This is a genomic window from Carnobacterium sp. GW821-FHT04C06, assembly GCF_059420345.1.
Map to the genome: position 1 here is coordinate 576,715 of NZ_JBWKTN010000001.1, position 57,671 is coordinate 634,385.

A 57,671-nucleotide genomic window follows, 5' to 3' on the forward strand; every position below is an offset into this window, starting at 1 on the left:
TTACTAGCATGTAAAATGGTTGAACTATCTGTAGTAATTAAAGGGGATTTGTTCACGATTAATCTAAGTGATAGATCTTTTTGCATTGAATTGATTTTACTCGGATAGATCACAATGTGTTGACTAGGTTTTTTTCTTTTGATAATTCCTTCAATTTTCATTATTGAATCCATTAATCCTACATCATCTACATAACAATTTAAAAATTTCACCCTCATTAGTAAGCCCTCCTTTTTGTTATTCTTTAGAGATTGAAAAATAGCCCTCAATTTTTTTCCGATTTAAAATATAGGGTTTACTAGTAGATAATAAAAACTCCTTTGCAACAAATTCTTTAAAAATTTTTGTGATTGTATTCACGTTGCAATTGCAGTAATTTGCTACAATACGAGTAGTCATTTCTTTAGGAAGATAGTAGTAATCTTGGTCTTCAACTCCAAAATTAATCGCTATTTTTTCCATTACTTTTAAAATTCGTTTTTTTAGAGGTAGACCTAATAAATTTCGATGTGAAATTAAACTATTTAAGGTACTATGCATATAGTTAATATGGAAAATTGCTCCTTCTTGAATTGAAAAAAGAATAGCCAATAACTCTTCTTTTTTTATTTTCACTAATACAGCAGAAGTTAAGCTCATTACACCTAAAGAAGATTTTTCACCTATGAATAAATCATACAAACCGATTACAGACGATTCTCCAATTAAATCAACAATTTGATTGCCTTTCTTTAAAACAAATATTCCTTCTTTAATAAAATAAAAAGAATCATGAATCGTATTTTCTTCAATTAATGTTTTTTTACTTGCAACTTTAATTACTTCCGATTTTATCTTAACAGTATGATTATCTAATATTAAATCGACTAATTTTTCATTACCAAATAGATTTTTTATCGTATTTTTTCCATATAGACTATCCATTTCTACCTCCATACATAAGTGCCAAATGAACACTATTAACTATTACATTTATTATATAGTTAGAAACCGATAAAAAGTTAAATCAAAAATCTAATAACTAGACTTTTTACCAACTAAGTAATGAATTTTCTGTCGCATTTATATTTTGTAGACAAAAAAAAGCTATCAATTTAAAATTGATAGCTTTTCAAAAATTATTTTTAATAGCGGCCATAGCCTACAATAAATTTATCCCAGTAATAAGCGTAGTTCGCATAAGCAACACCTGATGAAGATTGTGAGCCGATAAATGTTGAACCACCTGCATAAATTCCTACGTGATCAATCTCTCCACCTGATTGTGAGAAGAAGACTAGATCACCTGGTTGTGGGTTAGATACTTTTGTTGAAGCAGCATATTGTGCTGAAGCAACACGTGGAATTGAAATTCCTGCTCTTGCAAATACATATTGTGTAAATCCTGAGCAGTCAAAACCATTTGTTGTTGTTCCGCCCCAAGAATAAGGAATTCCTTGTAAAGGATTGGCAATTGCTTGTAAGTTGCTCCATGAAGCACCGCCACCAGATGGTGGTGTTGGGGGATCTACTGGTTTAATCGGTTTTTCTGGTGTTACTGGTTTAGTTGGTTGCTCTGGTACCGGCGTTGGAGCTGCTGGTGTTGGATTACTTGGAGCTACTGGATTGTTTGTTGCTGGAGTCGGTACAGAAGAAGGTGCATCTTGACTCGAATTTTTATTACTACTTGAATCAGCTGTTTCTTTAGTCGTTGCAGATGCTAATTGAACAGCTTTCGCTGATTCATCTTTCGCTGCAGTAAAGGCAGCGACTTGTTTTTCAGCTTCTGCTTTTTGAGCTAAGAATTTAGCTTTGTCGCCTTCAGCTGTTGCAGTATCTGCTGCTAATTGAGCAACTACTACTTCTTTTTCCATTTTTTGTTTTTCTAGCTTGCTTTGTGTTGATTCAAGTTGTCCAGCCAATGTATTTTGTTGATTGACTTTCTTTTGTGTTTCATCTTTCTTTGTTTTCACTGCTTCTTTATCAGCTACTTGTTGTTGAACTAAACCGCGGTTAGCAGAAACCATTTTGCCAACAACATCGATTCGGCCAATTACATCAGAAAGAGATTCTGCACTAATGATAAATTCTAAGTAATTTTGACTGTCGCCAGTTACTTGAACAGAACGAGCTTGTTCTTTTAATTGATCATTTCGTTGATCAATTTTAGCTGTTAATGTTGTAATGTCTTCATCTAATTGTTTCATTTCAGAATTCGCTGCTTGGATTTCTTTTAATAATCCTTTTGCTTTTGCTTCGTTATTAGAAATTGAAGATTCAACTGTTTCTAAATCTGATTGAACACTTGTCGATTTAGATTTTAATGAGTTGATTTTGCTATCTTGTTCTTGAATTTGAGTTTCGACAGAATCTGCATGGGAAACAATAGGTAAAATCATTGAGCTAAATGTGATTGTTCCTAAGATGGCAATATTCATTAATTTCTTGTTCACGATTTCATTCCTCCAAAGTATCATTCATTGTTTAAATTTTAAAGTTTTCCTTAACGTCTACTTAGTATAGCATACTTCACTTTCAAATTAGATATCTATTAGATTACAATAAAATTTCATTTACCTCGTTATTTATCACATTCTTAAGAATTCTATTACTTATTTGTCATAATTGACTGCCATTCTATAGGAACAATTCATTGTGTGATCATTTATCAATCCTGCTGCTTGCATAAATGCGTAGCACGTAACGGGGCCTATAAAAGAAAATCCTCTCTTTTTAAGATCTTTGGCTAGCTGATTAGACAATTCCGTTTGCGCTGGAACTTCTGCAATGGTTTCAAATTGATTATCAATCGTTTGATAATCAACAAAAGACCATAAATAACGATCAAAGCTTCCCCACTCTTTTTGAACCTTGATAAAAGCCTGTGCATTTTTAATAATTGATTTTATTTTTAAACGATTACGAATAATTCCAGCATTATTCATTAATTCTTCTACTTTTTCATCTGAATAACTAGCTATTTTATGATAATCAAACTGATCTAACGCTTCACGATAATTTTCACGTTTTACTAAAATCGTTGACCAACTCAAACCTGCCTGCATCGTTTCTAAAATTAAGAGCTCAAATAAACTGTCTTCCGAATGATGGGGGTTTCCCCACTCTTCATCATGATACCTAATATCTAACTCTTTTTTTGCCCAAGCACATCTTTCCATTTCCCCAACCTCCCTATTTTCTTTATTGCTTTCATTATAAATGACAATCACTAACTTGCAAGCATCTCATTATGTGATTTTAAACACAAACATAATTGCTAGCTAATCGTTTTAATTCATGTTAAAGTATAGTGTCAATCTATCTTATTTAGTTGATGGGAGAAAATTTAGGAGGATTTACTATGTCAAAAGATTATCGTGTTTTACTTTATTACCAATATGTTGCGATTGAAGATGGTGCAGAATTTGCAAAAGAACACCTTCAGTTTTGTAAAGAATTAGGGCTTAAAGGCCGTATTTTAGTTGCCGATGAAGGAATCAACGGAACGGTTTCTGGCACAGTAGAAGAAACACAGCGTTACATAGATGCGATGCACGCTGATCCACGTTTCGCTGAAACTGTTTTTAAAATTGATCCTGAAAATCATGATGCTTTCAAAAAAATGTTTGTTCGCTACCGTCCTGAGTTAGTTTCTTTAAACTTAGAAGATGATATTGATCCACTTAAATTAACAGGTGCCTACTTAAGTCCTAAAGAGTTTAGAGAAGCTATTTTAGATGATGATGTCGTTGTCATTGATGCCCGTAATGATTATGAATATGATTTGGGTCACTTTAGAGGAGCTGTTCGCCCTGAAATCCGTAGTTTCCGCGAATTGCCTCAGTGGATTCGTGATAACAAAGAACAATTTATGGAAAAACGTGTCGTTACTTATTGTACTGGTGGGATTCGCTGTGAGAAATTTTCCGGCTGGCTAGTCCGTGAAGGTTTTAAAGACGTTGGTCAATTACATGGTGGAATTGCTACTTATGGAAAAGATCCAGAAGTACAAGGCGATTTATGGGATGGTCAAATGTATGTCTTTGATGAACGAATTAGCGTTCCTATTAACCGTAAGGAACATGTTATCGTTGGGAAAGATTGGTTTGATGGAACGCCGTGTGAGCGCTACGTAAACTGCGCAGACCCTAAATGTAACCGTCAAATCTTGACTTCACCAGAAAATGAAGCGAAATATTTGCGTGGCTGTAGCCATGAATGTCGTGTTTCGCCTGAGAATCGTTATGTGAAAGAACAGCACTTAAGCATTGAAGAAGTCGAAGCTCGTTTAGCTGAAATTGGCGAAAAACTCCCTTCAAATGTTTAATAAAAAAAGGCTTTGTTGACGTAAACGTCAACGAAGCCTTTTTCCTTATCCTAAAACCAAAGAATCTTCACTCATTACTTGACCACTATTTTTTTGGAATAAGGTCAATAAATCGGGAACGGTTAATTCTTGCTTTTGCGAACCTTTAATATCTACCACAATTTGTCCATTATATAACATAATTAAACGATTGCCGTAACGAATCGCATCTTCCATATTATGGGTAATCATTAGAGCTGTTAGTTTTTTTTCTTCAATTACTTTTTCTGTTAATTCTAAAACAGATTGGCTAGTTTTTGGATCGAGAGCTGCCGTATGCTCATCTAATAAAAGTAATTTGGGTGTTACTAAAGTCGCCATTAATAATGTAACGGCTTGACGTTGACCACCTGAAAGCAATCCCACTTCCATTTTCAATCGATTTTCTAATCCTAAATTAAGTTGTTGTAGTTGTTCCTTAAAAAAAGCTCGTTGCGCTCCCTTTACGCCTTTTGATAGACCTCTGCTTTTCCCTCTTTTATAAGCAACTGCCAAGTTTTCTTCAATTGATAATCGCGTTGCGGTGCCCATACGTGGATCTTGAAATACTCGTCCAATATAAGTTGCTCGTTTCGCTGTTTTTTGATTGGTAACGTCAATACCATCCACTAGGATTTCTCCTTCATCAACAGAAAAGCTACCAGCAATACTGTTTAATAAAGTTGATTTACCAGCACCGTTTCCGCCAATAATCGTAACAAATTCACCAGTTTCTAAGGTTAAATCAATGCCTTTTAACACATGATGTTCATTGATTGTTCCTACTTCAAAACTTTTATGAATGCCTTTTAATTCTAAAATAGTACTCATGCTAATTTGCCTCCTTTCTTCTTGCCTTTTTTGATTCCTTTTAATTTACCACGCAACAATGGTGTTGAAAGTGCAATGGCTAAAATAAGTGCTGAAAATAGCTTTAAATCAGTTGGTGCTACACCTAATTGTAAAACAATATCAATAATCAAACGATAAACGATTGCTCCAATGACGATTGTCATCAGACGTTTTACAAAAGTTAAATGACTGAAAATAACTTCTCCAATAATAATCGAAGCTAGTCCAATCACAATCGTGCCAATTCCCATACTAATATCTGCATACCCATTATTTTGTGCTAATAATGCACCTGAAAGAGCAATCAAACCATTACATAACATATATCCTATAATTTTCATTAAATCAGTATTAATCCCATTGGCTTCACTCATTTCCTCGTTATCTCCTGTTGAATGAATAGCTAAACCTATTTCTGTACTAAAAAAGAAATACAATACCACTATAACAATAGCAACTGCGATGCCTCCGACAATTAAAACCGCTGTTTGATTGGTCATTCCCAGTAATGCCAAACTTCTCATAATTGTTTTTTGACCTAGCAATGAAATATTCGCTTGTCCCATGATTCTTAGGTTAATCGAATACAACGCCGTCATTGTTAAAATACCCGTTAGTAATGCTGGGATTTTCAACTTAGTATGCAACAAACCTGAAACCAAACCTGCTCCCATGCCACCTAGTAGCGCCATTAAAGTGGCAATAATAGGGCTAGTTCCAGCCACAATTTGACTTGCACAAATAGCCGCGCCTAGTGGAAAACTTCCCTCAGCTGTTAAATCAGCGATATCTAAAATACGATACGTTAGGTAAACTCCAATTGCCATAATTGACCATAAAAGACCTTGCGAAACACTTGACATGATAATATCCATTTAACTTATCTTCCTTCCTGTATAAGAACGTTTCATGATTCGTTATTTTTTGATTTTAATACTTGTAGGATCAATTTCTAGTGCTTTTGCCATTTTTTGATTCACAACTAGTTCCAAGTTTTTAGAGGTTTCAATGGACAACTCTGCTGGTTTTGCTTCACCTTTTAAAATTTTAACAGCTAATTTTCCTGTTTGACGTCCTAATTTTTCATAATTGATTCCATAAGTTGCTAAACCACCCTCTTCAACCATATCTGTTGAACCTGCAATCACGGGAATTTTAGCTGCTTCTGCGATTTCACCAACTGTTGACATTGTTTTTGCTAAGGTATTATCTGTTGGAATGTAGATTCCATCTACTTGTTTTGCTAGTGACGTCATCACTTGTTGAACATCATTAGTTGAAGAAACCGTTACTTCTTTTACTTTAACACCTGATTTTTCAAGCGCTTTTTTCGCTAATTTTGATTGAATTTCTGAATTTTTTTCACTTGCATTGTAAATAATTCCTACTGTTTTAGCTTCCGGTACGATGGATAATAATAAATCTGTTTGTTCATCAATTGGCACCATATCGCTTGTTCCAGTAACATTTCCGCCTGGTTTTTCATTGCTTGTTACTAACCCTGCTGAAACGGCATCTGTCACGGCTGTAAATAAAACTGGGAGGGTTGTGGTTTCATTGACAACTGATTGTGCTGCAGGTGTTGCAATGGCTAGAATGACATCATTTTTATTTTTTACTAAGCGTTCACTCATACTTTTCAAATTCGATTGATCCCCTTGAGCATTTTGGTAATCTAAGGTCATATTTTTTCCCTCTTCATATCCAGCATCTTTCAATTCTGCAACAAAACCTTTGCGTGCTTGATCCAATGAATTGTGTTCCATATATTGTAAAACGCCAACTTTAACTTCCTTTTTGTTCTCACTTTTTGAATTTCCGCCAGTACATCCCGCTAATAACCCTAGCGCTACTAATCCTGTTAAACTTGCAATTGCTATTTTTTTCATCTTTTTTTCCTCCAATTTTTTATTATTTAATAATTAAGAATTTTCAAACTATTATAGTTCCTTTAACGCTACTCCTATCTGTTTAATTTGTTTTGAAGACACAAAAACACCTCTTTAGATTTTGATAAGTAAAATCTAAAGAGGTGTCCCTGATTCCCTATTGAGGAAAAATAAACGATAAAGCCACTCTAGATCATTACTCATCTATGTGGCGAATTTTGTGTAAATCAAAATGCTCTAGCCATATAGATACAAACATTACGGTTTGTACCCATGAAGGTTCATGTTTACAAACACTATCTAAAATAGCTAAAGAAGAAATTATTCAGTTGTGTTGGATATACTTGTTCGTTTTTCATAACCATCACTCACAATCTAAATTTGTTAGTCAAAGTATATCTATAATCAAAATAAATGTCAAATACTTTTTTTATTTTAATTAATTTAAAATAGTGCTCTAATTTTCTTGAATTATTTGGTATACTTGTAGGAACAGTATTTTAAGGAGTGAACCTATCTTGGAAAAACTTTATCAACGTTTTAATGCGGTTGTTCAAAAGTTTGGTTTAACAAAACAGTATTTTGCTGGTGATTTTTATCGTATTTATCAAATAAATCCTGAGCATTATAGTATTGCTCGTCTAAAAACTGGTCCCTGTGGAGAATCGCTTTATCAGCCACAATTAAAAATAGCGGTTCGATACAATCAACTTTCAGTTTTGTCCTATTTTGATAACGTAAAAACGCCTACCCAATCTGTTCTCTTAGCTGACGAAACAACTGAGTTTTTAGAAACTGAGTTTATAGAGTTGCTTAGTAAATTTGAGTATCTTCTTTCAAACGAATGCACCATCGACTCCTAACAGTTCATTCCCTTTTTTATTTTTAAAGAACAAACGTCTAAACAATTACTAATTTATATTATTGAGGTGAAAAAATTGAATGATCCACATAACAATAACAATGGACCATCCATCAAAGAAAAACTTATCAAGTCTTATGAACGTTTAAAAGAGTATGCCAAAATAAAATGGCTTGATTTCAAAAAAAATAGGCAGATAAAAAAAGAACAAAAAGAGACTAATTTAACCGAACCTACTGAGATTGAAAAATCACCTATTGAAACAGCACCGTTAATAAGTGATAACCCAGAGTCACCATCTATCGGTTCAAAAATAGTCGTTTTTTTAGCAGCAATTCAAATTGCCTTCATTACAAAATGGACTAAATTACGCACTCATTTTTCAGAATCAAAAACAAACAAGCAAAATAAAGACCTCACTCCAGAAGAAAGAAAGAAAAAAATGATTTTTCAATTTAATGTAGGCTATGGCGTTATCAAAAATCTATTTTTAAGTTTTATCATTTTAGTTCTATTTGGCGGTGCCCTCTTTGCGGGTGTTGGTTTAGGCTATTTTGCTTATCTCGTTTCTAATGAAAAACCACCAACTTATGAAGAGATGCAAAGCGATATTAGCAATCTAGAACAAGTTTCAAATATGTATTTTGCTGACAGCACTCCGATTGGGCAATTAAAAACAGATTTAAATCGAAAAGTTGTGCCTTTACATGAAATTTCAAAAGACCTGCAACACGCGATTGTTGCAACCGAAGATGAATATTTTTACAAACATCATGGTGTTGTTCCAAAAGCCGTAGCTAGAGCCTTAATCCAAGAATTTACAGGTTCAAGTATGCAAACGGGTGGATCAACATTAACTCAACAATTAGTCAAACAGCAATTATTAACAAGTGAAGTTTCCTTTAAACGAAAAGCCAATGAAATTTTATTAGCTTACCGATTAGAAAACTATTTTACTAAAGATGAGATTTTAGAAGCTTACTTAAATGTTTCAAGTTTTGGACGTAACAGCAGTGGTCAAAATATCGCTGGTGTTGAAGCTGCTGCTATTGGTATTTTTGGTATTCATGCGCGTGAGCTAAACCTGGCTCAATCTGCTTTTATCGCGGGACTGCCACAAAGTCCTTCCATGTACACTCCCTATAATCAATTTGGGGAATTGCGTCAAAATTTAGAAGCGGGTACAGAACGTAAAAATACCGTTCTCTTTAGAATGTATCGTGAAAAATTTATTACTAAAAAAGAATATGATGAGGCCTTAGCCTATGATTTAGTAAAAGATTTTGTTTCTCCAACTGAAGACGTTGAGGATCACAATTATTCTTATGTTTACAATGCGGTTGAAAAAGAAGCACGTCGAATTATTATGAAGCAAATGTATACCGCCGATAAACTAACGGATGCAGACATTGAAGCGAACGATAATTTATATAATGTATATTACAAACGTGCTGATTTTGAAATTCGTCAAAAAGGCTATGAAATTCACTCTACAATTAATAAGAATGTGTACGATGCAATGACTGAAACGGTACAAGAATATGGCGATTCACTAGGTCAAACCTATCACGCTACCGTATACAATGAAGTGACTGGTGAAAATGAAGAGATTCAAGAACCTGTTCAAACAGGTAGCGTTTTAATGGATAACCAGACTGGAAAAGTGATTAGTTTTGTTGGGGGACGTGATTTTGATATTACACAAGTCGATCATGCTTTTGATACCCAACGACAGCCAGGGTCAACTATTAAACCCTTACTAGTATACGCACCTGCATTGGAATCTGGCTTAATTACACCTGCTACAATGATTGCTGATACTAACTTTACCTTTACACAACCAAATGGGGAAATTTGGGCGCCTAAAAACTATGGCGGAACCATTAGTGGGAAATTTGTCAGTGCTAGAGATGCCTTAAAACGTTCTGCCAATGTCCCAACCGTTCAAATTTATAACGAACTCTTAAAAAATTCTAATCCTGGGGATTATTTGAAAAAAATGGGCATTCAATCCATCAATCCTTCTGAGTACGGAAATCTTTCCCTTTCACTGGGTGGAACCGATACTGGTCCAACTGTTTTAGAACAAACTAATGCATTTGCAACACTTGCAAATGGAGGAAATTATACAAAAGCGTATTTAATTGATTCCATCACTGACAAAAAAGGCAATAGCATTTATCAGCATGAAACGACTTCAACTCCTGTCTTTTCACCACAAACAGCATACCTTACTACTGACATGATGCGTTCTGTAGTTAATGAAGGAACAGGTAGTTCGATTCATAATTACTTGAATTTCACTGCTGATTGGGCTGGAAAAACCGGAACGTCGCAAAATTTCCGTGATATTTGGTTTATTGCCAGTACACCTCAAGTTACCTTAAGTTCTTGGATTGGCTATGACAACCAATATAGTAGTCATGAGCTTTCACAAACTGATGGTTACGGCGATACAAGTCTTCGGAATATAAGATATTGGTCAAAATTAGCCAATGCAATTAACCGTGTTGATTCAACGATTTTAGGAACTGAAAAAAGTTTCAACCGTCCGGCTGGTGTGACTTATAGTTCAGTTTTAGCTGCTACAGGTATGAAACCTTCTACCTTTACAGCTCCAAATGGATCAAGTATTACAGCTAGTGGCGCGATGATATCGGAATTGTTTAACACAAAATATTTGCCAAGTGCTACCAATTATCATTTTACTTTAGGAGCAAATTCTTCAGAACTGTATAAATATTGGTTCGAAACATATGTAAAAACACAAGAAGAAGATCAAAAAAAGAAAAAAGAAGAAGAAGAAAAAGCCGAGAAGGAAAAAATTGAAAAAGAGAAAACTGACAAAGAAAAAGCTGAAAAAGAAAAGAAACAGAAAGAAAACAAAGAAAAGGAAAAAGAAACTGAAGAAAAGGAAATTGAACAAACTGAGGATATTCTAGAAATTAAATCAACACCCTAATATCAGGATTTATTACATTTTACAACAAACTAACCACCTGCTGTAAAATCAAAAAGAAACCATCTATTTGGAAATTCCGAATAGATGGTTTCTTTTATTTATTTTTTAGTTGTTCCACGATCCGCAATATTATGAGGTAAAATAATTGTTTTTTCTTCAACTTCTTCTTTATTCATCAATTTTGTTAATAAGCGCATTGAAACAGCACCAATATCATATAAAGGTTGCGTAATCGTACTTAATCGCGGACGAACCATTTCAGTTAATTTTGAATTATTACTTGTAACGACTTCAAATTTTTCTGGAATTTTAATTCCATGATCTAACGCTCCATTTAAAATACCAATTGCTAATTCATCATCGCCAACAAAAGCTGCTGTTGCACCTACTTTAGCTAATTTGTTATACATTTCTTCACCAGCTTGGTAAGAATATTCCGTTTCAAATACTAATTTTTCATCAAAGTTAATCCCTGCTTTTTTCAATGCTTTTTTATAACCATTCATACGGTAAATTCCATTGATTGGTTCAGTTAAAGCGCCTGAAACAAAGGCTATTTTTTTATTGCCTTTTGCAATTAATTGCGTGATTACTTGTTCTGTTGCTTCAGTATAATCAATGTTCACACTGCCAACTTGCGCATCTGGGTCAACGGTTCCAGCTAGAACTACGGGTGTTTTTGAACGTGAAAATTCAGCACGCATTTCATCTGTAATTTTGTGTCCCATGTAGATGATTCCGTCTACTTGTTTAGCTAGTAACGTATTTAATACTTGAATTTCTTTTTGATCGTTTTGATCAGAGTTCGCTAGAATAATGTTGTATTTGTACATTGTTGCGATATCATCGATTCCTCTTGCTAATGAAGAGAAATATAAATTCGTAACATCTGGTACGATGACTCCAACCGTAGTTGTTTTTTTACTTGCTAAACCTCTTGCTACTGCATTTGGACGGTAATCTAAACGATCAATAACCTCCAAAACTTTTTTTCTAGTCGTTGGTTTTACATTTGGATTTCCATTGACCACACGCGAAACTGTCGCCATTGAAACATTGGCTTCTCTTGCAACATCATAAATTGTAATTGTTTGTTTTTCCATGTTTGTTCTCCCTCTATTATTTAATTTCGTTCCTGACAATCCTATACTCATACAATTTAACAAATAAAATTTAAAAATGCAAACGTTTTACTTTCGTTTTCATGAAATTTTCATAAACTTTTTCAACAACTCTCGTTTCACTATCTTTTTGGTAAAAGAATCAAAAAGTTTGCTTTCATCCTTTTACCACTTCCATCATTAATGCTACAATAAACTAGAACAACTAAATGAAAAGAGGTATCTTGATGAAAAAACAATTAAAAGAATTACAGCAATGGTTAAAAGACCATCAAGTAGATGTCGCCTTTGTCAATGCTCCAGAAACGATTGGCTACTTTACTGGCTATGAAAGTGATCCCCATGAACGGATTTTAGCATTACTTGTTTTCCCAGAAAGTGATCCATTCTTATTTACTCCCGCACTTGAAATCGATGACGCAAAAAATAGCGAATGGCATTATGATGTTTTTGGCTATTTAGATAATGAAGACCCTTGGAAAATCATTGCTGAAAAAATAAATGAGGTTACGTCAGCAGTAACTAATTGGGCTGTTGAAAAAGACAGCCTAACATTAAACCGATTTGAAGCTCTTCAAAATTACTTTCCTACAAGTCAATTTAAAACAGACTTAACACCAATGATTCAACGGTTAAAATTAATCAAAACGCCCGATGAAATTGCCACAATGATTGAAGCAGGTAAATGGGCCGATTTCGCATTTGAAGTTGGTTTTAATGCCATCAAGGAAGGCATTATGGAACAAGAAGTCGTTGCTGAAATTGAATACCAACTCAAGAAAAAAGGCATCATGCAAATGAGCTTTGATACTATTGTCTTAGCAGGTGATAATGCCGCAAGTCCCCATGGCAATCCTGGTGAACGTAAAATTAAAAAGGATGAACTTGTACTCTTTGATTTAGGTGTTGTCTACAATGGCTATACCAGTGATGCGACAAGAACGGTTGCCTTTGGAGAGCCTTCAAAAGAAGCTAAAGAAATTTACGACATTGTTTTAACTGCCCATAATGCAGCTTTAGCAGCCGTTAAACCAGGTATTACAGCTGGTGAATTAGACAAAATTGCACGCGATATTATTACGGATGCTGGATTTGGACCTTATTTTAATCACCGATTAGGTCATGGCTTAGGTAGCTCGGTTCATGAATACCCTTCACTGATGGAAGGTAACCCTCTTGTGATCGAAGAAGGCATGTGCTTTTCAATCGAGCCAGGTATTTACGTTCCAGGCGTAGCAGGTGTTCGAATTGAAGATTGTTTGTATGTTACTAAAGAGGGTTGTGAGGTCTTCACTCATACTCCAAAAACCTACACAACGATTTAAAAACAAAAAAGGAGTCGATTAGAAAACACAATCGACTCCTTTTTTTCGTCTTAATTTACTTTTTTGATTACTCGAATCATACCTGTATCAGACTTTAATTTAACTTTATAAGGTGCTTTCTTTTTAGAATTAAATTCATTAGTCACATCACCTGTTTTAGAAACTGCAACAATGCGAATATCGGCATCACTATCTTGGATCCATTTTATAAAGCCAGATTCACTCTTAATGTCTGCATTCAAATTATCGTGTTGAATGGATATAATCGTCCCTTCATCATTTACAACTTTTAATGGTCCATTGTTAGATCGAAGAATCATTTTTCCTGTTGTCGTTTTCAAATCGACTGATCCTTTTGTTCTTTTTACAATACTTTGTCCATCATTTGACACGGCAACTAGTTTTTGAATAGTAGAATCTTCTAATATAAATTTTCCAGAATTGCTTTTAACATTCACTTTTTTTGATGTCAAGTCTTTAAAAATGGAAAGTCCATCTTCAATGTTTGCCTCAACATCTCCTGTAATCATCGTTAAAATGGTTTTGCCTTTTTGACTGTCTACCTTTAAATTTGTTTTTGAGTCCTCAATGACAACTTCTCCAAACTCACTATAAATTTCTCCTCTATTAGATGTAATATTCTTACCATATAAATCGCCATCAACTAAATTTAAATTAAAATGATCAACATGAAGATCAATAATTCGTAACTCACCTTTCGTTAAATTGAAATCAAGCGAATCAAGTTTCGTCCCTTCAGGTATAAAAACAACCATTTCAGAGCTTCCTGTTCTTGTAAAAAAATCAAATTTATTACGTTTGTCTACTTTTAAATCAAATTTATTTCCTTTAATAGCATGATTGATTTTAGTTAGTTCACTTTTTTTGAATCGTCCGCTTAAAAAAATTCGGAATTCTTCGTTTTTAGGAACCTCTAATGTCGTAATTTCAACATCTGCATCTGAATCCATTATAAGTTTGACATCTTTTTCATTTTTTATCACTAAATCTTGTTCAATTTTGATTCCTTGATAAAATAAATCTCCTGCTAAAAAAGCACCTGCTACTATAATCAAACTTAAAAAAACTAACACTACTGACGTCCAACCACTTAAATGCATTTTTTTAAATAACCGTTTTTTTCTAAATCCTAAACTAATAATCGCTACAATCATTAAGCTAGAGGATAAAGGTATAATTGCTAAATGCTTCTCATTAATCATTTCTTCTCCTAAATAAACAAGAAAATAAAATAACATGAACAATAATAAAGACATAAAAAAAATACGAACCACAGTGAAGATTGACATCGCTAAAATCTTCATTTTTTTCTTTTGAGTGCCTAAAAAAACAGATTGGATTTCTTCACTTGGAATAACATCTTTTTCTGCATTCATTGCTGTTTGTAAGCGACGATCCTCAAAAAAATCATCCGCTACTTCTTTAGGAGAGGCTAACGAACTTAACGCTTCTTCAACCGTCTGTCCGTCTTCTTTACACGCTTCGATGTGATCCATTAGGTCTTCTTTAATTTCATAGTAACTCTCTAAATCATCCTCTGAAAAATAACTTTTCAGTTCTTTAAAATACTCTTTTGTTAAGTCCATTATCTTCATCCTCCCTCATTTTTTTTATATTTTGAACAAAAATATCCCAATCTTCAATTAATGACGCTAAATAGTCTTCCCCCTTAGAGGTTATACGATAATATTTTCTTGAAGGCCCACCTGATGATTCTTTTGTATAGGAAATACAAAAATCTTCTTTGACTAATCGTCTTAAGACAGGATAAAGCGCACCTTCGGTTGTCGGAACGTATTTATTAACTACTTGGGTCAAATCATACCCATAGCGATCTTCATTTTTTAATAAATAAAGGACACACATCTCTAATGCGCCTTTTTTAAATTGTGTTGCGGCTCTCATAGACACTTCTCCTTAAGACAATATCTATTATTATATCAATAATCCCTTTAAGTAGCAATAAAACTTCAACTACTATTCATAAAACAGTATTATTCTATTGACAATATTTTTTTTTGATGTATATTATAAAAAGCAACTACTATTCAATAAATAGTATAAGCAGAAAAATAGCAGAATGGAGTTAATATTTTATGAACAAAGTAAGAAAAGCGATTATCCCTGTTGGAGGGTTAGGCACTCGATTTTTACCGATTACAAAATCAGTTGCAAAAGAAATGCTTCCAATCATTGATAAACCAACGATTCAATTTATTATAGAAGAAGCAAAAGAAGCGGGAATCGAAGAAATTTTACTCGTTACGGGTCGAGGGAAACGTAGTATTGAAGATTATTTTGACTCTCATCCAGAATTAGAATCTACTTTAAAAGAAAAAGGAAAAACGGATCTTTTAAAACTTGTAGAGGATACAACCGGTATTAAATTGCATTTTATTCGTCAAACAAATCCAAATGGCTTAGGACATGCAATCTTACAAGGAAAATCATTTATTGGAAATGAACCCTTTGTTGTATTACTTGGAGATGATCTGATGGCAGATACCAAACCACTAACAAAACAATTAATGGATGCCTATGAAAAAAAAGGTCGCTCTATTGTTGCAACGATGGCGATGCCTCTTGAAGAAATTTCAAAATACGGCGTAGTTAGTCCGATTGAAAATTCCTCTGAACAATTATGCCAAGTAAATGGTTTAGTTGAAAAACCTGCTATCGAAGATGCACCAAGTAATTTAGCGATTATTGGCAGATACTTGTTAACTCCAGCTATTTTTGACCTATTAGAAAAACAAGAACCCGGTGTTGGCAATGAGATTCAATTAACTGACGCTATCGCTACTTTGAACAAACAAGAGGAGGTTTACTCTTATGAATTTAAAGGGACACGTTACGACGTTGGAGATAAAATGGGCTTTTTAAAAACCAATATTGAATACGGATTAAACCATCCAGAATTAAAAGAAGACTTAAAAACATATCTAAAAACGATTACTTTGTAAAAGGAAGGAAAAAATATGTATCAGCTATTATTCTATTACTACACGATTCCTAGTATTATTTTTCTAAGTATTTTTTATATTTTAACCAAAATCAACTTAAAATTCAGACGTTTTTTATTGATTGGGTACGTTTTAATGAACGGCATCTATCTTTATTGGAGAATTGCTTATTCTTTCCCAACTATTACTATTTTTAGTAGTTTTTCTGGAGGGTTACTATTATTTGCTGAAATAATGGGGTTTTTACAATCCCTAGTTTTAGTTATACTGTTTTGGTCCCCCTATCGCAGAAAATTTCGTAGTCTAAAGCGACTTAAAAAACTTCCAACTGTCGATATTTTAATTGCAACTTATAACGAAAATGCTGAAATTTTAAATCGCACAATTTTAGGTTGTCAAAATATTGATTACCCGAAACACCTTGTTTCTATCTATCTTTGTGATGATGGAAATCGCAATGATATAGCCATGTTAGCTAAAGAATTCAATATTGGCTACATTAATCGAGACAGCAGCGAGCATGCAAAAGCAGGTAACCTAAACCATGCTTTGACTAAAACAACAGGTGAAATTGTTGTCACACAAGATGCCGATATGGTTCCAAAACGTAATTTTTTAAAGCGAACCTTAGGGTATTTTTATCAAGAAGATGTGGGTTTTGTTCAAACACCCCAAACCTTTTTCAACTATGATATTTTTCAAAATAATTTATTTCTACATAATGAAGTTAATAACGAACAAGACTTCTTTATGCGCTCTTTGCAAACGGCAAAAGATCAATACAATGCCCTTTTATATGTTGGAAGTAATGCTCTTTTTCGTCGCAAGACACTAGAAGAAATCGGTGGCTTTAGCACTGGTGTAATTACGGAAGATATGGCAACTGGTTTAATCATTCAAAATAATGGTTGGAAGACTGTTTTTGTAAATGAAGCTTTAGCATCAGGCATTTCTCCTGAAACATTAGAAGATTTTATTAAACAACGAGATCGTTGGGGACGTGGCAATATTCAAGTATTTAAGAAGTACAAGTTAAACAAGCTACCTGAACTAAGTTTTATCCAAAAATTATTTTATGTCGATGGTGTTTTGTATTGGTTTTATGGAATCTACAAATTAATTTATATTATTTGTCCCCTTCTTTATATTTTATTCAATGTTTATAGTATTGAAGCTGCTTTTACTGATTTACTTTTATTTTGGGTCCCTTCTTATCTTTCAGGACAACTAATGTTTAAATCAATTGCAGGAAAAAAATACCATTCATTCTTAAGTCATATTTATGAATTATCCACCGCTCCACAAGTGTTTTGGGCAGTTTTTAAAGAAGTATTTGCTAAATCAGATAAAGGAAAAAAATTCCATGTAACAAAAAAAGGTTTGAAGCAAACCACTAGCCACTTTAACTGGCGCATCATTCGAACACAAATTGTATTATTGGTTATTTGTTTAATCGCTTTTGTAAAACTATCCCTAACTAGCTATCAATCAGGACACGCGATTTCATTCTTTAATCTAAACACGTATTGGTTACTTTATAATATTTTTGCATTAACGATTGTTGTTTTCGTTGCAATTGAACGTCCTAGATTGCCTTTATTTGTAAAAGTCATCGTGGATGAAATTATTAACATTGGCAAAACGAACCTCTTTGCTGAAGACATTATCATTAGTGAATCTCATTTAATTTTAAACTTACCCTATCGCAAAAAATTAGCACGACAATTAAAAGAAAATTACTACACCACAATTTCTTTTAAAGAATTAACCGATTTACCTATTCAAAAAACGAAGTTAAAAACATCCGGTAATACAATTGAAGTTACATTTAAAATCAATCATCTAACTAAAGAAAATCAAAAAGCCCTTCATCATTTAATCTACTCTGACATGAAAAATCAAGTCGGTGAAGTCAAAAACTTAAGAGCTTGGAGAATTCTTCATGATGTGAATAAAAATCGTTATTTCAATCGAGAAAATTATCTTACATTAAGATAATTAAATAAGAAAAGGAGATTTTATTAATGAAAAAGAAATTAGTAACAGGTGCTGTAATAATGATTGTTGGAGGAAGCCTATGTTCAGTTCCTGCTATTGCCAAACCCGATACTTCAAGTTTGATTGAAAATCGTTTCAAAATTAAACGAGAAAAAATGATGACACAACTTAATCAAGTTCTTTCTAGAGTCGATGTTGAAGTGAAAGAAACAATCAAAGAAAAAATTGCCATCAAAGAAGAGACTTTAGTCAAAGCAGAAGAAGAAGCTCGCGCTACCCAAGAACAAGCCCAGCAAGTCGCTAATGAGCAAGCCGCTCAAGAACAACAAGCAGCAGTGAATACTCAACAAACTACTCCGGTAGAACCAAATGAACCGTCGGCTAGTTCTGCTACTCCAGAAGCAACAACGGGAGCCAGTCAAAACAATTGGCAAGAACGCAGCAATAAAGGGCGTGAGTATGGAGAACGTCTAAGTGATCCTAACTTAAGCCAGGATGAAAGAAGAAATATTGTAGAAGAAAAGAAAAACTATTTCCGTAATGGACGTTAATAGTAATAGGAGCCTATAAAAATGAAAAAAAGAATTTTACCCATTTTAGCTGTATTGAGTATCAGCTTAACCTTGTTAGCTGGTTGTACAAAAAAAGTTGATTCAGAAGATGCTATTTCAAGCTATATCAAAGCCTATATCTATAGTGAAGAAACCGACACTTTACAAAAAGCTTTTGCTGAAAAAGAAATGGACTTAGCAAAAGAAGACAAAGAAAACTTTACTACCTCTTTAAAAGAGCAGTTCAAATTAGGCGCGGACTACGATAAGAAGCTAGATGACCTTTATCAAGTTTATCAAACGAATTTGAAAAAAAACACTAAATTTTCGACAAAAATTTTACATGAAAAATCAGATAAAGCAACTGTTGAAGTAACTGTTTCTGGCTTAAAAGAATTGAATTTAGATAACCTTGAAGAAGAAATCTCCCAAAAGATAGCAGCTAACCCCGATTTAATCAAAGAAGATTTGTCTGAAGAAGATGCACAAAAGGTGATTAATCAATTAGCTTTTGACATTTATTCAGAAAAAATTAAAGCAAATACTGAAACAAAAGAACCTATAAAACTATCTATTTCTCTAAAAGAAAATCCCGATGATAAAAACGCTTGGGTCATTCAAAACGAAAATGATATTTTTAAAGAATTAAGCGATGCCTTTGGTGTATAACCTAAAAAAACCGTTTGACCTCCAAATAAATGGAGGTCAAACGGTTTTTAACTTGCGTTTATTTTTTAGCATCTTTAATCGTTGCTTTAACGTCTTCTTTTACATCTTTTGCTTGGTCTTTTGCTTCGTTCGCAACATCTTTCGCATCTGATTTCACTGTTTCAGCTGTTTTTTTAGCTTCCCCTTTTACATCATCAGTTGCTGATTTCACTTCATCTGCAACATTTTTAGCTCCTGCTACAGCTGTATCTTTTGTATCTTCTAAGTCTGATTTCAACTCTTCTTTGTTGCTATCTAATTCAGTATGAATATCTTCTAAATCTGATTCTACTTCTTTAGATGTTTGTTTTAATTGATCTGCAAATTGATTCGCAGTATCTTTTAAGTTTACTTTGATATCTTCTGTAGCATCTTTTGCAACACGACTAATTTCAGTTCCCTTATCTACAGCGATATCTGCATAGTCTTTTGCAGTTTCTTTAAAATCATTGGCTTTATCGTTAATATCGCCACGTAATTCTTTTCCTGATTTTGGTGCAAATAATAATGCAGTAATTGCTGCAGCTGTACCACCAATAATTGTTCCTAGTAAAAATCCACCTTTTTTAGCCATCTTTCATTCCTCATTTCATTTTTATAGTGATTGTTTCGATACTTTTTTAGCTTTACGATTTTTATTCATTGACCATGCCGTACGGCCAATTTTTGAAATAACGGAAGCTTGCGCAGTTTTCTTAGTTGCGCCTGTTACATGCCCTGCTAAATTACGACTTGATTGGTTTAAATCAGAAACCGTCACACCCAAATCACCAATTGCTTGGAATAGAGGGTCTGTCATACCTAATTTGCCGTTGACATCATCTAATAAAACATTGGATTTATTCAATAGCCCTTCAACTTCAATCGATAAACTATCGACATCTTTCGTAATCACTTCGATACTGTTGTTTGCCTCTTTTACTGTTTTAGAAATTTCTTCCATAATTTTAGTGATTTTCATCACTGCCATCACGATAAACACAACTAAAACGGCAAATGCAACTGCTGCAATAATTGCTGCAATTTCTCCACCTGTCATCTTAATGCCTCACTCCCATCTAAATATAGTATTCATGCTATTTAAATTGATATGTATTCGTAAAAAGCTACTAAAAATCAACTAAATAGTCACTAATCTTCTTAATTAGAATAACATTTTTTCACTATCACTTCAAATTATACGAAAGGGGTTTCCAATAATTTTTATTAAGAACGTTAGTTTATTCTTAATTTCTACTAATTTTTTTTCTTTTCCGCTTAATTTTTGATAGAATGAAACTAAGTAGTTTTTAAAGGAGTTTTTTTATGAATCAAGATGTAGATAGTTCTGTCACAAATGACGTGGTTGAAAAAGTTTCCAAAAGTACCAATCTATTTGTTAATTATTGGCATAGTATTGATTGGAACAACATTTTAGCCTTGCTTATCAATAAATCAATCCAACTTGTTTTTATTACCTTTTTATTTTTTGTCTTTCGTAAAATGGGAAAAGTTTTTCTTGATAAAAGCTTTAATAATTATAAGAAGAAAAAATACGTTTCAGAAAACCGTTCAAACACACTTTATACCTTATCATTAAATATTTTCCACTATGTGATGGTTTTTTTCTATGCTTATGCTTTACTGTCAATTTTAGGTGTTCCTGTTGCAACGTTAATCGCTGGTGCTGGGGTGGTAGGAATTGCAATTGGTCTTGGCGCACAAGGTTTTATTAGCGACATTGTTACTGGTTTTTTCATTATTTTAGAAAAACAACTAGATGTTGGAGACTTTGTTAAATTAGACTTAATTGAAGGCAATGTAGTAGCAGTTGGACTCAGAACAACGCAAGTTAAAAGCGTTAATGGTACGTTAAACTATATTCCAAACCGTAACATCACGATTGTTAGCAACTTATCTAGAGGCAATATGCGCGCATTAATCGATATTCATATGATGCCAAATCCTGATATTGACAAAGTTGCCAGTATCATTGAAGCTGTTAATGAAGAATTGGTTCCACTTCACCAAGAAATCGTTCAAGGACCTACTAATTTAGGCTTAACTGATTTAGGAAATGGGCAGCTTGCGATGCGAATTGTTATTTTCACTCTAAACGGCAGCCAATATCAAATTCAAAATGAATTTTTACAAAAATACATTGTGGCCTTAACAGCTGCAGGTATTGAAATTCCTGTTTCACCTTTGAACTTAACAAAATAAGCATCACTATGATATACTCTATCAAAATGAACACAGAAAGGATGGATGGTCACTTGGACAAAGCTCCAAAAATACTCATTTTAACAGGTAGCTATGGAAACGGGCATCTTGAAGTAACAAGAGCACTAATTGAAGAACTTCATCGAGTTGGTATCAAAGATATTACCACGTCGGACTTATTTTATGAAGCTCACCCAATTGTCACTACTGTTACAAAATATCTATATATTAAAAGCTTTACTAGATACCGCAATCTTTATGGCTTTCTGTACTATAATTTTGACAATCAATTAAAAGAGCACAGCTTTGATAAGTTTACTGATTCATACGGTTATATCCGTTTAAATCAATTGATGAAAAACAACGACTTTGATTTGGTGATAAACACGTTTCCAATGCAAGTTTTTCCTGCCTATAAGAAAAAAGTCGGCAAACGCATTCCTTTTGTCAATGTACTGACTGATTTTTGTTTGCATACTCGTTGGGTCTCAAAAGAAATTGATCATTTTTTTGTTTCTTGCGATCATTTGAAAACAGAACTGATCGAATCTGGCATTCCAAAAGAAACCATTACAATTTCTGGTATTCCTATCAAAGAACAGTTTTATCTTGAAAATCAAGAAAAAGCACAGAAAATGACATCTCCTTCCAGCAAAAAAAATCTCTTGATTTCAGCAGGAGCATACGGTGTTTTAACAAATTTAGCTGATATCCTTGAAGAATTACAATCAAAAGAGGATTTGAACATTGTTGTTGTTTGCGGCAATAATAAAAATCTTTTTGATTCTCTATCAACACAATTTGCAGATCAACCTACTATTGAAATCAAAGGATTTGTTTCGGAAATGGCTAAATTAATGAGTCACGCCGATATTATGATTACCAAACCAGGAGGTATTTCCTTATCAGAGGCCCTAGCCATTCAAACGCCTTTAATTTTAACTCCTGGTGTTCCAGGACAAGAAAGTGAAAATGCGCAATTATTTGAAAAAGAATGTATGGCTATTGTAACTAAAACTGAAGAAGAAATTATTCCAGCTATTTATCAGTTATTAAAGCAACCCCTGTTAGCAAAAAATTTAGTGCAACATATGGAAGAACACTTTTATCCACATGCCGCTAAAACTATTATTACAGATTCTTTAGCACTAGCGGGAATCTCTATCAACTAAAAAAGTTGCCTAAAAAACAAGATCTTGTTTTTTAGGCAACTTTTTGTATTTCTTACTTTTCATCAAAAACAACTACTTGATTTCGATTTTGAGCCTTTCCTTTGTACAATGCTTCATCTGCTTGATTAATTATTTCTTGATAACGTTGTTTTTCATTTAGCTTAAACGAAACTCCGATTGATGTTGTCACCGCTATTTTTTTCTCTTCAGATAAAATGAAGGGATATGTTTCCACAGCCACACGAATAGTTTCAGCTAATTTCGTTATTTTTTCACGGTCTGTTTCATCAACTAAAACAATAAACTCTTCCCCACCATAGCGAAAAACAAGCGAATTCCTTCCACTAGTTTTTCGCATTAAGAGTGCTGCAAATTGCATTAAAATAGTGTCGCCTGCAGCGTGGCCGTAGTGATCATTAATTTTTTTAAAGTGGTCAATATCTAGCAATAAGATACTGTAGCGTTTTTGTTTGGCATCTCTTTGTTTGATTAATTTAACTAGGTAATTACGATTATAAAGCTCTGTTAAAAAATCTTTCCTTGATTCATCCACTAAAGTTAAATGACTTTGAAAATAAATCCGTTGTTTATTAATAAAAAAGTAACAAATTACTGAAGATAGATAACAAAATAATTCAAATATCCAAATACTCGGCTTCCAAATTGCGGTAGGATAAAATATGAAAATAAGCACTAAAGAATAGAAAATAAGAATAAAAAGAACGATTGAAAAAGCTTTAACTGATCTTTTTTCCCAAACTCTTAAAACAATCAAAAACATAAAAATCACAAGCATGTAGGTAACATTAAAAAAACTAAAAGCTACCCTATCGGTAACAGATAAAACAAAAAAACTTGTCATACCTGCAAAGGGTCCTGCTAAATAAAAACAAATAAAAATAGGAATCAGACTGTAAGACAGCTCACTTGTTCCTTCTTTAATTGCTGTTTCTGTAAGTAATAAAGCTAACATTCCAAAGGAAATCCCAAATAATAGTTTTTTCCAATAAGCAGAATAGACGGTAATGATTTCTTTGCCATCAAATAAATAGAAAATAACTGAGATAAAAAAATAAATCACACTAATATTTTCAAGAGAGCGAATCAATAGTTCACTAGTTTGCATTTTTTCCATCTCCTTACCTAGCTATTTTAGTAAATTTTTAAACTAAATAGCAACAAAAAAGCATTCCCTCTTTGCTGGAATACTTTCTATTAAACTATTTTTTTCTTAAAATACATACTTTCAAATAGTCGCCTTCTGGAAAATGTGGATTCAATTTAAAATCACTTGGTAAACTATATTTTTCTAATAAGGTATATTTTTCATGACTGTTTTCAAACGCTTTACGAATAAATCCTTCAAATTTTTCCATCGTTACATTAGCCGCATTAGTTGAAGCCACAATCACACCATTATGATTTGTAATTGAAATGACTTCTTCTAATAGTTTTTGATAATCTTTGGCAACGCTAAATGTCCGCTTCTTTGAGCGAGCAAAACTTGGTGGATCAATAATCACTGTATCGTAAGATAAGTTTTTTTTCAATGCGTATTTAAAATAATCAAAAACGTCCATTACTAAAATCCGTTGTGTATCAGCGCTAATTCCATTAACTTCAAATTGTTCTTTAGTTTTAGGCAAACTCCGGTTAGCTAAATCAACGCTCGTTGTTTCACTTGCTCCTCCCATTGCTGCTGCCACAGAAAAAGCACCAGTATAGCTAAATGTATTTAAAACTGTTTTTCCCATTGAATAGTTTTCTCGAATCGTTTCTCGAACCTCTCTTTGATCTAAGAAAATCCCCGTCATCAAACCATCATCAAGGTAGGTAGCATATTGAATCCCATTCTCAAGAATTATCAATGGCGTTGGTGCAATTTCACCAGCAATATGACTGCTGTATTCTTTGCCTTTTACATCGTAACGAAATTTTTGATAAATCCCAAGACTGTTTTTAATCACCGCTTGAAAAGCTTTAAGAATCACAGAATGATGTTTATAAATTCCCTCACTATACCAAGAAAAAACATAATAATCTGCGTAATAGTCAATTGTTAAACCGCCAAGACCGTCCCCTTCACCATTAAAGAAGCGAAAAGCCGTCGTTGATTCATCAAGTTTTAATGTATTTCTTGCTTTTTCAGCTTTCAAAAAAAGACCTTCAAAGAAACTTTGCTCTAATAGCTCCTTAGGGTTCGTTGTTAAAACCCAGCCATCTCCTTTATTTTGAGTAGCAAGATAGCCTCTCGCAACAAATTGTTTTTGATCATCGACTAATTCTATAAAAGAACCGTCATTCAGCTTAGGCTCTGAAAGAAAATCCCCTTTAACTAATAGCGGATAGCCCTCTTTCACTCTCTTGGTTGCGACTTTCTTTAATTTTATTTTTTCCACGTTGTATTATCTCCTTTAAATTAAATACTGACTACTTTTAAATCCTCGTTTCAAAGCATACCATAAACTAGAACCGCTGGCAAAAGCTGTTTTTAATGTAATTGCTGATGAATACTTTTCGTATTTCTTCTGACAAGTATAAAATTAAATAGAACAAAAAGTGGTGTAATGATAAAAACTCCTCTAAAACCTAAACTACTTGAAATCATCGATCCAATCAAAGGTCCCATCACATTTCCCATCGCTTGAAAAGACTGATTATAGCTAAAAATCCGTCCAGCAACAATATGAGGACTATTTTTAGTTAAAATAGCTTGAACAGCCGGAATCAATGCAGCATCAGATACCCCTAAAAAGAAACGTAAAACAGCTAATTGCCAAACATTTGTAACAAAAGCCATCGGTAATAACAGGCAAATCGATACAATCAAACCCGCCATTAAGATCCGTTCACTTCCGATTCGATCCCCTAAAGCTCCTAACCGAGGCGCTGCAATTAATGTAGCAATGCCTGGCACCGATGCCACAATGCCACTAATAAATGCAACGTTTTGATTAGCTCCTAATAGTTCTTTAATATATAAACTTAAAATGGGACTAATTGAATTAGCTGCTACTTGAATCATCATCGTTGTAATAAACATCCCTACAATTACTCGAGGATACGTTAGGTTTTTCAATACTTCCTTGCCAGAAAGCTCCGTTCCTTTTTCGACTGGCTGAAATGCTTCTTTCACAAAAAAGAAACATAAAAAGAAAACCACTAACAATAAAATTCCTGTCAACAAAAAAGGAATTCGATATCCAAACAATTCAGCAATCCCACCACCAAAAAAAGGACCTAATAACGTTCCCGTGACACTTCCAGTCGTTAAAGTGCCTAATGTTTTACCACTTTGTTCTCTAGGAACTTGTGTTGCAATTAATGCAGTCGCATTTGAGATAAATCCTGAGAAAACTCCTTGTAGCAAGCGCAACCCAATCAATTGATAAACATTTGTAACACAACTCATCAAACCGATGACAATCGCCATCCCTAAAGCTGAACGTAGCAACATTAACTTGCGGCCTTTACGATCAGCCAACCGTCCCCAATAAGGTGAAACGATTGCTGTTACTAAAAAAGTCGAGCTAAACGTAACCCCGCTCCAAAGGCTTAGTTGTTTTTGAGAAAAGTCTCCTAACGTATCAATGTATAACGACATAAAAGGCATTACTAAACTAAAACCCATTCCAGCTAAGAAGCACCCTATCCAAAGTATTTTTAAATTTCTTTGCCAAATCGTTCTTGCTGCTTTTGCTTTTTCTACCATAGTAGAGTCATCTCTTTTCATTAAAGTCAGTTTTATTATAGCACAGCAAAAAAGCAACCAGTGATTAATCCGTTGCTCCCTTGCTGACTATTCTCTTAATTGAAAAAATAAGTTCATAAAGTAAATATCCGATAAGTGTACCAATTGTATTAAAAATCAAATCGTCAATGTCCGCGACCCCTGTTCTAAAAAGAAACTGCATCGTTTCGATTGAAAGAGAGCATAAAAAACCAAACAGTAAGACTTTAAAAAATGGATGTCTTTTCCTGAATAACATTCCTAAGAAAAAACCCATTGGAATAAACCAAAAAATATTTCCATACAGATTATAAAAGAAATCAAATTGAGAAGACCCATTAGTCAATTTAAACGTTTCTGTAAATGGTTCCCAGTTAACTTCACTAATTGGCCGCCATTCAACATAGACATTCATTATCGTGTACTCCCCACGAAAAACAGTCAGTTGAAATAACAAAATAAAGTAGAAAACAAATAAATGAAGCAATAGCTCTTTAAGCAACGAATTCTTTTGGCCACTCTTTCTTTTCAAAAGCAAATAAAAAAAACGAAGGGCTAACCAAATTAAAAAGTAAATCAGCGTTTTATCTAAACTATAAAAAATTAATTTAATTAATGGGAAATGATTGATTGTGTCCCCAAAAATCGTCTCAGTGTATTCATATAAATCATTTAAGAAAAGCATCGTTTTTTGGGATCCCCCCTTTTAGTGATAAATCAATATTCATTATAACTTAAAGACAAGAAAAATCATGGAAAGTTTGTTTAAATTTTTATTAAAATCCTAAATTAGCGTCTGAACCTCTTACAGACTCACTTTGCGAAATGAATCAATTTTTTTATAAAGTTGACTTTAAAATCGAGAAACGGTAAAATTAAAGGTGATATATTTTTAAAGCAACAGGCAAATATCCATCACAAAAATGATGATTACCCGCTACGCTTTAGTGCTAATCATAAAAACTGTCTGCTTTTTAAGAGGAGGACAACAACTTTGAATTTTATGAATAAAACAAAATCTTTATTAAATACCCGTTTAGGATTTTTCACTTTAAGTGTGATTTTTTTCTGGGCTAAAACTTATTATGGGTACCAAGCCGATTTTTCATTAGGAGTTACTGGACCACTACAACAGTTCATCTTAATTATCAATCCAATCGCAACAACGCTGTTTATCTTTTCAATTGCGCTGTACTTTAAAAAACCCAGAAGCGCCTATATCGCATTATTTGTTCTCTATTTCTTATCATCGGCTTTGATTTATGCCAATGTCATTTATTATCGAGAATTTACAGACTTCTTAACCGTTAATACGATGTTAGGAGTTAAGAGTGTTTCAGGTGGACTGAATTCAAGTGCTTTTGCCTTAGTCAATTTTTCAGATGCTTTCTATTGGTTAGATTTTATTATTCTAATCGCTTTACTTGTTTCTAAAAAAGTAAAAATTGATCCAAGACCCTTTAAAAAACGCTATGCATTTGCAACAACTGCGTTAGCAATTGCTATTTTCAGTGCCAACTTAAGTTTAGCCGAAAGCAATCGACCTCAATTGTTAACAAGAACATTTGACCGTAACTATATCGTCAAGTATTTAGGGTTAAACGTCTTTACAGTTTATGATGGAATTAAAACAGCCCAAGCTAATCAAGTTAAAGCCAATGCTGATGTTTCAGATATGGATGACGTTTTAGAGTATTTAAATGAACATCGTGCCGAGCCTAATCCAGAAACATTTGGTTCTGCTAAGGGACGTAACGTGGTTTATATCCATTTAGAGAGCTTCCAACAATTCTTGATTGATTACAAGCTAAAAGATGAAAACGGCGTTGAACATGAAGTAACGCCCTTCTTAAATAGCCTTTACCACGACCAAAGTACAAGTAGCTATCCAAATTTCTTCCATCAAGTCGGACAAGGAAAAACAAGTGATGCTGAAACGATTCTAGAAAATTCACTGTTTGGTTTGCCACAAGGATCCGCTTTTACTCAAGCAGGATCATCTAACACATTCCAAGCTGCTCCAAAAATTTTGCATGACAACGGTAATTATACAAGCGCCGTTTTTCATGGAAACGTAGGCTCCTTCTGGAACCGTGACGATACCTACAAATCTTTAGGATACAACTATTTCTTTGATGCAAGTTATTATGATACTTCTGAAGGAAATACCTTGGAATATGGCTTAAAAGATAAACTTCTTTTCCAAGAGTCTGCTCAATATTTAGAACAATTACAACAACCCTTCTACACAAAATTCTTAACAGTAACCAATCACTTCCCTTACCCTCTTGATGATGCGAATGTTAGCTTTCCAAGAGCGTCAACAGGTGATAGCACGATTGACGGTTACTTTGCGACAGCTCATTATTTAGATCAGTCTATTAAAGAAATGTTTGACTATTTAAAAGCAGCTGGTTTATATGACAATACTGTATTCGTTCTTTATGGAGATCATTATGGTATTTCAAATTCTCGTAATCCTTCACTGGCACCATTATTAGGAAAAGATGCTAATGAATGGAACGATTACGACAATGCAATGTTACAACGCGTCCCATTAATGTTCCACATTCCTGGTCAAACAAATGGTGGAATCAAAGAAGAATTCGGAGGACAAATTGATGTATTACCTACCCTATTAAACTTACTAGGCGTAGATGCTAAAAGTTATATTCAATTTGGAACTGATTTAACTTCAAGCGGTCACGATCAAACTGTCACTTTCCGTAATGGAAACTTTGTTACTACTAATTATACCGTTATCGGTTCAAAAATTTATGAAACAAAAACCGGAATCTTGATTGAAGAACCTACCCAAGAAGTTCTTGATGAAGTTGAAAAAATAAGATTAGGCGTTGAAAAACAATTAAATCTATCAGATAGCATTATCAATAGTGACTTATTGAGATTCTATACACCTGATGGCTTTAAACCAGTTTCGCCAGAAGATTACAATTATAAAAAACAAAAAGAACAAATTGATGCAATTACCAAAAAATTAGGGAAAGAATCAACAAGTTTATATAGTAAAAACAATAATACTTCAACTGTTGACTTATATAAAACAGATGCACCAGAGCTTGTTCCACCAGCAACTGACTCTGCTGCTGAAGAAGATTCTTCAACAAAATAAAAAGATAGCCCTTAAATGCTTAGGCATTTAAGGGCTATCTTTTGCTCTTTTAGTGACTAATATCAACAAATTGAGCTTTTGTTACCTGTGCTAGCTCTTTTGGTGCAACAGCTAATTGCATTCCTCTTCGACCTGCAGAGATAATCATTTCATCTTCTGATTCAGCACTTTTTTGAATAAAGGTAGGAAACTGTTTTTTCATACCAATTGGCGAGCAACCACCGCGAATATAGCCAGTTGTCTTTTCCAATTCTTTCATCGGGAGCATTTCCACTTTTTTATTGCCACTTACTTTCGCTAAGGCTTTTAAATCCAGCTCTAGAGATCCAGATAAGCAGGCTACAACCACTCCGGTTTTATCTCCTACTGTCACGAGTGTTTTATAAATAGACTCCGTAGCAATTCCTAACTGATCTGCTACTGACTTTGCGTCAATATGATCCTCACTCCAAGGAAATTCATAAATCTTATAAGGAATACTTTCTTGATCCAAGATCCGACACGCATTTGTTTTAGTTACTTTTTTTGCTTTCATAATGAGTTCCTTCTTTTTTTAATTTGTTTTTAGTTTAACATAAATTTAGTCTATTTGGTTTTATTTATCCTTTTTACGCATTAAAAACCCAACTACATAATTAAATATCTTATCATTATCTTAACTATTTTATTATTGTTGATCCATCAAAAAATCGTTATAATAAAGTATGTAACATAAAAATGTGTAATATTCTTTAGGAGGAACGTTATTTAATGTCTTTAATCAATACACTAAAAGGTTTTTTAATTGGGATTGCCTTAGTTATCCCAGGGTTATCTGGTAGTATCTTTGCAGTCGTTGTCGGATTATATGAAAAAATGATGGATGCTATTAATCATTTTAAGTCTAATAAGAAAGCTTCTATTCAATTTTTATTACCTATTGGAATTGGTGCAGTTATCGGGATTATGGCTTCTACAAAAATGATTCTATGGGTCTGTGTTGAATACCCCATCCAATCTTACTTATTCTTTGTAGGATTAGTCTTAGGCAGTTTTCCTCTAGTCTTTAAAAAAATGAAAAAAATCCCATTTAAGCCAAGTTATTTAATTGTTTCAGTTGTTTCATTTCTACTTATTTTAGCCCTAACAAAAATGGGTGAGGGCGGCAGCGAATCCTATATCGCAATTCAATCTTTTGATAGTTGGGACGATGCTTTTTCAATGCTCTTTGCAGGTGCCTTCTCAATGTCATTAATGTCCGTTCCAGGTGTAAGTGGCAGCATTATGTTAATGGTTATCAATCAATATGGAACCGTTTATAATGCAGTTGGTCAGTTTGTAGATTTACTTTTCTATTTACTCAAAGGTGACTTTGTTGCAGCTAGTGCAGCATTTGGTAGTGTCCTATTATTAGTACCATTTGTTATCGGATCTGTTGTTGGAATCATTTTAATTGCTAAATTAATGGGCTATTTGCTAACAAAATATGAAAGTCTTGTTTATTATGGTGTGGCTGGAGTAATGATTTCAGCTTTAATTACTTTATTTGAAACAGGAGTCTTTCCTTATTGGGGTGCAACAACAGCTACGATGAATCCTATCCTATTAGTTTTGATGGGAATTACTTGTTTAGTGATTGGTGTTGTATGTACGATTTTCTTAGATTCACCAAGTGAAGAAAAAGAAGCTTAATTAAAAAAGCGCCTCTCATACTTTATGAGAGGCGCTTTTTACTATTCCATGACAAATTGGTTGTGATACAATTCAGAATAAAATCCTTCTAAATTCAATAGTTCTTCATGTGTACCTTCTTCAATGATTTCTCCTTGATTCAATACGACAATATAATCCGCATTTAAAATAGTTTTTAAGCGATGGGCAATTACAAAGCTGGTTCGACCAGAAATGATGGCTTCCATTGCTTTTTGAATTTTACTTTCGGTCACCGTATCGACATTACTCGTTGCTTCATCTAATATCAACAAGGATGGATCTGTAATAATTGTTCTAGCAATACTTATCAATTGTTTTTGCCCCACACTAAAAATACTGTGTTCATCACTTACAATTGTCTCATATCCATCATCTAATGACATAATAAAATCATGAATATGCGCCTGTTTTGCAGCGCCAATGACTTCTTTATCTGTAGCTTCTGGCTTACCAAAAACGATATTATCTCGAATCGTGCCTGAAAACAATACTGAATCTTGTAACACAATTCCTACCTGTTTTCGTAATGAAGCTAGCTCAATATCACGAATATCAACATTATCAATTAAAATAGCCCCATTATCAACATTATAAAAACGATTTAGCAAGTTCATAATGGTCGTTTTACCAGATCCTGTTGGTCCTACCAAAGCAACCATTTGACCTTTTTTCGCCGTAATTGAAATATCCTTTAAAATAGGTTTATTTGGTACATATGAAAAATCAACATGGTCCAAACGAACTTCTTTTTCAATTCCATACATTGCTTTTACCGTTGGACGTTCCACTTCTGGCTCTTCATCAAGAACTTCAATAACACGTTTTGCACCAGTAAAAGCGAGTTGCAGCATGCTATATTGTGATGAAATTTGCGTTAAGGGCATATAAAATTGTTGTGAATATTGTACAAAAGTCACAATTAACCCTAGTGCTACCGCACGTTCGATACTGCCATTTAAAGCAAAATACCCACCAAAGAAAATAACAATCGCTGTATTAAAAAGAGCAATTCCTTGCATCATTGGGAAAAGCAAACCTGAGTAAACTTGCCCTTTAAAAGAAACCTTTTTAACATTCTGATTATAATCCAAAAATTCAGTAACAGTTTCTGCCTCTAAACCATTGGCAATAATCATTTTTTGACCTGAAATTTTCTCATCAATATAACCATTTAAAGAACCGATGCTCTCTTGCTGTAAGTTTACATACTTACGCGCTTTACGAATGACTAAAGCTGCTATAATAATGGCAAATGGAGCGGCTGCCAATGTTACGATACTTAATTGAACATCTTGACGGAACATCATAATAGTCACACCAACCATCAACGCCACATTTGACATGACTTGAACTAGCGCTTGATTCAGCGTATTTGATATATTATCTAAATCACTTGTAAAACGGCTCAGCATCTCTCCGTCTTTATGACTGTCAAAAAATCGGATAGATAAACTTTCCATTTTTTTGAATAAATCAATACGCATTTTATTAGTCGAACGACCTGAAATTCCAGCCATCAAGATACTTTGAATAAAGGTACCTGCTGCAAGCAATACATAAAAAATGACTAACAACCAGATAATGCGGATAAATTCACTATTATCTTTAAAACCACGTGCTGCATAATTTGCTAATTCTTGAATCGCTTGTCCAATATAGTAAGGGGCTTTTACTTGTAAATAAGTCGAAGCAACTACTGCTACGATTACGACAGCTAATTGTAATTTAAAATGCCGTAAGTACATCCAGAAAAAACGACTAATTTTTTTAAATTCACTCATTTACTGCCACCTCTTTCCCTTTTTGAGTTTCATAGATTTCTTGATAAATAGCACTCGTTTGTAGCAACTCTTTATGGGTTCCTACTTGAACCAATTTCCCTTGATCTAATACTAAAATTTTATCGGCCTGAATGACTGATGAAATTTTTTGTGCGATAATAAATGTCGTTGTATCATCTAATTCTTGATTCAACGCTTCTTTTACCAATTTTTCAGATTTAGCATCTAGGGCGCTTGTACTATCATCTAAAATCAAGACTTTGGGTTCCCCCACAATTCCTCTTGTAATTGATAATCGTTGCTTTTGCCCACCTGAAAAATTCAAGCCACGTTCTTCCACCATTGCATCATATCGGTTATCTTGACGATCGATAAACTCTTTTGCTTGCGCAATAGCAGAAGCATGCTCCATTTCTTCTAGCGAAGCATTTTGTTTCCCTTGACGAATATTATCCGCAATCGTACCTGAAAATAAGACAGCACGTTGCAAAACTAATGAAATGGTATGTCGCAAAGTATCCTTAGGAATTTCTTTTAACGGCACGCCACCAATTAAAATCTCGCCTTCGCTTGGGTCATAAAGTCTTGTCATTAATTGTGCTAAGGTCGATTTACCTGAACCAGTAGCACCAACAATTCCAACTAGTTCACCTGGTTTAACTGAAAATGAAATATCTTTTAAAGCTGCATCATCGTCATTTTCATATTTAAAACTAACATGCTCAAAAGTAACACTACCATCAAGTTCTTTTTTCAATGGTGTTGCACTGTATTCAATGTCTGATTTTGTTTCAAGAATTTCGGAAATACGTTTTAAAGAAATAATCGCTCTTGAAGACATCATCATTAACATTCCACCAATGATAATCGCCATCATAATTTGAGTTAAATAACTCATAAATGAAGCAACTGCACCAATGACAGCTGGATCACTCTTCACCATTGTTCCAACAAAGAAAATTGATGTCACAACAGCGATATTTGATACAAACATAAAGGCTGGAATCATAATTGAAAATAGATTTCCCACTTTAATTGTATGGTAGGTTAACGATTCACTAACATCTGTAAAACGTTTTTCTTCGTTTTCTTCTTGTACGAATGATTTCACAACACGCATACCCGCTAAATTTTCTTTTGCAATGCCATTGACACGATCTAAAAAGCCTTGAATTTTAGCAAAGTGTTTGCCCATTGCACCAAAAGTAAAGAATACAATAATAAAAACTAAAACAACTAATAAAATAATGATCCACCACAATTGTGGCAAAGTATACATAGCTAAAATAAAACTACCGATAAATAAAATTGGAATTCGGATCAACGATTGTAAAGCCAACATCACTAAATTTTGAACTTGAGTAATGTCATTCGTTAAACGAACAACTAAATTTCCAGTTGAAAAACGTTCAATATTACTATACGAAAATGTTTGAATTTTTCTAAAACTTTCTTCTCTTAAATTCGCTCCAACTTCTTGAGCTACTTTTGCTGAAGTAATTGTATTTAAAATGCCGGCAATCAAACCGACTCCAGCCACTCCAATCAATATTACTCCAATTGAATAAATATCGTCTAATTTATCGTTTACAATCGCTTCTAATACTTGTTGCAATAACTTAGGTTGCCACAATTGAGAACCCACCATGATACTAGTTAAAACAATTGATAAAACAGTAAACAAACGAAATTTTTTCATTTGTTGAATCAAAAACTTCATGCACTTTCCCTCCTCTTTCACTCGTACTGTCAAACATAGATTTCTATTATAATACAAACATCCGTTCTAAACAAGCGTTTTTAGTTAACAAATTAAAAGAAAAGACTTATTCTTTTTATTCTTAATTTATTATCCATTCATCCAATAACAAGAGAAGTTGGCGATTAAATTTATCTATAAAAAAAGGCTTATGCAAAATAGCCATAAGCAACTTTTCATTCACTATTTAATTTATTTTCATTGTTAAAAAGGCTTCAAGAACTTCAATAGCAAGTGGAATTGCCTCTTCTTTGGGACTCATCATCGAATGATGCAGGCCATAGGGACTATCTACACCCAACCAAAACATCGCTCCTGGAGTTTTATCTAACAAATAACCAAAATCTTCCCCTGTCATCGCTGTTGGTGAAGAAATAAAATCAACTTTTGAGTGGTCTTTCATAAAATCAATCAATTCAGTTGTCTCTTTTTCCGTATTTACAACCGGATAATAGCCACCTTGCTCTAAAATCAACTCGACTTGACATTGATAGGATTGTTCAATTCCATGAGCTACTTGTCTAACACGTTCTTGCATTAAGCGACTCATCTCAGGGGTAAGCGTTCGAATTGTCCCCGTCAAAGAAGCCTCTCCACTGATAATATTTCCTGTTGTTCCAGCATGAAACGTACCTAAAGTAATAACCGCACCTTCAATTGGGTCTACATTTCGACTAATGATGGTTTGGATTTGATTCACAAATTGACTAGCAGCAACAATCATATCATTGGCTTCATGAGGATATGCCGCATGTCCACTTTTCCCGCTAAACTTCGCTTGAATAGTACATGTTCCAGCAAATAACGTTCCAACTTTTGTCCCAATCTGCCCAACTTTTAAATTAGGTTGAACGTGCAATGCATAAAATTCATCTGGCATCCATGCATCTAAGACGCCCGCATCATAAAGAAGTTTCCCTCCGCTTGCATTTTCTTCTGCTGGTTGAAATAGAAAGACTAAATGATTCTGTCCTTGGTGTTCGCTAAAGTATGTCAGTAAACCTAATGCAATCGACATATGAACATCGTGTCCACAGGCATGCATTTGGTTCGGATGAATAGATTTAAAAGGCAATCCTGTCTCTTCACTAACGGGTAAACCATCGATATCTGTTCGCCAGCCAATCGTTTTAGCTCCAACTTTGCCACGAACTCTCACTATAATAGCTGTTTCCCATTCAATAATTTCAAGATACTCTTGTGGGAGTGCTGTAATATAGTCCATCAAGTAAGCATGCGTTTTAAATTCTAGTAAACCAATTTCTGGTATTTGATGCAAGTCTCTTCTTATTTTTATAAAAGGATTTAATTCGCTCATCATTCTTTCTCCTTTAAGTAAATAGTATAAAAAGCTATCTCACGAGAGATAGCCTTTTATTTTTATAGTTTGCGCAATTCGTCAATTAAACTTGTTTTACTTTTTGTTTTTTCATCGATATCTTTAATTTTTTTAGCTGGAACACCGGCAACAACGGTATACGGTGCAACGTCATTAACAACAATTGCTCCCGCTGCAACAACAGCACCTTTACCAACACGAATCCCTTCAAGGACAACTGCGTTAGCACCGATTAATACATCGTCTTCGATAACTACTGGTTGAGCACTAGCTGGTTCAACTACACCTGCTAAAACCGTCCCTGCTCCGATATGACAATTTTTTCCAACAGTTGCACGTCCACCAAGAACAGCACCCATATCGATCATTGTATTATCTCCAATAACGGCACCAATATTGATTAAAGCGCCCATCATAATAACTGCTTGATTTCCAATCTCAACTTGATCTCGAATAATCGCACCTGGTTCAATTCTTGCATTCAAGCCTTTCATGTCTACTAATGGAACAGCTGAATTGCGACGATCATTTTCAACTACTTGATCGGTAATTAACGCTTGGTTTTCTTTTAAAAAAGGTTCTACATCTTTCCAATCGCCAAAAAGTACGCCAGTTTTACAATTGGTAAAATTTTGAATTGTATCTGGGAAGGTTAATTCTTTTAAAGACCCTTTAATATAAACCTTTACAGGTGTTTTTTTCTCACTATTTGCTATAAAAGCAATGATTTCATTTGCATCCATGATATCTCTCCTCTATAAATCTTTTATCGTTATGACTAGCATAGCAAATTTTTAACGGAAAATGAAACCTTTTCTGTTAAAAATTGATTTCTAATGACTTTTCTTCATGTTTTCTTTTTTTATCACATCAAATTCATTTTCAAATTCATGAGCAATTCGATTGGTTCCTTTTAGAATTTCACTTCTTGTTACGATCCCTGTAAAGCTTCCATCTTCGCTTGCCACACAGATAAATGCATGATTTACTAGTAAATGTAAAACTTCTTCTAGATCATACGGATTATTTATCGTTGCAAAATCAGTCTGCATCACTTCATGCACACATGTATCACTTAATTTATCGTAATCGAATTTTTCAAGCCCCATAATAGCATCTATAATCATTGGCATTGAAATTAACCCTTTTATTTTATATTCATGATCTAAAACAGGAATAACAGAGTAGCCTACTTTTGTTAAAACTAATAGTGCATGGTCTAAATGATTATTTACTTGAACATGGGCTACCATTTCTGCTGGAATTAAAAAATTTTCTTGATTTTCAAGGAGCATTTCTCCTATTTCTTTCCCTATCATTATTTAAATATCCTCCTTAAAAGTCCTTAACTTACTTCTTATTTTACGTTATAAATGTGAAAAAAAGTAGTCTTTCTTGTTAGTATTTTAACTTTAATACTTCCTTAAGAAAGCGTTCTATCTAACGACTCTTCTCTCGTTAACTTTTAGGAACTCCAACTCTTTTATTATAGCGAATTCTGTCTGAAAGGGAAATTTTTTCACTTATCTTGTTATTTTTAAATAAAAAAAGCAGAGAATATATTCTCTGCTTTTAGCTTTTAGCTTCTATCTTTTAAATTCACTTGTTAATTCAGATACCAATTGATGGGTTTCATCATAGTACTTAACTGTTATTTTTTCTGATGTCGTTTCAACGATTGCGTATGTTTTAATTGGATACTTTCCTCTTGGCAAACGAATGCTCCCTGGATTAAGCAACAACACATCATCGACTAATTCTACTCCTAGTTCATGGGTATGTCCAAAGAAGGCAAAACTAGCACCCACCTCTTTAGCTGCCAATAATAAAGTATTCATCGTAAATTTCACTTCATGCAAATGTCCATGAGTCATAAAAATTTTCTCTTTTTTGATATCTGCTACAACGGTCGTTGGAAAAGCATCGTCGTAATCGCAATTGCCACGGACAACATAAAAATCATTCCACACAGAATCTGTCGCTTCTAATTCGGAATCCCCACAATGAAACATCCCGTCTACTTTTCCTTGATACTTTTCAATCAAATCCACTAATACTTCACGATCGCCATGATTATCACTAACAACTAAGACTAACATGTGCTCACTCCTCGAATTTTTATTGATTGACCCAACCGTCCCAAACTTTTTCTAATTGCATTAAAGCTTGACTACGATGACTGTTTTGATTTTTTTCTTCTCCGGATAATTCCGCCATTGTTTTTTCCAAACGAGGGACATAGAATAAAGGATCATAACCAAACCCATTGTCGCCACGTGGAATGGTCAAAATAACGCCGTCTACTTCGCCACTTACAACCAAACTTTCTTTATCTGGCATTGCTAAAGCTAGTGTACAATGGAATTGTGCCGTACGCTCTGCATCTGGTACATCTGTCAACTCATGAAGCAATTTAGCATTATTGGCAGCGTCACTCTTAGCTTCACCAGCAAATCTGGCTGAATACACACCTGGTTGCCCACCTAAAGCATCTACTTTCAAACCTGAGTCATCTGCTAAAACAACCATGTTCAACGTTTGTGCAATCGTTTCTGCCTTTAATAACGCATTTTCTTCAAAGGTTGTTCCAGTTTCATCAACATCTGGAATTTCTGGAAAGTCTAGTAAGGTTTTAATTGACCAACCTTTTTTAGCAAATAAGGCTTCAAACTCTTTAGCTTTTCCCTTATTGCGAGTTGCAATCAATAATTGGTTCTTAGGCAATGCTGGATAAACGATTGCTTCCGTTGAACTATTTTCAATCGCTTCATTTTGAAGACGAATCAATTCTTTGATACCTAAATCACCTAAGGCTAGCATTGAGGTTAATTCATCTGTTGAAAAAGTCGCTTCTTCACCAGTACCTTGGATTTCAACAAACTTTCCACCCGTTGTCATAACTAAATTCATATCCACCGCTGCAGAACTATCTTCAAGATAGTTTAAATCTAAAACGGCTTGCCCGTTTGTTAAAATACCTACACTGATTGCTGCAATATTTTCTTTGATTGGATTGGTTGTCAGTTCGCCACTTTCAATTAATTTGTTAATCGCAAGGCTTAGCGCCACGAAAGCTCCAGTAATACTTGCCGTTCTCGTTCCACCGTCTGCTTGAATTACATCACAATCAACGACGATTGAGCGCTCACCTAATAAGTCTAAATCAATTACTGAACGCAATGCACGTCCAATCAAACGTTGAATTTCCATTGTTCGGCCAGTTAGTTTTCCTTTTGCTGCTTCACGAATATTGCGGGTATTTGTCGCTCTTGGTAACATGCTATATTCGGCCGTTACCCAACCGCGGCCTTCGCCACGCATAAAAGGCGGTACGCGGGATTCTAATGAAGCATTACAAATTACTTTTGTATCCCCAACAGAAATCAAAACAGATCCCTCTGGGTGTTTTAAATAATTGGTCTCAATTGTTACTTTCCGACTTTCATCAAAACTTCTTCCATCTACTCGCATGTTGTTTGCCTCTATTCTTTTTATTTCTTAATGACTACCAAGTTTGATTTGCTCCACATTCATTTCTTCAAGGCCTAACCATCCAGAAGCAATTTCTTGAAACATCTGTGTTGAGCCAGTTGTATAAAAACAGCGTTCTGATTTTTCTTTATTTTTACTATCGACTGCTATATCAAAATAATCTAAAATTGTGCTAACTTCACTAACTGTTTCTGCTCCAGAGTCGATTAATGTAACCTGTTTTCCCATTACATTTTGAATAATCGGACGCAATAAAGGATAATGAGTACAACCAAGAATCAACGTATCTACACCTTTATTTTGCATTGGCTTCAACGTTTCAGCTACAACTTTTTTGGCAATTGCACTGTTGTATTCGTTGCTTTCAACAATCGGAACAAATTTGGGACAAGCTAAACTATTAACTGTTGCTTTTTTATCTTTAGATTGAATCATTTTTTTATACATATCGCTTTTTACAGTTCCAGCTGTTCCAATCACACCGATATGATTATTAGTTGTTGCTTTAATTGCTGCTCGACTTCCTGGTAAAATCACCCCAATGACAGGAATGGCTAATTTTTTTTTGATGTCTTCTAAAGCTGCTGCAGTTGCTGTATTGCACGCAATTACAAGCATTTTAATATCTTTATCTAATAGAAAATGAGTCATTTCCCAAGTAAATTGGCGGACTTGTTCTTCCGGTCTAGGACCATATGGACAACGAGCCGTATCTCCAACATAATAAATAGATTCATTTGGTAACTGACGCATGGCCTCTTTGACAACCGTCAATCCGCCAACTCCTGAATCAATAAAGCCAATCGCTTGTTTTGTCATAGTTCAAAAACCTCATTTTACATTTAGTATCGTTGATACTTTCTATTTTCGCTTTTTTTCAGGGAAAATTCAAGGGATAGCTGCATCTTTTAATGGAAACTTGAGGATTTCTATCATTTTTATTAAGTAAAGTGAAAAAAGATGGGCTTCAAACACTTTTCACGTTATAATGAACGAGAAGACTATAATGAGGTGACGCAAATGAAAAACGAAGAACAAGCAACATCATTGGATTTAGAAAACTTAAATGGTTCAGTTTCCATGTTTGGTTATGAACTGATACGTGATGGTCTATTGCCAAATCTTTTAGGAAAAGACACGGAAGATATTTTATATTGGGCAGGAAAAGAACTGGCAAGACAATATCCTTTAGAAGATTTTTCAGCTATTGTCTTATTTTTCAAAAAGGCTGGCTTTGGTTCACTCACATTAGCAAAAGAAAAAAAACATCAACGGATTTATACGTTAACAGGCGACATCGTTAACACTCGAATTGAGCATGCAAAACCTAGCTTCAGTTTAGAAACAGGATTTTTAGCAGAACAGATTCAATTACAAGAAACACTTTATGCTGAAGCAGTATCAGAAGTTTCTCTCAAAGCAAAAGAAGTCACCATTACCCTTCAATGGGATGCAAAAGACACGGTTTCAATTGAAACTCCTCTTGAAACTTTTGTTATGACTGAAGAAAAAGAAGAGAGCCCAACGTTAGCTGTTGAATCCATAAGCATGGAGCAAAATGAAGCGACTGAACTAAATGAAACTTTTGACGAAGAGATTGATAGCGACTTATTTGCAGAAGAATTGGTTCCTGAAGTAGAACCTATTAATGATGTTCAATTGGAGTTACCAGAAACAGCCATCACAGATGACCTTCCTTTAGAAAGAATAGAGGAAGAAACAATTGTTGAAGAAAAAGTCCTTATTCCATCAGCTTCCGTTGTTTCTCAAGAAGAGGTTGAAAAATTTCATCAGATGAGTGCTGAAGAAGCTTTATCAGAATTTGATAAACTTTCTCAAGAATTTACAGATGTGAATGAGCAAATTTCTTCAGAATTAGAGGAAGAAACGATCTTTGATACATTACCCTCTCGCTCTTCTAGGCATCAAAAGAAAAATAAAAAATAAAACAAAGAGTGTCTGGGTTATTTTATTAATAATTCAGATATTTTTTTATTTCTAAAATAACAAGATAAAAAAATCAAATGATTTTTTTAATAAAGAAAAACTTTAACAGAAGGCGAGTAAAATTTAATATTTTTTTAAATAACAACCAACAAAAAACGAATATGACTATTTTATTAACGCTTACGATATTTCCGATTCTTTTAAAAAAAGAATCATGTTATATTCATAGTTAAGGAGGCAACAAAATGACTATACCTAAATTCTCTGAGTTTTTATTAAATAAAATGGGAATAACATCATCTGAAAAAAATTACGATTATATTCAATATGGGCTAGAGATTTTACTTATTAATCTATCTAAATTAACCATTATTTATGGTATTGCTTATCTTACAAAACAATTAATCCCAACATTAATTGTGCATCTATCTTATATGTTGCTTAGAAGATATTCTTTTGGATTGCATTCTCTCAGTAGTTTTGTCTGTACCATTACTAGCATCGCTCTTTTTAATATTATCCCCTATTTTTTTAAAGAGCTTATATTGCCAACTCCTTTGATTTTTCTTATTTCTTTCTTTATTTTCTTTAGTATCTTACTATACTCACCTGCTGATACTGAAAATAATCCACTAATTGATGGTGAAAAAAGAAAAAAATTAAGAATAAAATCAACCATTTGTTGCATTATTCTTTTAATCATAGTTGCATTTGTACCTGCAACTATCAAAACATTGATTTTACTAGGTGGATTTTATCAAGCACTATTAATTCTACCTGTAACTTATAAAATTTTAAAAAGGAGGTACAATAACTATGAACTTTATGAATAGTATTTTCAAAAAATTATTCTTACATCTTGGAACTAGCGCTTCAGCAAGAACTTGTTTTGTTGTTCAATATGAGCCCGTTTCTCCTAAATTAAAAGAACTACAAAAATTACAAAAAGAAGCTTAAACCAATTTAATTATAAAGCCGTTTCTGTTAAAATGGCTTTATAATTATTTTTTATGAATGGAGAAAAAATGGAACTCTTAATTTATGGATCTTTAGAAAATATCAGTCTTTTTTTCTTAGCCTATCAATTTTTGGAAAAGAAAGCTTCTTTAAAATTTATTACACTTATTTATATTCTTTTTAATTTAGTCGAATTTGGCATACTTTATCATATCAATGAAAGTTTATTGTTACCCTTCTCAATTCTAACAATTATAAGTCTTGTTTATTTTGTCAATCGAGAATTAATAAACACCATTATTATTGTACTGCTAACCTTTATAATCACTTATGCAGCGCAATACTTAACCGGATTTATCATGATGCCTATTTATAAAGATACAGCAAATTATGAATCCTTTTCTTCAAGGATGTCCATTTCTTTATTTTTATTAACCTATTATCTTATTACTTATTGTCTTTTCTTAATTGTCAAAAAAACATTGAAGTCTACTCAAAAATTATGGACCCTTGTTTCTAATAGAACTTTTATTGTTATTGCTGTAGTGTTTCTTACACTTACCATTATCTTTTTTATTACCTCAACAACTTTAGAAAAACTCTATCAGTTTGACCATGAAATTATTCAAATAACCAACTTGATGTTCTTAGCTTTTGGAAGCATCATTCTAATTGCTTTTATTTTTCTTTATATCGCTCTAACCCGTGAAACAGAAGTCCAAAAAAGAAAATTAGAGTTGGATCAGCTTAGAATTTATAGCAATAAGCTCGAAGAAAACTATCAAGAATATCGCAAATTTCGTCATGATTATTTAAATATGTATACTGGGATGGTTGGGTATATCGAAACGAAGGATATGGCTGGATTAGAACGTTATTTTACTGAGCATATCGTACCTATCAGTCAATCGATTACTACTAATCTAATTAAGCTTGCGGATCTTTATCGAATTGAAATTCCTGAATTAAAAGGCTTAGTCGCAACAAAATTATTGCTTGCTCAAGAAAAAGGCATGGACATCAGTTGCGAGGTCCCCACTCCTGTGACCCGTATTAATATGGATATTTTAGATTTATGCACGGCCATTGGGATTTTGTTAGATAATGCCATTGAAGCAACTGAATCTATTGAAAATGGTAGAATTCGTCTTTCCTTTATCACATATGAAGACCGCGTCTTGATTACAATTGAAAATCAAATTGAAGATTTGCTTGTTCCTATTTATCAACTATTTGAACATGGCTTTTCGACGAAAGGCTCTGACCGTGGTTTAGGACTTTGGAATTTATCAGAAATGATGGATAAGTCCGATGTGATCCATTTAGACACCGCAATTGAAAATCATTATTTTATTCAGCAATTAAATATTATGGAGGAATCAACTTATGACTGAACTTTTTATTTGTGAGGATAATCCAGCGATTGCAAAACAAATTACCGCTCATGCCGCTAATGTGATTGAAGAAAATCAATTAGATTTTTCAATAAAATTAACAACGAGTAACCCTACAACTTTACTAAACATTGTTAAATCATCTAAAGAACCTGGTGTTTATTTTCTAGATATTGATTTAGGAAGCAATGTGATGAATGGTTTGGAACTTGCTCAAAAAATTCGAGAGCTAGATCCTCGTGGTTTTATTATTTTTATTACTTCTGATACAGAGAAATTTCAACATACCTTCAAATACAAAATTGAAGCATTGGATTATATCGTAAAACAGGATACAGATAATCTTGAACGTCGCTTGCTTGAATGTTTAACCACTATTATTTCACGTAATCCTTCAAGTAATGAACAGTCACAATTTAGTATTAAGGATGGTACTCGTATTATTACTGAAAAATACAAAAATATTTTATTTTTCGAAGTTTCTTCAAAAGTTCATAAAATTAAAATGCATTCATTAACCAAACAGGCAGAATTTTATGGTTCTCTTAAGGATGTTGAAACGGAGTTATTAAAACACAACTTTTTCCGTTGTCACCAATCTTATTTAATTAATTTGACTAATGTTAAAGAAGTTGATGTTAAAAATCGCTTTGTTTACATGATAAATGGCCAAAAATGCGAAGTTTCGTACCGTGCGTTAACGGAGCTTAAAAAGATGATGAAACAAAACTAAAAAAGGAAGATCAAAGAAATTCTTTGATCTTCCTTTTTAAATTAAATCAAAATAATTAAGACTAAAATCGCAATTGCTAATAACGTAATTTTTAAAGGACTTTTTGGAGCCGCCCCCACAACTTTTCCACTCTGACCATTCACAAAATAATGATAAGTTTTGCCTTTATACGAATAGCTATTGATCCAAATCGGCAATAATAAGTGTTTAAATTGAGGGTGAGTATAGCTCGTTTGATACTCGATTTCTTTGGTCGTATCTCCACCAATATCTGTTTCAATACTAGCTTTGATAGCTGGAATTACTTTTCCTTGAGCTGCTTTCCATGAATCGGACAAATCAATTTGATAGCGTTCTGCAGAAAGTCCAGCTAAATAATCATTTTGATAAGGAACGAGTTCTTTAAATTGAAAAGGTTCTAGTTTTTTAATAAAATTGCTACCTTCTTTGCCACTTGCTGGAATCAAAATATTTTTAAATTCTTTTGTCAGATTTCCTCTAGCTTTTTTCCATCTTACTTTGCGCTTATCTCTTTGTTTAGTAGTGCCATTTTGCCAGTAGGTTTCTTTAGTGTTGTAATAATCCCCACGAATGCCGTGATACTCAACATCAACTTTAGTATCAAATGCCCAATAGGGTAAATAAACCCCTTGAATTTGACTCGCTTGCTTTGCACTTCTTAATTTATTTGGAGCGAATCGCTTTTTCTTAATCCATTGTTTGAAATTCGCTTCTACTTCAGTTTTAGATACTTTAAAAGGAATCAAAGCGTCTGGCGGGATCATTTCATATTCCTTATTTTCCACAATTAAACGAGAATTACAAAATGTACAGACATTGATAACTTGCGTCGCATCCGTTAAAATTTCGGCTCCACAATCATTACAATGAATCATTGTGGATAAGCCTTTAACGACTTCTTTCTTTCCTACTAATTCATCTGCTAATTTAGTTGTTGTAATAGGGGCGTTATTGGAAACAACATCGTATTCACTTCCACAATATAAGCAAACCATTTTATTTTTCGCAGGATCAAACTCAACTGCTCCATCGCACTGGCTGCATTTTACATGTTGTGCTTTTTTTTCACTTAATTCTTCTTCGTTAATGGTAAACACCTCAGCTTTTTAAGATTGCTTTTGACCACATTCTGGACAAAATTTAGTTTGCGGGGTAATTTCAACTTGGCAATTGATACATTTTGGGGTAACGACTTGTATACTTGAACCACATTCAATACAGAATTTGGCATTCGCTGGATTTTCATGCTGACAATTCATACATTTGGTTGCTGATTTAGGTGTTGTTGTCTCAGATTTTATTTCTGGAACGGTTGGTTCAACTACTTGTTGAGGTGCTGATTTTGCCATATTGGTTGCAATCGATTGACTCATTGCATTTCCCAAAACGACACCATTCGTCATTTGGGCCGCCATTCCAGCGACGCCACCATTAGGATTTTTTGCCATTTCAGTCATTGCATCAGCCGCTTGAAGTTGTGTGTAGGTGCCAACTGCATCGCCCATAATTCCCATTGTACTTCTCTTATTGATAGCTTCTTGAACTTCAGGTGGTAAATTAAAGCTTTGGATATCAAAACTGTCTAATTCAATGCCTAATGCAATAAATTTTTCTTGTAGCTTCATTTCACATATTCTACCAAGATCATCTGTAAAAGCCATTAAATCCATATAAGATAGCTTTGCTTCTCCTAGACAATCACTAAAGCTAGCTAGTATCTGTGAACGTAAATGGTCAATTAAAGAGGTCGCGGTTACTTCTTCACCGCTTCCAACGACTTCTTTTAAGAAAACGATTGGATCACTGATGTGATATGAAAAAGTTCCATTACTGCGAACAGCAATAAATCTAAAATCTTCATCTCTTAGATTAATTGGTTGTTTAGTTCCCCAACGTTGATCCAACATTCTTTTTGTATCAATAAAGTATACTTCAGCTTTAAATGGAGAATTAAATCCATATTGCCAAGATTTTAATTTTGTTAAAATCGGTAAATTTTGTGTTTGAAGTTCGTATCTACCTGGAGTAAAAACATCAGCCACTCTTCCTTCATTGATAAAAAGAGCAATTTGAGTTGGAGAAACCGTCAATTGGGCTCCCATTTTTATTTCTTTTTGCTGAATTGGAAACTTATATGCTAGTGTTTCCTTCGTGGTATCTGACCATTCAATAACTTCGATAAATTGTGATTTAATAAAATTAAGTGCCATGCTATTTACTTCCTTTATTACTGCCAGTCCTCTCTACTTGCTGTCTTTTGAGTTTAAAGCAGTTTATTTTATACTATTATCTTAATGGCAAAAGCTTCTAAATACAATGGCAATTTTAATTAATAAAAAAATCCTTACTTTTCAGTAAGGATTTCGGGTTTAAATCTTATTTTTTTCATTTCGCATAATAACCCACGAACGTTTAAGTGATTTCATTAAACTTGCATCAGAATAAATCAAGACATTTGAACGATACATGGTTAATGATACATACGTACAAATAATTGTGAAAACTGCCATCACAATGATCGATATGATAACGCTATTACTGCTAACTGTATCACTGGCGATTCTAAATGGCATCATAAACGGTGTGAAAAATGGAATAAATGAACCGATTTTAACTAATGGTTCATTAGGTGTGGCAAACCCATACATTCCTCCAAAAAATCCAACTAGCGTCAATAACGTTAATGGTGTAATTGCTTTACCAACATCTTCTACTTTTGAGACTAAGGAACCTAGTAACGCAGCTAAAATCGTATAAATCATAATTCCAAAAATAAAGAAGATAATCGCATTCCCAATTAAATCTTTTAATAGGCTAAACAAATCGATTCCTTTTAAAGCTTCTTCCACAAAATCAAAAGATTTCCCAATTTGATAAGCTATTAGACCTAAAATAGCATAGCTAAAAATTTGAGTGAAACAAACAAATAAAATGCCGACTAATTTTCCAAAGAAATGTTGCGTTGCAGAAACACTTGATAAAATAATCTCCATAATTCGTGTGCCTTTTTCTGAAGCAATTTCTTGGGCAATAATACTTGAGTAGTATAAAGTAAACATATAAATGGCAAATGCGACAATATAAGCGCTCCAGCGTTTAATCATAGCATCTGTTTCTTCATTGGTTTCTTCTTTATTTCCTTCAAATTTTAACGTTGTCGTTTTAACATCTGCAGGCGTAACTAGTGCTGCAACGTCTTTCTGGCTTAACCCTAATTTACCGGCTACTTGATTCGTTTGAATTGCTGTCAAAATCTGAGTAATCATCGTTGTATCCACATTGTCACTTGTTGTACTTTGAATATAATTACCAGTTATTTTATTATTTTTTTCTTCAATAACAAGATAGCCAGTTAAATCTTCTTTTTTCAACGCATCTTTAGCAGCCTTTTCAGTCGTAATTTTTTTATTAATTTTGTACTCGTCTTTTGAGGAGCTTAGGGCTTCAACAAATTGTTTATTTTCAGAAATAATGGCAATTTCTGGAGTTGTTGCGGTTTTATTGACAATATATCCAATTCCACCTGCTGCTGCCGCTATTAAAATTGGGGAAAGAACCATCATAATAAAGGCTACCGATCTGACATTTTTTTTATAAACTTCCCAAACGATAATCCAAAATTTATTTATTTTCATCATTGCCACCCGCTTTCAATTTGAAAATTTCTTCTAAAGTCGGAGCTTGTTGACTAAAGGTTGGAATATAGCCATTTTTAGTCACAATATCAAAAATTTCCTTGCCATAATGTGCGTCACTTAAATGAATAACTGCAACGCCCTCTGTTGAATAAGCAACGTTCAGCACGCCAGGAAGATTCTCCAATTCAGCAGTTGTTAAATGGCTTTCTAAAAATAATTTTGTCCGACCAAATGTTTCTCTAATTTCATTGACTTTTCCATGTAAAACCGTCTCTCCATTACGCAGCATAATTAAACTATCACAAATTTCAGCAACGTTTTCCATTTGGTGGCTTGAAAAAATGACACAACTCCCCTGCTCTTTTAATTCTATAATTCCCTGTTGTAATAAATCAGCGTTGACTGGATCTAAACCACTAAAAGGTTCATCTAAAATTACAAGTTTTGGTTTATGAATTAAGGTACAAATCAATTGAACTTTTTGCTGATTTCCTTTTGATAATGATTTGACCTTATCTGTTTTTTTACCTTTCACTTGAAATTTTTCCATCCAATAATCAATTTGAGGTCTAATTTCTTTTTTAGACTTTCCTCGTAATCGTGCAAAATAATAAATTTGTTCTTCGATAGAAATATTTGGATACAACCCTCTTTCTTCTGGTAAATAGCCAATCATATCATAATCTACCTTTTTTAACGGTTTGCCATTCCACAATATTTCCCCTGTATCTGCTGTTAAAAATTGTAGAATCAAACGAAACGTTGTTGTTTTACCAGCGCCATTTTGTCCAATCATACCTAGAATTTCACCATCGTTGATTGTAAAAGATAAGTCATTTACCGCGGTTAATGAACCGAATGTCTTTTTTAAATTTCGTACTTCTAGCATCTTTACTCCTCCAATTCACATACCCTGTATTTAACTGTTAACTTTTTTATTTATAGTTATTAGTTTATCATATATCTTTAGAATTACATAAGTTTTATGGATAAAATAACGTACAAAAAAAGTGACGAAAAATTCGCCACTTACTCATTATTCTCCCATATCAGCAGCTTTTTTATCTTGCCACTCTTTTGTTAGAAAATAATTATTTAATTTAATTACATTGGATTCCTTTGTTTTTGACTCTAAAAATGGTTTTAATTGCTTATCAAGAGCCAACCAACCACGCCAACCAATATGAATCGTATCTTGCATAAAGTAACTTTCAGAGCCATCTTGTGAAAAATCAACGACTTTAAAACCTTGGCTTTTTAATTGATAATTGATTTTTTTAGAAAATTGCTCCATCATTTCTGGAGATAACCCTGTAAATTCCATCCACTTATGATTGACAGGTGTTACTACAAAGCGAACGTCCATATTGTTTTCTTTCATTTTAGCTAATACTAATTGAAAATCTGAATATTCCGGAGAGCATTCATAGTCAAAATGAGTTTGTGAGTTTTTTAAATCCCCTTGAATCGGTTGAATTCTTGTTTGATAGAAGCCATTTTTAATCTCAAAAGGATTATTATTGCTTCCTTTTTCGCCAATTTGATAGGCTAATTTATCTAGCTTTTCAAAATTATAAACATCCGGTAGACGTTTAACTGATTTTTCAACTTTTTGTTTATTTTTATTTGTAATGAAAGCACCAAATAGATCATCTTCTCGCTCTAAAATACGCAATTTCATTTTAATATAAACACGTTGTTTCCGTGTCAAGGCTTCGCCTTTTTCTACCGAGCGTAAAGCTGAAACCATTTTGATATCGGATTTAACGGATTTATAAGTTAGTAAGCGCGATGCTGCGTAGCGACGTTCTGGTGTGTCTTTATCATTTGCTTTAATAAACTCGAAGGTTTGCAATGGTGAAAAATGCGAATCAAACATCATTCCTGGAGCGCCTTTTTTGACAAACCATTGTGGGGAAATAATAAAGACTGCTTTTTTATTTTTTAAGCTTTCTCCCATTCCCTCCATTGCTAAAAAGTGTGTTAGTGATTGAGAACCGGCATTTCCAATCAGATAAGGAGTGTAGTTTCTTTGGTATTTTTCAGCTAACACAGAAGGGTGAAACGGATCAAAACGTGACAATTCAGAAGACCCAAAGAAAGGTACCATTTGTGGCTCATTCATTGCTGTTTGGTACACTTTTTCCCCCTTCATAATATTGGTACTGATTGCTGTAGCAGAATCAGCTACTTGTCTTTTTCCAACAGGTAAAATATTAAATGGCGCAAATAAAACTCCTAGTAACATGACCACTGCTACTACTAATGGGCCTATCGCCATAATTAACTTGCGTTTCATTACATTAAAGACTCAATTTTTTGGCTAATTAAGTTAGGCGTTGCCCACTCTGCGCGGTCAAATTCAGAAACAGGTACAGAAACACCAAATCTAGCTTCTACTTCAATCAATAATTGTACAGTTCCTAATGAATCTAAAACCCCTTCATCAAATAAGTTCATATCTAAATTTTCTTTTACTTCATCTGTTCCAGTTAATTCTTCTAATAAATCTAATACTTCTTCTTTTGTATTCATAATAAAACCCTCTTTTCAATTTTTAGTGAATCATTTTATCAAAAATCCCTGAGAATATCAGGAAGCTAAAGCAGACAACGTTAAACGTAATAAAAATGGCTAACCCTTTCGTTGCAAAATTACTTGGCAGTTGTTTTTTGTGTTTCTTTTTAAAACGAAGCCACGCCTCATTGATACACATCGCAACACCGTGAAACAATCCATAAGCAATGTAGTACCACGTTAAACCGTGCCACACACCCATTAATAAGAATAAGGTTAAGTAGCCCACATTAGAAACCGTTACGCGACTCTTAAAGACTTTTTTCTTCATTAGCATAAAGACCATTCTCATAAAGACATAATCTCTAAACCAAAAAGATAACGACATATGCCATCTATTCCAAAAATCTTTTAAATTTTGGCTGATAAACGGCTTGTTAAAGTTAATCGGGGTTTCAATTCCTAATAAATAGCTGGTTCCAACTGCGAATAAGCTGTACCCTGCAAAATCGAAAAACAAATAAAAACTGTAACTATACATATACAACAATAAGCTCATTGAAAAGCCTTTTGTATGCAAAGCCATCTGTTCCGTAAATGGAACTGCAAATTGCCCAATATAGTGAGCAATAATAAATTTATACAAACAGCCTAAGAAAATCATCATAATGCCTTTTCCAAGAAGCGTTGCATATTTTTCCTTATCAGGAGGTGTCACAAAATCCTTTTCAAAACGACGGTAACGATCAATTGGACCGGAAGAAATCGTTGGGAAAAATAAAAGGAACTGGAGGAACATTAATGGATTGTATTCCTTAATGATGCCATCTCGAATTTCCATAACCATTTGAACGGCCTTAAAGGTTAAATATGAAATCCCTAAAAAGCCAATAATCGAGGTGTGTCCAGTAACGAATGGGAAAATTTTTACGATTGCTAGTGGAGCAATGGCTAAAATCACTGCGCCAACAAAGACATTCGTTTCATTTTTTTGCATTCGATAACGATGGTAAAGGTAAACTAGAAGGACTTGCCAAATAACATATACAATAATTGAAATACCTTGCTTCCAGTTGCTACCACCAAACGTCACGTACAACAAGCCTAATGTTACGAGGTTTTGATAAATCAAAAATCGCTTGCCATTTAACAATCCAATAATAATAGGTAAAAATAAAACGGTTAACATCCCAAAATATTTGGGTGCCTCATAGGGTAAACTCATGAATTCACCTCATTCATTAATCCTTTTCGATCCACTTTGCCATTTTGAGTTAGCGGCAACTGCTCGACGTAATTCCATTTTTGAGGCATCATATAGTCCATAATCAACGGCTGCAACTCTTTTTTGATTGCATTAGTCAATTGATAGTTTTTTTCAAAATCATGCTCTCTCGCCACAACGAAAGCCACTAAACTTTGAACTTTGTGATCTTTTATTTTTGGAACAACGGTTGCTGCTTTTACGTAAGATACTTGTTCGATATTATGATCAATATCTTCCAATTCAATTCGATAGCCATGAAGTTTCACTTGAAAATCAATTCGTCCTTGATAGAATAATTGATCGCCTTCATATTTTCCAATATCGCCTGTTCGATACGCTTGCACGCCGTCAATTTGATAGAAAGCTTCCGCTGTTTTTTCAGGATTATTAAGGTAACCTTTAGAGACGCTTGGTCCTGTAATCACCATTTCTCCAAGCATGCCACTTGCCACTTGATTTAACTCTTCATCAACTAAGATTACTTCTGTGTCCGACTTCACGCGACCAATTGGCAAACGTGGGTATTCTTTTGTAACGTCTGGCGTAATCAAAACCTCTGTAATCGCAACCGTTGCTTCGGTCGGACCATAGGTGTTAAAAACTGCTGCCTTTGGAAAACGGTCATTTAATAATGTTGCTGTTCGGTTCGTTAATTCTTCGCCACAAAATAGGAAGGTTTCTAACGATGGATAATGCTCTGCATCAAAATGGGGTTCCATTAGACAAATATCCATAAATGAAGGCGTTGATACCCATACATTTAAGTCTAGAGTCGGCAATTTTTCAAACAAAAGCTTGAAATTTGTTGTCACTTCTTTTGTTAAAGGAACTAATGTACCACCAGATAACAACGATGGGTACAAATCCATTACGGATAAGTCAAATGAAAATGGTGCTTGCGCTAAAAAGCGCTTGTTCATTCCAAGTGAGAAGTCATTAGCCATCCACTCACTAAAACTAATTAGGTTATCATGGCTGATTTGAACGCCTTTGGGAACGCCTGTTGTTCCAGATGTAAAAATAATGTAGACATTTTCATCTCCTTGAACAGCTTCTGATATCGGTAAGGGGAACACTTTATCAGCATCCAACACATCAAAAAATGTTGTCTTATCTATTTTCAATTGCTTCGCTTCAAGGGCAATCGGCAAATCTTCGATTGAAATCACCATTGCTGGCTTTGCAATCGAAATAATTTGTTCTAAACGCTCTGAGGGAGTATGTCCATCAACTGGAATATAAGCATGTCCGGCTTTCATACATCCTAAAAAAGTAATCAGCATCTCGAACTGCAGTCCACCAAAAACAAGAATTGGCGCTTTTTTTGTCAATGCTGTTTGTTGGTTTAAATAACTTGCAACTTTATCTGATTGTTGCATCAATAATTCAAAAGAATACTGTTGCGTTCCATCATCATAACAAATTGCATCTGGATTGCGTTCTGTCATTTTTTTTAGTCGTTCTATAATCGTTTCTGTCATTTGATTTCGTTACATATCTAAACTATGCAACTCGCTCCTTTCTTGTTAAAATTCATTATAAATAAAATTGCCACTGTCTGTATTGGTGTAATCGTATAAGTAAACCAAAATCAATAAAATGGCTAAATAGAATACGGTTTTTGCACAAAATACCACAATATCATTTTCTTTTAATTTATGAATGGCTTCTTTCATTTGAAATACCTCCTTGCCTTGTTTCATCTTCACTGAATATTACAGTCAGATTACACATTGTCATAATTCTATCATTTATTGCTATAAAAAAACATACAAATATATGTAAGTTTTGTTAAAACACCTAACACTTTTGTCACTTCGCTAGAATTGACTGATAAATTACAATTTTATCATTTAATACTACAATTTTTAGTTTACCGAATATCTCTGCTTCTAACATCCGCCTTGAGAATGAATTTCTGCTCCGTCGATTGTCCTAAATAGTCAACTTTTCCTATTATAGCGTGTTTTATCCTTTATTTCAAAAAAAAACCAAAGAAAGAAATTTTTGAAATTTCTTCTTTGGTTTAATCGGTTATTCTAGTGCACTGAAATGCTTCATTACATTTTCAGCTACGTTTTTAGGAAGTCCCACAGCTTTTAACTCTTCCATTGAGGCTTCTTGGATATTTTTGACAGACTTAAAAGATTTCAATAAATTCTTTTTACGGGTTGGACCTAAGCCATCGATGCCATCTAATTTAGAGGCAAAACTGTTTTTATTTCGCAATTGACGATGGAAGGTAATCGCGAAACGATGGACTTCATCTTGAATTCGTTGCAGTAAGAAGAATTCCTGACTGTTTCGTTTTAATGGAATGACACCTAGTTTTGGACCAAATAACAGTTCACTCGTTCGATGCTTGTTATCTTTAGCTAATCCTGCGATTGGAATTTCCAAGCCTAACTGGTTCTCTAATACTTCCTTAGCAGCGTCTACCTGCCCTTTTCCGCCATCTATCAAGACTAAATCAGGCAATGGTAGCTCATCCTTTAAAACCCGTGAATAGCGTCGATAAATGACTTCTCGCATTGACGCATAATCATCTGGTCCTACAACGGTTTTAATTTTGTATTTTCGGTACTCATTCTTAGCAGGTTTCCCGTCAATAAACACGACCATTGCTGAAACGGGATCCACTCCCATAATATTCGAATTGTCAAAAGCTTCGATACGAATTGGAGCCGGAATATTCATTGCGTCCCCTAAATTTTTAACTGCCCCTAATGTACGCTCTTCTTTTTTCTCAATCAATGAGAATTTTTCTTGAAGCGATACGCTAGCATTTTTGTTCGCTAGTACGACTAATTCTTTTTTTTGCCCTTTTTGTGGTTGAAGTATTTTAGCATCTACTAGTGCTGCTACACTTTCACGATCAATATTTTTAGGAATTAAAATTTCTTTTGGTATAAAGTGTTGATTTTTTTGATAAAACTGACCGATAAAGGTTAGAAAATCAGCTTCTTCTTCATTATAGAAAGGAAACAAAGAAACATCCCGTTCAATTAATTTTCCTTGACGAACAAAAAAGACTTGGACACACATCCAGCCTTTATCTACCGCATATCCAAACACATCGCGGTCGATAAAATCGGCACTTGTCATTTTTTGACGAATCAAGGTGGTTTCAATTGAATTGATTTGATCTCGAAATTCAGCGGCTTTTTCAAACTCCATGTTTAAGCTTGCTGTTTCCATTTTTTCTGTCAACTCATTTTTTACATCTTCGTAGCCGCCGTTTAAGAATCGTTTAATTTCTTCTACCATCTCAGTGTAGGTTTCTTTGGGAATGTCTTTCACACAACAACCCAAACATTGTCCTAGATGATAATAGAGGCACACGCGATTTGGCAACATTTTACATTTTCTTAGTGGGTAAAGTTTATCTAATAATTTCTTGGTTTCATTGGCTGCTTTAACATCTGGATAAGGTCCAAAATAAATCGCCTTATCCTTTAATACTTTTCTCGTAATCAATAAACGCGGGTATTTTTCATTGGTAATTTTAATGAATGGATAAGTCTTATCATCTTTTAACATGATATTGTATTTAGGATCATTTTTTTTAATCAAATTTATTTCTAATAACAAAGCTTCAATATTGGAGCCCGTTACGATATATTCAAAATCAACAATTTCGCTGACTAAACGTTCTGTTTTTGTGTCGTGACTTCCTCTAAAATAAGAACGAACACGGTTTTTCAATACTTTTGCCTTTCCAACATAAATAATGGTGCCGTTTTTATCCTTCATTAGGTAACAGCCAGGTTGGTCTGGCAAAAGAGCTAATTTATGCTCGATATGTTCATTCATTGGATGAGTAAAACCTCCTTTTATTTAGGAATAAACATCTTCTAAAAATGAAAATACTAACCGATTAAATAGATCTGGTTTTTTCATAATTAGAAAATGATCTGCATCTGGAATAATTTTTAATTGACTGTTAGGTAAGGAAGCGGCAATCAATTTGGTATGATCTTCTTCAATCATATCATGATCTCCCGCCACAACTAACACAGGTGCTTGAATCGTTTGTAATTGCTCTGGTGTTAGTTGGAGTTGTTTTAACATTAAATCAATGATTTGTTTACGTTGATTAAAATAGCGACTCACATTTCCTAACAGTTTAGTCATTTTATAAGCTAACTTTACTTGAAAAACAGGAAGTTTTTTCATACCATCCGTTTCTAAGTTTGCCCCTACGATAATTAACGATTGAACATATTCAGGATATTTTAAGGCTACATATAACGCGATATTGCCACCATCACTAAACCCAACAATAGCCGCCTTACGAACATTGAAATAATCCATTACTTCCACAATATCTAAGGCTAATCGTGTAAAGCTAAGGGGGTATTGGCCATGCTCTGAACGTCCATGTCCTCTTGTATCAATGGCAATCACTTGGTATTTCTGACTAAATGCTTCTATTTGGTCTTCGAAAATACTACTATCTTCTCCATTGCCATGTAGTAAAATAAGAGGTTTTCCTTCACCTGAAATTCTACAATAAATCTCGGTGTTATCAACTGGAATATAAACGGCTTTCATGCCTTGGCCTCCCTTTTAATAATTGAAATGTGTTTACTTGTTATCTAGTTTAATCCATTTTAATCGAAGTTGCAATTGACAAAAAAAGAGGCATTGCCTAGTAAATTAGGCAATGCAATCTGATTGTAACTTAAGCGTATTTTTTAATGATTTCTTCTAGTTGTTCTTTTGCGTGATAGCCAACTAATTTTTCAACCACTTCGCCATCTTTTTTAACAAGTAATGTTGGGATGCTCATAATACCAAATGAAGCGGGTACTTCTGGATTTTGATCCACATCCATTTTTACGATTTTTACTTGTTCACCTTTTTCTTCTTCTAAAAGATCTAATACAGGTGATTGCATACGACAAGGTCCGCACCACGTTGCCCAAAAATCAGTGATTACTAATCCTTCTTTTGTTTCATTTTCAAATGTTTGATCTGTAACTGCTAATACCATATTTATTTCCTCCTGTTACTTATAAATTGTAAGTTTGATTTCTAAACTTATTATAACAAACTTTTTCCTTTTTTTCTAAAATAATGCTCGCTACTTAAATTCGACAATCGTAGCGCCATTTCCACCTTGATTGGCGGGAGCTGTTTCAAACTTTTTAATGGAACGATGATTTTTTAGAGCTTGGGTTACCCCTTGTCTAAGAGCGCCAGTTCCTTTCCCGTGAACGATAGTGACTTGTGGATAACCTGCTAATAATGCAGCGTCTAAATACTGGTCCAACTCTTTTAAAGCTGATTCATAACGTTCACCTCGTAAATCCAATTGT

General features: G+C 33.8%; 55 protein-coding genes (2 of these 55 only partly in view). 17 read left to right on the forward strand and 38 right to left on the reverse strand.

Features of this window, described 5'->3' with window-relative positions:
• The 4 genes from AC07SW_RS02800 to AC07SW_RS02815 all read right to left on the reverse strand — a co-directional run.
• Positions 1-218, reverse strand: the beginning of a protein-coding gene (locus tag AC07SW_RS02800) for a WecB/TagA/CpsF family glycosyltransferase (RefSeq protein WP_311907900.1). Its footprint begins 493 nt before the window's first position; the window shows 218 of its 711 coding nt (coding positions 1-218); it begins with the start codon at positions 216-218; its stop codon lies off the left edge, out of view.
• Between the two features lie 19 nt (positions 219-237).
• Positions 238-924 carry a Crp/Fnr family transcriptional regulator gene (locus tag AC07SW_RS02805; RefSeq protein ID WP_034568821.1) on the reverse strand — a complete coding sequence of 229 codons (687 nt, stop codon included), beginning with the start codon at positions 922-924 and terminating at the stop codon, positions 238-240.
• A 200-nt stretch (positions 925-1,124) separates the two neighbouring features.
• Entirely contained in the window at positions 1,125-2,432 is a 1,308-nt protein-coding gene (locus tag AC07SW_RS02810) for a C40 family peptidase (RefSeq protein WP_494632195.1), read from the reverse strand.
• 159 nt (positions 2,433-2,591) lie between these two features.
• Positions 2,592-3,158 carry a DNA-3-methyladenine glycosylase I gene (locus tag AC07SW_RS02815; protein ID WP_135018744.1) on the reverse strand — a complete coding sequence of 189 codons (567 nt, stop codon included), beginning with the start codon at positions 3,156-3,158 and terminating at the stop codon, positions 2,592-2,594.
• Positions 3,159-3,340: 182 nt separating this feature from the next.
• Here AC07SW_RS02815 and trhO point away from each other — a divergent pair, with 182 nt between their 5' ends.
• Entirely contained in the window at positions 3,341-4,306 is a 966-nt protein-coding gene (gene trhO / locus AC07SW_RS02820) for an oxygen-dependent tRNA uridine(34) hydroxylase TrhO (protein ID WP_119908282.1), read from the forward strand.
• Positions 4,307-4,351: 45 nt separating this feature from the next.
• Here the strand turns inward: trhO and AC07SW_RS02825 are convergent, their stop codons facing one another.
• From AC07SW_RS02825 to AC07SW_RS02835, 3 genes are read right to left on the reverse strand one after another with little or no spacing between them, the layout of a single operon-like run.
• Positions 4,352-5,155, reverse strand: coding sequence for an ABC transporter ATP-binding protein (locus AC07SW_RS02825; protein WP_119908283.1), 804 nt, complete (start codon positions 5,153-5,155; stop codon positions 4,352-4,354).
• On the reverse strand, positions 5,152-6,051 hold the full coding sequence (locus AC07SW_RS02830; RefSeq protein WP_034568811.1) for an ABC transporter permease: 900 nt from the start codon (positions 6,049-6,051) through the stop codon (positions 5,152-5,154). The genes AC07SW_RS02825 and AC07SW_RS02830 overlap by 4 nt, the downstream gene beginning before the upstream one ends.
• Before the next feature lie 42 nt (positions 6,052-6,093).
• Positions 6,094-7,065 (reverse strand): ABC transporter substrate binding protein, encoded by a 972-nt coding sequence (locus tag AC07SW_RS02835; RefSeq protein ID WP_494632198.1) that lies wholly within the window; start codon positions 7,063-7,065, stop codon positions 6,094-6,096.
• Positions 7,066-7,583: 518 nt separating this feature from the next.
• Here AC07SW_RS02835 and AC07SW_RS02840 point away from each other — a divergent pair.
• Both AC07SW_RS02840 and AC07SW_RS02845 read left to right on the forward strand, forming a co-directional pair.
• Positions 7,584-7,928: a hypothetical protein gene (locus tag AC07SW_RS02840; protein ID WP_119908285.1), complete on the forward strand. Its 345-nt coding sequence runs from the start codon at positions 7,584-7,586 to the stop codon at positions 7,926-7,928.
• A gap of 75 nt (positions 7,929-8,003) precedes the next feature.
• Complete coding sequence (locus AC07SW_RS02845; protein ID WP_240308957.1) at positions 8,004-10,889, forward strand: transglycosylase domain-containing protein; 2,886 nt, start codon at positions 8,004-8,006, stop codon at positions 10,887-10,889.
• 98 nt (positions 10,890-10,987) lie between these two features.
• Here AC07SW_RS02845 and ccpA read toward each other — a convergent pair whose 3' ends face one another.
• Positions 10,988-11,992 (reverse strand): catabolite control protein A, encoded by a 1,005-nt coding sequence (gene ccpA / locus AC07SW_RS02850; RefSeq protein WP_074403323.1) that lies wholly within the window; start codon positions 11,990-11,992, stop codon positions 10,988-10,990.
• 245 nt (positions 11,993-12,237) lie between these two features.
• Between ccpA and AC07SW_RS02855 the strand changes: the two genes are divergently transcribed.
• Entirely contained in the window at positions 12,238-13,335 is a 1,098-nt protein-coding gene (locus tag AC07SW_RS02855; RefSeq protein WP_463684340.1) for a M24 family metallopeptidase, read from the forward strand.
• 50 nt (positions 13,336-13,385) lie between these two features.
• Here AC07SW_RS02855 and AC07SW_RS02860 read toward each other — a convergent pair whose 3' ends face one another.
• A complete protein-coding gene (locus tag AC07SW_RS02860) occupies positions 13,386-14,942 on the reverse strand; it encodes a DUF4097 family beta strand repeat-containing protein (RefSeq protein WP_494632199.1) in 1,557 nt (518 codons plus the stop codon).
• Complete coding sequence (locus AC07SW_RS02865; protein WP_034568800.1) at positions 14,917-15,261, reverse strand: PadR family transcriptional regulator; 345 nt, start codon at positions 15,259-15,261, stop codon at positions 14,917-14,919. Before AC07SW_RS02865 ends, AC07SW_RS02860 begins: the two co-directional genes overlap by 26 nt.
• Before the next feature lie 191 nt (positions 15,262-15,452).
• Here AC07SW_RS02865 and galU point away from each other — a divergent pair, with 191 nt between their 5' ends.
• From galU to AC07SW_RS02885, 4 genes are read left to right on the forward strand one after another with little or no spacing between them, the layout of a single operon-like run.
• Positions 15,453-16,319: a UTP--glucose-1-phosphate uridylyltransferase GalU gene (gene galU, locus AC07SW_RS02870; protein WP_034568797.1), complete on the forward strand. Its 867-nt coding sequence runs from the start codon at positions 15,453-15,455 to the stop codon at positions 16,317-16,319.
• A gap of 15 nt (positions 16,320-16,334) precedes the next feature.
• Positions 16,335-18,317, forward strand: a complete 1,983-nt coding sequence (locus AC07SW_RS02875) for a glycosyltransferase family 2 protein (protein WP_119908288.1) — start codon at positions 16,335-16,337, stop codon at positions 18,315-18,317.
• 26 nt (positions 18,318-18,343) lie between these two features.
• Entirely contained in the window at positions 18,344-18,868 is a 525-nt protein-coding gene (locus AC07SW_RS02880; protein WP_135024194.1) for a hypothetical protein, read from the forward strand.
• A gap of 21 nt (positions 18,869-18,889) precedes the next feature.
• Positions 18,890-19,537 (forward strand): DUF5105 domain-containing protein, encoded by a 648-nt coding sequence (locus AC07SW_RS02885; protein ID WP_034568794.1) that lies wholly within the window; start codon positions 18,890-18,892, stop codon positions 19,535-19,537.
• 58 nt (positions 19,538-19,595) lie between these two features.
• Here the strand turns inward: AC07SW_RS02885 and AC07SW_RS02890 are convergent, their stop codons facing one another.
• Both AC07SW_RS02890 and AC07SW_RS02895 read right to left on the reverse strand, forming a co-directional pair.
• A complete protein-coding gene (locus AC07SW_RS02890; RefSeq protein ID WP_034568790.1) occupies positions 19,596-20,150 on the reverse strand; it encodes a YtxH domain-containing protein in 555 nt (184 codons plus the stop codon).
• 21 nt (positions 20,151-20,171) lie between these two features.
• Positions 20,172-20,615, reverse strand: coding sequence for a DUF948 domain-containing protein (locus tag AC07SW_RS02895; RefSeq protein ID WP_034568787.1), 444 nt, complete (start codon positions 20,613-20,615; stop codon positions 20,172-20,174).
• A gap of 266 nt (positions 20,616-20,881) precedes the next feature.
• On the opposite strand from AC07SW_RS02895, the gene AC07SW_RS02900 reads away from it, so the two are divergent.
• Both AC07SW_RS02900 and AC07SW_RS02905 read left to right on the forward strand, forming a co-directional pair.
• Complete coding sequence (locus AC07SW_RS02900; RefSeq protein WP_034568786.1) at positions 20,882-21,778, forward strand: mechanosensitive ion channel family protein; 897 nt, start codon at positions 20,882-20,884, stop codon at positions 21,776-21,778.
• A gap of 53 nt (positions 21,779-21,831) precedes the next feature.
• Positions 21,832-22,950, forward strand: coding sequence for an MGDG synthase family glycosyltransferase (locus AC07SW_RS02905; RefSeq protein WP_238328339.1), 1,119 nt, complete (start codon positions 21,832-21,834; stop codon positions 22,948-22,950).
• Between the two features lie 52 nt (positions 22,951-23,002).
• Here the strand turns inward: AC07SW_RS02905 and AC07SW_RS02910 are convergent, their stop codons facing one another.
• From AC07SW_RS02910 to AC07SW_RS02925, 4 genes are all read right to left on the reverse strand, one after another.
• Positions 23,003-24,076 carry a GGDEF domain-containing protein gene (locus tag AC07SW_RS02910; protein WP_463684337.1) on the reverse strand — a complete coding sequence of 358 codons (1,074 nt, stop codon included), beginning with the start codon at positions 24,074-24,076 and terminating at the stop codon, positions 23,003-23,005.
• A gap of 94 nt (positions 24,077-24,170) precedes the next feature.
• A complete protein-coding gene (locus AC07SW_RS02915) occupies positions 24,171-25,349 on the reverse strand; it encodes a class I SAM-dependent rRNA methyltransferase (RefSeq protein WP_494632202.1) in 1,179 nt (392 codons plus the stop codon).
• 92 nt (positions 25,350-25,441) lie between these two features.
• Positions 25,442-26,662 carry a multidrug efflux MFS transporter gene (locus AC07SW_RS02920; protein WP_494632203.1) on the reverse strand — a complete coding sequence of 407 codons (1,221 nt, stop codon included), beginning with the start codon at positions 26,660-26,662 and terminating at the stop codon, positions 25,442-25,444.
• Positions 26,663-26,726: 64 nt separating this feature from the next.
• A complete protein-coding gene (locus tag AC07SW_RS02925) occupies positions 26,727-27,365 on the reverse strand; it encodes a VanZ family protein (protein WP_135024209.1) in 639 nt (212 codons plus the stop codon).
• Between the two features lie 318 nt (positions 27,366-27,683).
• On the opposite strand from AC07SW_RS02925, the gene AC07SW_RS02930 reads away from it, so the two are divergent.
• Positions 27,684-29,813, forward strand: a complete 2,130-nt coding sequence (locus AC07SW_RS02930; RefSeq protein ID WP_193553849.1) for an LTA synthase family protein — start codon at positions 27,684-27,686, stop codon at positions 29,811-29,813.
• Between the two features lie 49 nt (positions 29,814-29,862).
• Here the strand turns inward: AC07SW_RS02930 and ybaK are convergent, their stop codons facing one another.
• Positions 29,863-30,348: a Cys-tRNA(Pro) deacylase gene (gene ybaK, locus AC07SW_RS02935; protein ID WP_463684334.1), complete on the reverse strand. Its 486-nt coding sequence runs from the start codon at positions 30,346-30,348 to the stop codon at positions 29,863-29,865.
• Positions 30,349-30,563: 215 nt separating this feature from the next.
• Between ybaK and AC07SW_RS02940 the strand changes: the two genes are divergently transcribed.
• The gene (locus AC07SW_RS02940; RefSeq protein WP_135024217.1) at positions 30,564-31,484 is read left to right on the forward strand and encodes a DUF368 domain-containing protein; all 921 of its coding nucleotides are present in this window, start codon (positions 30,564-30,566) and stop codon (positions 31,482-31,484) included.
• A gap of 41 nt (positions 31,485-31,525) precedes the next feature.
• Here AC07SW_RS02940 and AC07SW_RS02945 read toward each other — a convergent pair whose 3' ends face one another.
• From AC07SW_RS02945 to racE, 8 genes are all read right to left on the reverse strand, one after another.
• Positions 31,526-33,286 (reverse strand): ABC transporter ATP-binding protein, encoded by a 1,761-nt coding sequence (locus AC07SW_RS02945; protein ID WP_135024220.1) that lies wholly within the window; start codon positions 33,284-33,286, stop codon positions 31,526-31,528.
• Positions 33,279-34,985: an ABC transporter ATP-binding protein gene (locus AC07SW_RS02950; protein ID WP_376711121.1), complete on the reverse strand. Its 1,707-nt coding sequence runs from the start codon at positions 34,983-34,985 to the stop codon at positions 33,279-33,281. The genes AC07SW_RS02945 and AC07SW_RS02950 overlap by 8 nt, the downstream gene beginning before the upstream one ends.
• A gap of 247 nt (positions 34,986-35,232) precedes the next feature.
• Positions 35,233-36,366, reverse strand: a complete 1,134-nt coding sequence (locus AC07SW_RS02955) for an N-acetyldiaminopimelate deacetylase (RefSeq protein ID WP_463684332.1) — start codon at positions 36,364-36,366, stop codon at positions 35,233-35,235.
• Positions 36,367-36,425: 59 nt separating this feature from the next.
• Positions 36,426-37,127: a 2,3,4,5-tetrahydropyridine-2,6-dicarboxylate N-acetyltransferase gene (gene dapD, locus AC07SW_RS02960; RefSeq protein WP_034568766.1), complete on the reverse strand. Its 702-nt coding sequence runs from the start codon at positions 37,125-37,127 to the stop codon at positions 36,426-36,428.
• Between the two features lie 90 nt (positions 37,128-37,217).
• Positions 37,218-37,703 carry a cyclic-di-AMP-binding protein CbpB gene (cbpB, locus tag AC07SW_RS02965; RefSeq protein WP_034568763.1) on the reverse strand — a complete coding sequence of 162 codons (486 nt, stop codon included), beginning with the start codon at positions 37,701-37,703 and terminating at the stop codon, positions 37,218-37,220.
• Between the two features lie 267 nt (positions 37,704-37,970).
• Positions 37,971-38,483, reverse strand: coding sequence for a metallophosphoesterase (locus AC07SW_RS02970; protein WP_135024226.1), 513 nt, complete (start codon positions 38,481-38,483; stop codon positions 37,971-37,973).
• 19 nt (positions 38,484-38,502) lie between these two features.
• Positions 38,503-39,855 (reverse strand): ribonuclease PH, encoded by a 1,353-nt coding sequence (gene rph / locus AC07SW_RS02975; RefSeq protein ID WP_311780846.1) that lies wholly within the window; start codon positions 39,853-39,855, stop codon positions 38,503-38,505.
• 27 nt (positions 39,856-39,882) lie between these two features.
• Positions 39,883-40,695 (reverse strand): glutamate racemase, encoded by an 813-nt coding sequence (gene racE, locus AC07SW_RS02980; protein WP_119908301.1) that lies wholly within the window; start codon positions 40,693-40,695, stop codon positions 39,883-39,885.
• A 201-nt stretch (positions 40,696-40,896) separates the two neighbouring features.
• Between racE and AC07SW_RS02985 the strand changes: the two genes are divergently transcribed.
• The 5 genes from AC07SW_RS02985 (at position 40,897) to AC07SW_RS03005 (ending at position 44,907) form a co-directional block, all read left to right on the forward strand.
• Positions 40,897-41,823, forward strand: coding sequence for a YslB family protein (locus tag AC07SW_RS02985; RefSeq protein WP_119908698.1), 927 nt, complete (start codon positions 40,897-40,899; stop codon positions 41,821-41,823).
• A 245-nt stretch (positions 41,824-42,068) separates the two neighbouring features.
• Positions 42,069-42,656, forward strand: coding sequence for an accessory gene regulator B family protein (locus AC07SW_RS02990; protein ID WP_135024231.1), 588 nt, complete (start codon positions 42,069-42,071; stop codon positions 42,654-42,656).
• Positions 42,640-42,780 carry a hypothetical protein gene (locus AC07SW_RS02995; RefSeq protein WP_156099051.1) on the forward strand — a complete coding sequence of 47 codons (141 nt, stop codon included), beginning with the start codon at positions 42,640-42,642 and terminating at the stop codon, positions 42,778-42,780. The genes AC07SW_RS02990 and AC07SW_RS02995 overlap by 17 nt, the downstream gene beginning before the upstream one ends.
• 68 nt (positions 42,781-42,848) lie before the next feature.
• Positions 42,849-44,174, forward strand: a complete 1,326-nt coding sequence (locus tag AC07SW_RS03000) for a sensor histidine kinase (RefSeq protein ID WP_463684323.1) — start codon at positions 42,849-42,851, stop codon at positions 44,172-44,174.
• The gene (locus tag AC07SW_RS03005; protein ID WP_034568752.1) at positions 44,167-44,907 is read left to right on the forward strand and encodes a LytR/AlgR family response regulator transcription factor; all 741 of its coding nucleotides are present in this window, start codon (positions 44,167-44,169) and stop codon (positions 44,905-44,907) included. Before AC07SW_RS03000 ends, AC07SW_RS03005 begins: the two co-directional genes overlap by 8 nt.
• 41 nt (positions 44,908-44,948) lie before the next feature.
• On the opposite strand, the gene AC07SW_RS03010 is transcribed toward AC07SW_RS03005, so the two are convergent.
• The 13 genes from AC07SW_RS03010 to AC07SW_RS03070 all read right to left on the reverse strand — a co-directional run.
• Complete coding sequence (locus tag AC07SW_RS03010) at positions 44,949-46,025, reverse strand: hypothetical protein (RefSeq protein ID WP_119908304.1); 1,077 nt, start codon at positions 46,023-46,025, stop codon at positions 44,949-44,951.
• Between the two features lie 9 nt (positions 46,026-46,034).
• Positions 46,035-47,138, reverse strand: coding sequence for an SPFH domain-containing protein (locus tag AC07SW_RS03015; RefSeq protein ID WP_034568747.1), 1,104 nt, complete (start codon positions 47,136-47,138; stop codon positions 46,035-46,037).
• A 159-nt stretch (positions 47,139-47,297) separates the two neighbouring features.
• Complete coding sequence (locus AC07SW_RS03020) at positions 47,298-48,563, reverse strand: ABC transporter permease (RefSeq protein WP_236707208.1); 1,266 nt, start codon at positions 48,561-48,563, stop codon at positions 47,298-47,300.
• Complete coding sequence (locus tag AC07SW_RS03025) at positions 48,550-49,455, reverse strand: ABC transporter ATP-binding protein (protein ID WP_034568745.1); 906 nt, start codon at positions 49,453-49,455, stop codon at positions 48,550-48,552. The genes AC07SW_RS03020 and AC07SW_RS03025 overlap by 14 nt, the downstream gene beginning before the upstream one ends.
• A gap of 147 nt (positions 49,456-49,602) precedes the next feature.
• Entirely contained in the window at positions 49,603-50,865 is a 1,263-nt protein-coding gene (dltD, locus tag AC07SW_RS03030; RefSeq protein ID WP_034568743.1) for a D-alanyl-lipoteichoic acid biosynthesis protein DltD, read from the reverse strand.
• On the reverse strand, positions 50,865-51,101 hold the full coding sequence (gene dltC, locus AC07SW_RS03035; RefSeq protein ID WP_034568740.1) for a D-alanine--poly(phosphoribitol) ligase subunit DltC: 237 nt from the start codon (positions 51,099-51,101) through the stop codon (positions 50,865-50,867). Before dltC ends, dltD begins: the two co-directional genes overlap by 1 nt.
• Before the next feature lie 22 nt (positions 51,102-51,123).
• Positions 51,124-52,308: a D-alanyl-lipoteichoic acid biosynthesis protein DltB gene (gene dltB / locus AC07SW_RS03040; protein WP_494632207.1), complete on the reverse strand. Its 1,185-nt coding sequence runs from the start codon at positions 52,306-52,308 to the stop codon at positions 51,124-51,126.
• A complete protein-coding gene (dltA, locus tag AC07SW_RS03045; protein WP_135024242.1) occupies positions 52,305-53,831 on the reverse strand; it encodes a D-alanine--poly(phosphoribitol) ligase subunit DltA in 1,527 nt (508 codons plus the stop codon). Before dltA ends, dltB begins: the two co-directional genes overlap by 4 nt.
• Before the next feature lie 45 nt (positions 53,832-53,876).
• Entirely contained in the window at positions 53,877-54,026 is a 150-nt protein-coding gene (locus AC07SW_RS03050; RefSeq protein WP_034568733.1) for a teichoic acid D-Ala incorporation-associated protein DltX, read from the reverse strand.
• A 358-nt stretch (positions 54,027-54,384) separates the two neighbouring features.
• On the reverse strand, positions 54,385-56,163 hold the full coding sequence (uvrC, locus tag AC07SW_RS03055) for an excinuclease ABC subunit UvrC (protein ID WP_034568730.1): 1,779 nt from the start codon (positions 56,161-56,163) through the stop codon (positions 54,385-54,387).
• A 24-nt stretch (positions 56,164-56,187) separates the two neighbouring features.
• Positions 56,188-56,904, reverse strand: a complete 717-nt coding sequence (locus AC07SW_RS03060) for an alpha/beta fold hydrolase (RefSeq protein WP_135018766.1) — start codon at positions 56,902-56,904, stop codon at positions 56,188-56,190.
• Positions 56,905-57,034: 130 nt separating this feature from the next.
• Positions 57,035-57,346 (reverse strand): thioredoxin, encoded by a 312-nt coding sequence (trxA, locus tag AC07SW_RS03065; protein ID WP_034568726.1) that lies wholly within the window; start codon positions 57,344-57,346, stop codon positions 57,035-57,037.
• Positions 57,347-57,436: 90 nt separating this feature from the next.
• Positions 57,437-57,671, reverse strand: the final stretch of a protein-coding gene (locus AC07SW_RS03070) for an endonuclease MutS2 (protein ID WP_494632209.1). 2,132 nt of this gene lie beyond the right edge of the window; the window shows 235 of its 2,367 coding nt (coding positions 2,133-2,367); its start codon lies off the right edge, out of view; it ends in the stop codon at positions 57,437-57,439.

Coding starts and splice junctions, on each gene's coding strand:
- AC07SW_RS03000 (WP_463684323.1), top strand. CDS start 42,849: ATGGAACTCTTAATTTATGGATCTTTAGAAAATATCAGTCTTTTTTTC.
- ccpA (WP_074403323.1), bottom strand. CDS start 11,992: ATGGAAAAACAAACAATTACAATTTATGATGTTGCAAGAGAAGCCAAT.
- dapD (WP_034568766.1), bottom strand. CDS start 37,127: ATGGATGCAAATGAAATCATTGCTTTTATAGCAAATAGTGAGAAAAAA.
- AC07SW_RS02805 (WP_034568821.1), bottom strand. CDS start 924: ATGGATAGTCTATATGGAAAAAATACGATAAAAAATCTATTTGGTAAT.
- AC07SW_RS03005 (WP_034568752.1), top strand. CDS start 44,167: ATGACTGAACTTTTTATTTGTGAGGATAATCCAGCGATTGCAAAACAA.
- AC07SW_RS02970 (WP_135024226.1), bottom strand. CDS start 38,483: ATGTTAGTCTTAGTTGTTAGTGATAATCATGGCGATCGTGAAGTATTA.
- dltA (WP_135024242.1), bottom strand. CDS start 53,831: ATGACAGAAACGATTATAGAACGACTAAAAAAAATGACAGAACGCAAT.
- AC07SW_RS02945 (WP_135024220.1), bottom strand. CDS start 33,286: ATGAGTGAATTTAAAAAAATTAGTCGTTTTTTCTGGATGTACTTACGG.
- AC07SW_RS02895 (WP_034568787.1), bottom strand. CDS start 20,615: ATGACAGGTGGAGAAATTGCAGCAATTATTGCAGCAGTTGCATTTGCC.
- AC07SW_RS02815 (WP_135018744.1), bottom strand. CDS start 3,158: ATGGAAAGATGTGCTTGGGCAAAAAAAGAGTTAGATATTAGGTATCAT.
- trxA (WP_034568726.1), bottom strand. CDS start 57,346: ATGGTATTAGCAGTTACAGATCAAACATTTGAAAATGAAACAAAAGAA.
- AC07SW_RS02925 (WP_135024209.1), bottom strand. CDS start 27,365: ATGCTTTTCTTAAATGATTTATATGAATACACTGAGACGATTTTTGGG.
- dltC (WP_034568740.1), bottom strand. CDS start 51,101: ATGAATACAAAAGAAGAAGTATTAGATTTATTAGAAGAATTAACTGGA.
- AC07SW_RS02880 (WP_135024194.1), top strand. CDS start 18,344: ATGAAAAAGAAATTAGTAACAGGTGCTGTAATAATGATTGTTGGAGGA.
- AC07SW_RS02950 (WP_376711121.1), bottom strand. CDS start 34,985: ATGAAAAAATTTCGTTTGTTTACTGTTTTATCAATTGTTTTAACTAGT.
- AC07SW_RS02875 (WP_119908288.1), top strand. CDS start 16,335: ATGTATCAGCTATTATTCTATTACTACACGATTCCTAGTATTATTTTT.
- AC07SW_RS02825 (WP_119908283.1), bottom strand. CDS start 5,155: ATGAGTACTATTTTAGAATTAAAAGGCATTCATAAAAGTTTTGAAGTA.
- AC07SW_RS03025 (WP_034568745.1), bottom strand. CDS start 49,455: ATGCTAGAAGTACGAAATTTAAAAAAGACATTCGGTTCATTAACCGCG.
- AC07SW_RS03020 (WP_236707208.1), bottom strand. CDS start 48,563: ATGAAAATAAATAAATTTTGGATTATCGTTTGGGAAGTTTATAAAAAA.
- uvrC (WP_034568730.1), bottom strand. CDS start 56,163: ATGAATGAACATATCGAGCATAAATTAGCTCTTTTGCCAGACCAACCT.
- AC07SW_RS03060 (WP_135018766.1), bottom strand. CDS start 56,904: ATGAAAGCCGTTTATATTCCAGTTGATAACACCGAGATTTATTGTAGA.
- racE (WP_119908301.1), bottom strand. CDS start 40,695: ATGACAAAACAAGCGATTGGCTTTATTGATTCAGGAGTTGGCGGATTG.
- dltB (WP_494632207.1), bottom strand. CDS start 52,308: ATGAGTTTACCCTATGAGGCACCCAAATATTTTGGGATGTTAACCGTT.
- AC07SW_RS02930 (WP_193553849.1), top strand. CDS start 27,684: ATGAATAAAACAAAATCTTTATTAAATACCCGTTTAGGATTTTTCACT.
- trhO (WP_119908282.1), top strand. CDS start 3,341: ATGTCAAAAGATTATCGTGTTTTACTTTATTACCAATATGTTGCGATT.
- AC07SW_RS02985 (WP_119908698.1), top strand. CDS start 40,897: ATGAAAAACGAAGAACAAGCAACATCATTGGATTTAGAAAACTTAAAT.
- cbpB (WP_034568763.1), bottom strand. CDS start 37,703: ATGATAGGGAAAGAAATAGGAGAAATGCTCCTTGAAAATCAAGAAAAT.
- AC07SW_RS02910 (WP_463684337.1), bottom strand. CDS start 24,076: ATGCAAACTAGTGAACTATTGATTCGCTCTCTTGAAAATATTAGTGTG.
- ybaK (WP_463684334.1), bottom strand. CDS start 30,348: ATGAAAGCAAAAAAAGTAACTAAAACAAATGCGTGTCGGATCTTGGAT.
- dltD (WP_034568743.1), bottom strand. CDS start 50,865: ATGAAACGCAAGTTAATTATGGCGATAGGCCCATTAGTAGTAGCAGTG.
- AC07SW_RS02890 (WP_034568790.1), bottom strand. CDS start 20,150: ATGGCTAAAAAAGGTGGATTTTTACTAGGAACAATTATTGGTGGTACA.
- AC07SW_RS02900 (WP_034568786.1), top strand. CDS start 20,882: ATGAATCAAGATGTAGATAGTTCTGTCACAAATGACGTGGTTGAAAAA.
- AC07SW_RS02885 (WP_034568794.1), top strand. CDS start 18,890: ATGAAAAAAAGAATTTTACCCATTTTAGCTGTATTGAGTATCAGCTTA.
- rph (WP_311780846.1), bottom strand. CDS start 39,855: ATGCGAGTAGATGGAAGAAGTTTTGATGAAAGTCGGAAAGTAACAATT.
- AC07SW_RS03050 (WP_034568733.1), bottom strand. CDS start 54,026: ATGAAAGAAGCCATTCATAAATTAAAAGAAAATGATATTGTGGTATTT.
- AC07SW_RS02860 (WP_494632199.1), bottom strand. CDS start 14,942: ATGGACTTAACAAAAGAGTATTTTAAAGAACTGAAAAGTTATTTTTCA.
- AC07SW_RS02855 (WP_463684340.1), top strand. CDS start 12,238: ATGAAAAAACAATTAAAAGAATTACAGCAATGGTTAAAAGACCATCAA.
- AC07SW_RS02865 (WP_034568800.1), bottom strand. CDS start 15,261: ATGAGAGCCGCAACACAATTTAAAAAAGGCGCATTAGAGATGTGTGTC.
- AC07SW_RS03015 (WP_034568747.1), bottom strand. CDS start 47,138: ATGGCACTTAATTTTATTAAATCACAATTTATCGAAGTTATTGAATGG.
- AC07SW_RS02830 (WP_034568811.1), bottom strand. CDS start 6,051: ATGGATATTATCATGTCAAGTGTTTCGCAAGGTCTTTTATGGTCAATT.
- galU (WP_034568797.1), top strand. CDS start 15,453: ATGAACAAAGTAAGAAAAGCGATTATCCCTGTTGGAGGGTTAGGCACT.
- AC07SW_RS02835 (WP_494632198.1), bottom strand. CDS start 7,065: ATGAAAAAAATAGCAATTGCAAGTTTAACAGGATTAGTAGCGCTAGGG.
- AC07SW_RS02955 (WP_463684332.1), bottom strand. CDS start 36,366: ATGATGAGCGAATTAAATCCTTTTATAAAAATAAGAAGAGACTTGCAT.
- AC07SW_RS02920 (WP_494632203.1), bottom strand. CDS start 26,662: ATGGTAGAAAAAGCAAAAGCAGCAAGAACGATTTGGCAAAGAAATTTA.
- AC07SW_RS02940 (WP_135024217.1), top strand. CDS start 30,564: ATGTCTTTAATCAATACACTAAAAGGTTTTTTAATTGGGATTGCCTTA.
- AC07SW_RS02990 (WP_135024231.1), top strand. CDS start 42,069: ATGACTATACCTAAATTCTCTGAGTTTTTATTAAATAAAATGGGAATA.
- AC07SW_RS02995 (WP_156099051.1), top strand. CDS start 42,640: ATGAACTTTATGAATAGTATTTTCAAAAAATTATTCTTACATCTTGGA.